This is a genomic window from Streptomyces sp. NPDC058195, assembly GCF_042883525.1.
GTDB lineage: Bacteria > Actinomycetota > Actinomycetes > Streptomycetales > Streptomycetaceae > Streptomyces.
Genome location: NZ_JBHVVM010000003.1, coordinates 283,305 through 339,443, shown reverse-complemented (window position 1 = coordinate 339,443; position 56,139 = coordinate 283,305). Strand labels below are relative to the sequence as shown.

The following is a 56,139-nucleotide window of genomic DNA, read 5'->3' as shown; positions in this document are numbered from 1 at the left end:
CCGGTTGTGGTCATCGCCTGCCAGGCCGGCGGCCGTGCCGTACGGCTGCTCGGCCAGCCGCCGGTCATCGGCGAGATCCTGGTGGGCATCCTGCTCGGCCCCTCCCTGCTCGGCTGGATCGCCCCCGGTCTCCAGCACCACCTGCTTCCGCCCTCGGTCCTGCCCATCACCTCCGCCCTGGGCAACCTCGGCCTCTTGGCGTTCCTCTTCCTGATGGGCCTGGAACTCGACCTCCGTACCCTGGGCACCACGCGAGGCGCGGTAGCCGCCGTCAGCCTCAGCGGCGTGCTGCTCCCCATGGTCCTTGGCGCCGTGCTGGCCGCGGCGATGTATCCGCACCTGTCACCACCCGGGGTCGACCGGCTCCCGTTCACCCTGTTCATCGCGGTCGCCCTCAGCATCACCGCGTTCCCGGTCCTCGCACGGATCCTCGCCGACCGCGGCCTGGAGAGCACACCCGTGGGCACGTTCGTCATGGCCTGCGCCGCCGCCGACGACGCTCTCGCCTGGTGCATGCTCACCGCCGTCGTCGCCCTGTCCACCGTCGGCACCGCCCTGTCGGCCTTGACCACCCTCGCCCTGACCGCCGCCTACGCGGTCGGCCTCACCCTCCTGCGTCCCGCGCTGCGCGCCTTGCTGACCCGCGCTGGCCACACCTCCGACGATCTCGTCCTGGCGGTGCTCTTCGCCGGGCTGTGCCTCAGCGCCTACGCCACCGGCCAGATCGGCGTACACCCCGCCTTCGGCGCCTTCCTGTTCGGCGTCGTCGCCCCGCGTCGCCTCCTGGCCGTCCAGTGCAGCGCCGCCCGCCTGCGCGCCGTGATGCTGCCCCTTCTCCTCCCGCTGTTCTTCGTGGACACCGGCCTGCACACCGACATCTCCACCCTCCCGGCCGGACGGTGGGGCTGGGGGGCGGCTCTCCTGGCGGTCGCCGTCATGGGCAAATGGGGTGGCACGGCCGGTGCGGCCCGGCTCGCCGGTGGCGACTGGCGCTGGTCGGCCGCGGTCGGCACGCTCATGAACTGCCGGGGTCTGACCGAACTCGTCGTTCTCGGCATCGGCCGTCAGATCGGCGTCATCACCGACGATCTGTTCACCCTCCTGGTGATCATGACCGTCGTCACCACCACGGCCACCGCCCCGCTGCTCAAGCGCGTGGCGGGCGACGACCCGAGGATGGTTATGGTTCCGCCAGCCCCGCAAGGCGATCCGGAGCGCAACACAGCCCGGGAGGTCACCGGATGACCCCGGCTCCGCACTCGATTCTGGAGGCGTACTCACCCGGCGCAGCGCACGAGCCCTCCAGGGCTGATGGCGACGCCGCTCACGGTCAACGCGCGGCTCCCGTTCGTCGTGTTGCGAGCCCTCCCGGGCTGATGACGACCCGAGGGCAGAGCCGCTGGTAGGTCCACCCTCCCCACGCTGTCTTTCCGAGCCTTCTGCAGCGGTCCGGCGGTCGTGCGTCTCCGCAGGCCAGAGGATGTCCTTGAGCGATGAGGACGTTGGCTGCCACCAGGTGGCCGATCCTGGGGTCGTTGCGCTCGTCAGACCTGCCCGTCCCTTGCCCGCACAACTTCCCCCTTCGGCACGCGGCGTGTCGCACATGCACCAGACGTGTACCCGCAACGCCACGCCGTGGCGACCTCATCGACAGGAGTGTTGACGATCGGCGGGCTCAGGTAGTGCCCTGGAGGGCTGTCGTGTCCGGGACGCTGGCCGCGGCCCCTGACTTCCGGACCGCGCTCCCGCCGTGCCCGGCTCGGCGCGGCAGCCTCGGTCGCCGCGGCCTGGCGTCGGTGCTTGACGCGGGCTCGCTCGATCAGGGCTGCTGCGTCACCTGGTGCGGGCGGTTCGGGGAAGGCCTTGCGGGACTGTTCACGGAGTGCGGCGGTCTGACGTTCCGCTGACTCGGTGCCGGGTGATTGCCCGGCGTGAGTGGCCCTGGGCGGGCATCTCGGGGACCAGGGCGTGTGCGGCCTTCTTGTGCTCGGCTCGTCGGCCGACGGGCTCCGAGTCGTTCTGTTACTGACCGGAAGCTGGCCGGGTTTCCTGTGGCAGGAGGCCGTTGGGCGTTCGGGTGCGCGGGCGGTCGCGGTGGGCGGCGACGCAGGTCTCCACGGCCCGGCCCAGGCTCTGGCGCAGGTGAGTGAGAGCGCTCCGCGACCCGCGGAGCGCCGGGGGCGCCATGCCGGGTGCCCGCGGCGTAGGCGCCTGCCCGGTCCTGGCCGATGGTCTCCGCACCGGGGCGGCGGATCAGTCACGCGGCCAGTGGGCCGGCTTCACGCGCCGGGAGCACACCGGCCGCGCGACGGCCTTCGGTATGGGCGTAGCGCTCCGCGGTCGCTCCCCAGGATCTGTGCCAGAAGCCCCGGAAGGTGAAGGAAGCCACAGATCAGGGAGTGTCTGGGCCCGCTCCTCGAAGGAAGAGGTCGACGACGTCCTGGGCCAGGCGGTCGACGGCGGCCGGGACGCAGCCGTCCTGCGGGGGATGGACGGTGGCGGCGAGCTCCATGAAGGCGGTGGCGAGGAACCCCGGATCGGCTTCCCGTAGTTCGCCCGTGGCCACCGCCTGGGTCATGAGGTCGGTCACCGGCTGGATGAGGCCGCGCACGTAGGCGTGGGAGACCTCGGTGCGCTGGTCGTCTTCGAGGTGGCGGGTCGCGTAGTAGATCTGGTTGCTGAGCGCGGAGTTGTAGGTGCCCTGGGCGTAGGAGGCAGCGAGGGCGAGGAGTTTGTCGCGCAGGGTGCCGGGGGTGGCGAGCGCGCTCTGGAGGAGGGCTGAGGCTTCCTTGGTGTAGTGGTCGGCCACCTCCATGAACAGGGCGGGCTTTCCACCGGGAAAGTGGTGATAGAGGCTGGCCTTCTTCACGTCGACGGCTTTGGCGATGTCGTCGAGGGAGACGCCGAGGTAGCCGTAGTCGGCGAGTCGGCGGGCGAACTCGTCGCGGGCACGGGCGCGGGTGTCGGTCTGGCGGGGCATGGTGGTCAGACTCCTGTACGGGTACGGCGGGTCAGGGCGAGGTGGGCTGCTGCGGCCCCCGCCACCAGGATGGCGAGGGCGACGAGGGTGCCCGGCAGCAGGTTCTGCTCGTTCCAGGGCGATGCCAGCAGGCTGCGCATGGCGTCCAGCGGCGGGGTGAGCGGGTTGATGTCGGCCGCGCGGGCCATCCAGCCACCGAGCTGGTCGCGCGGGACGAAGGTGGCGGTGAAGAAGGAGAGCGGGAAGAAGACCAGGGTCACGGAACCGACCGCCGAGCTGTTGCCGGTGTGGAGGCCGACCGCGGCGGCCAGCAGCAGGAATCCCGTGCCCAGCAGCACGGTGGCGCCGGTCAGAGCGATGAGGGCGGGGGCGCCGGAGACGGGGTTCAGGCCGAGCAGCAGGCCGAGTCCGGTGAGCGTGGCGGCCTGAACGGTCAGGACGGCCATCCCTGCCAGGACTGGGGCGGTGACGAGGGCCCAGCGGCTGACCGGGGTGAGCCAGAGCCGCGCGTGATAGCCCGAGCCGATGTCACGCACCAGCAGCTGCCCCGCGGTGGCGCCGCCGGTGAAGGCGGTGGTGAGCAGGCACAGCGGCAGGACCACGTCGATGTAGCGGCCACCGGGAGCGGTCGCGGCCACGGCCGAGGACAGCTGCCCCTCGTAGATGATCATGAAGAAAGCGCTCGTGAGCAGCGGTGAGAGGAGCAGGGAAGGCGTACGGAGACAGGACCTTACCGAGCGAGCGGTCAACGGTCCCAGGGCCGCCCTGGCATTCGGTGCGGCGGGCGGGCTGACGGGGGCGGTGTCGGCGGCGGTGACGGTGCTCATGCGGCGGTGGCACCTTCCGGGGTGAGGGCCAGGCGGAGGAAGACGTCTTCCAGGCTGGGTTCGTCGACGGTCAGGGATGCGGCGTGCAGGCCGGCGGAGGCCAGGGTGAGCAGCGTCTCCCCGTCGGCTCCGGGGCGGGTGAGCCGGATGCTCACCGCGTGAGGGGCGGCTTCGGCCGTCTGGAGCTGCTCGTTCCTGGCGGTGAGCAGCTCCCGGGCCTGGTCGGCGGTGGAGGCGTCGCGGAAGCGCAGGGTCAGGACGCGGCCACCGATCTCCTCCTTGAGGACGTGCGGGGCGGCGGAGGCGATGAGGTGTCCGGCGCGGAGGATGCCGACGCGGTCGCAGAGCTGGTCGGCCTCTTCCAGGTACTGGGTGGTCAGCAGGACGGTTACGCCGTGGTTGGCGGACAGCGCGCGGATCTCGTCCCACAGGCCCCGGCGGCTGGCCGGGTCGAGCCCCGTGGTGGGTTCGTCCAGGAAGAGGACGTCCGGGCGCTGGACCAGGGCGACGGCGAGGTCGATCCGGCGGCGCTGGCCCCCGCTGAGCTTGCCGACCGGGGTGTGCGCGAAGTCCTGCGCGTCAAAGGCGTCGAGAAGTTCGGTGCAGCGTGCGCGGGCCTGCCGGGCGGTGAGCGACTGGAGTCGCCCTTGCAGGCACAGCAGTTCGCGGGCGTTCATGAGAGGGTCGAGTGCGGTGCCCTGGAGGACGACCCCGCTACGGCGGCGGACGGTGCCGGGGTCGCGGGTGATGTCGGCGCCAGCGACCTGGGCGGTACCCCGGGAGGGGCGGAGCACTGTGGTGAGCATCCGGACGGTTGTGGTCTTGCCCGAACCGTTGGGGCCGAGCAGCCCGTAGACCTCTCCGGGGTTCACTTCCAGGTCGAGCCGTTGCACCGCGGTGCGTTCGGCGAAGTCCCGGCCGAGCCCGATGGCGCGGATGGATGGGGTGGCGGTGTCGTCCATACTCAAAACCTACCTATCGATAGGTAGGTTTTGCAAGCGGGCCCTCCCGGGAACCCGGTCACCGCAATGCGGGGCCACCGGTGCCACGGGCCACGGCACCGGTGAGCCGAATGCGCGGCGCCCGCACCTGTCCGGCCTGTCGCTGACCCCTCACGGGGCCTCGCGGCGGGCCACCGGCCCCCTCGCGGGGGCCGGGGCACGGAGTCCGGCCACCGCGGCGAAATTCCTTGGCGGGGAGCGCGGGCGGGGACCAGACTCGGCCCATGGCGGACATGCGGTTGTTCGAGAAGACGGTCGTGGCGTGGGCGGCGGGCGGCCCCGAGGGCCCCGCGCGTGAACTGGCCGCACGGCTGCCGGTCCGGACGGTCGTCCTGCTGGAGGGGCCGAGCGACGCCGCGGCGGTCGAGGCGCTGGCCGACGCCCGCGGCCGGGACCTGGCGGCGGAAGGGGTCTGCGTCCTGCCGATGGGCGGGGCGATGAGTGTCGGGCGGTTCGCGCGGCTGCTCGGGCCGACCGGTCTGGGCCTGCGCCTCACCGGACTCTGCGACGAGCGCGAGCGCGGCTACTACGCCCGTGGCCTGGAGCGGGCCGGTGCGGTGCCGCAGGAGTTCTTCGTCTGCGCCGCGGACCTGGAGGACGAGCTGATCCGCGCGCTCGGCGTGGCCCGGGTGAAGGAACTGATCGAGGAGCAGGGCGATCTGCGCCCCCTGGAGACCTTCCTCGGCCAGCCCGCGCAGCGGGGCCGCGCTCCGGAGCAGCAGGTGCGCCGCTTCCTCGGCACGAAGAAGGGGCGCAAGATCCACTACGGCCGGGTCCTGGTCGAGGCCCTCGGCCCCGACCGCGTACCCGCCCCGCTCGACGGCCTGTTCGCCGCTCTCTGACCGTCGCGGGCCTCACACCGGGTACGCGTGGGTCTGCGCCGCTTTCACCGTCGCCCAGACCTCCGCCCCCGGACGCAGATCGAGTTCGGCGGCGGCCACCGTGGTCAGGTCGGCGGCGAGCGGGAGCTCACCGGTGAGCGAGGCACGGATCTGGTCGCCGTGTGTCTCCAGCCCGGCGACCGCGCAGCGCCACACGTTGCGGGCGCTGGAGGCGGTGGGGCGGCTGCCGTGGAGCGTGACGGCGCTCGGCGGGAACGCCACGAAGACCGGCCCGGACAGGTCCTCCGTGACGGTGACGGCGGGTCCGCCGTCCAGTCGCACCTCATGGCCGTCCGCGCGGCCCCGGTAGAGGTTCAGGCCGACGAGCTGCGCGATGTAGTCCGTACGGGGACGACGGGCGATGTCCGACGGGCTGCCCTGCTGCACGACCGCGCCCCGCTCCACCACGACCAGCCGGTCGGCGAGGACCATGGCGTCGAGCGGGTCGTGCGTGACGAGCACCGCCACCGCCTCGAACTCGGCCAGATGGCGCCGGAGCTGACCGCGCACCTCCAGGCGGGTACGGGCGTCGAGAGCGGCGAGCGGCTCGTCCAGGAGGAGCAGCCGCGGGCGGGTGGCGAGGGCACGGGCGAGCGCGACCCGCTGTGCCTGGCCGCCCGAGAGCCGCCGGGGCCGCACCCCGGCGTGGTCCGTGAGCCCCAGGCGGCTGAGCCACTCGGCGGCCCCCGCGCGCGCCCGTGCCTTGGACATCCCCTGGCAGCGGGGCCCGAACGCCACGTTGTCCAGGGCGGTCAGATGGGGGAAGAGGAGGTAGTCCTGGAAGACGACGCCGACCGGCCGGGTCTCCGGCGGCGTACGCTCCAGGTCCGCTCCGTCCAGCCGCAGATGGCCGCCGGTGAGCGGGGTCAGCCCGGCGAGCGCCCGCAGGGCCGTGGTCTTGCCCGCTCCGTTCGGGCCGAGCAGCGCCACCACCTCGCCGGGGGCGACGCGCAGCTCCACATCGAGCCGGAAGGCCCCCCGCTCCACCACCAGGCGGGCATCGAGGCCCGCCGCGGTGGCATCGGCCGGTTCGTCGTGATTCCTGGTCATCCTGCGGTCATCCAACGGTCGCGCAGCCCGGCCAGCACCGCGATGGACACGGCCAGCAGGACCAGGCTGAGGGCGATCGCCGCCTCCGGGTCGCTCTGCAGCGCGAGGTAGACGGCGAGGGGCATGGTCTGGGTACGCCCGGGGAAGTTGCCCGCGAACGTGATGGTGGCTCCGAACTCGCCGAGCGCGCGGGCCCACGCCAGCACCGCTCCCGCCGCGATGCCCGGCGCGATCAGCGGCAGCGTGACCCGCCGGAACGCGGTGAAGCGGGAGGCGCCCAGTGTCGTCGCCGCCTCCTCGAAGCGCGGGTCGGCGGCCCGCAGCGTGCCCTCCACGCTGATGACCAGGAACGGCATAGCCACGAAGGCCTCCGCCACCACGACCCCCGCGGTGGTGAACGGCAGGGTGACGCCGAACCACGCGTCCAGCCACGTCCCGACGGTGCCGTTGCGGCCGAGCGCCGACAGCAGCGCCACACCTCCCACGACCGGCGGCAGGACGAGCGGCAGCGTGACCAGGGCACGTACGAGACCGCGACCGCGGAATTCGACCCTGGCCAGCAGCCAGGCCAGCGGCACCCCGATGACCAGGCTCACCGCGGTGGCGGCGCTGGCGCAGACCAGCGACAGCCGGAGCGCCTGCCATACCTCGGGGCTGGTCAGCTGCTCGGGCATGTCGCGCCACGGTGCCCGTACCAGCAGCGCGGCCGGAGGCAGCACCAGGAACGCCAGGCCGAGCAGCGCGGGCACGAGCAGGGGCAGCGGAGCGCCGCGCCCTCCCGCCCGGACCCGGTGACGCCGCGCCCTGCCCCGCCGGGCGCCGTTCGCGGTGTCGGGCTCGCCGGACGGGGTCACGGCTTCAGGAACCCGGCCCCGGTCAGGACCTTCTGGCCCTCGGCGGACTGCACCAGCGCGATGAACGCCCTGGACGCGGCGGCGTTGGGGGCGTTCTTCAGCAGGGTGATCGGGTAGTCGTTGACGGCATCGGCCGACTCGGGGAACTCCACGCCCTCCACCTTGTCACCCGCCGCCTTCACGTCGGTCCGGTACACGACCGCCGCGTCGGCCTCCTTGAGCTCGACCTTGGTCAGGGCGCTCTTGACGTCCTGCTCGTAGGAGACCGGGGTCAGCTTGATCTTCCCGGCGTCGAGGGCTTTCTGCGCGGCGGCACCGCACGGCACCTCCTTGGCACAGAGCACCACCTTCAGGCCCGGACCGGTGAGGTCCTTGAGCGAGGAGACCTTGTCGGGGTTGCCCGGCAGGGTGGCGATCTCCAGCTGGTTGCGCACGAAGGCGGCCGGTGCCCCGGCGGCGTCGCCCGCGTCGGTGACGATCTTCATGGTCCTGGTGCTGGCCGCCGCGAACACATCGGCCGGTGCGCCGCCGGTGATGCTCGCGGCGAGGGAGTCGCTGCCACCGAAACTGAACGTCACCTTCGTACCCGGGTGCCGGCTTTCGAACGTCCTGCCCAGGGCCGTGAAGCTCTCCTTCAGCGAGGCCGCGGCGAAGACGGTCACCGTGCCGGACAGCTTGTCCGAGGAGGACGGGGCGGCGGAGTCGGCCGCGCCGGACGAGGAACAAGCGGTCAGGGCCAGCAGCGCGGCGGCGCCCGCACCGGCCGTCTGAAGGGTCCGACGGGTTTGGCGTGCGGTACGGGATGTCACGAGTTCCACTCCCTCTGGTCCTCACGGACACGTCTGCGGTCTGCCGGCACCACCGGGGCCGACCCGATGATAATGCCGCAGATGCGAGGGTGAAGTCTTCTGTTGCTTTGCATGAGCCCGGTAAGTGATCTATCAGGCTCGCATGTGCGTTTGTACGGGCGATGGAGCGGCAGGGGCACGCCGGGTACGGGCCCGCTCAGGCGCGGTCGATGTGCACACTGGTCGACTTGACCCGGGCGGTGGCCTCCATCCCGACCTCCAGGCCCAGTTCCTCCACGGCCTCCCGCGTCAGCAGCGACACCAGCCGGTGCGGTCCTGCCTGGATCTCCACCTGGGCGGCGACATCACCGAGCTTGACCGCGGTGACGATCCCGGGGAAGGCGTTGCGGACCGAGGTGTACGAGGTCTCCTCCTCGCCCCCGCCCTTGGCCAGCTCGACGGAGAAGGCGGCGAGGTCCTTGCCCTCGACGAGCCGCCGCCCGCTCTCGTCGCGATGCGTGGCCACCCGGCCCGCGTCGGCCCATCGCCGTGCGGTGTCGGGGCTCACGCCGAGGAGCCGGGCCGCCTGACCGATCGTGTAGTACTGCATACCGGCCAAGATAGGCCCCTTCACCGAGCTCCCCGGCCCGCAGCCCCTCCGCCGGGAAGTCCCGCGCGTGCAGCGGCCGACTTCTGCGGCTGCCCCCGTGCCCTGCGCGCGCCGCTCGGCATCCGCGTAGAGGCGTTCGGGCTGCTCCCGTACGGCGCGACCGCCGCACATCGAGGAGTCCGGGCTGCTGCCTCACGGCGCGACCGCCGCACTCGGTGCCGGTGTGGTCGGCAGGTCCGTGGACCGGCCCGATCACCCGCCGCCGTGCCGGGCGCCGAGACCCTCGTTCGCTACCGGGACGGGGAATGTGTCACGCATCCTGCCGCCACGCATCCTGCCGTCACGCGTCACGCGTCACGCGTCACGCGTCACCCGCCGCCCGCCGCCCCGCGGGCCGGGGCACGGGCGCGTACGTCTCCACCCGGCTGGGTGTGGGCAGCCTTGCCGCGTTCCTGCCGCGACCGCTCACACCGGCCGGGGCGGCCGGTGAAACTCCCGGCGCGGCACGCGGCCGCGCGGAGCTGGCTGTGCGCCGCGGCGCCGAACACCGCTGCCTCTTCCCGGCGGACCGGAGCCAGGAGCCGGTCCCCTTCCCGCCACCGAAGGCAGCTGGCTCGTCGGTTCCGCAGCGGAGCACGGACCACTGCCGCCGCCGCGGGGCGCAGGTCCGCACGGGGCCCACCCGGCCGTGACCGGTTCCGCTGTGGCCGGAACTCGGCCGCGCCGCGCCCGGGGGTTCGCTTCCGAACCGTCCATCCGGTCTCTACCGTGGAGGGAATGGACGATCCGGCGCGTGTGGACGCGACGGCGAGGCAACGGGGGAACGGTGGAAGCGGAGTTGGCGGCGCTGGCGACAACGGGCGCGACGGCCCTGGTCGGGCTCATGGTCTCCGACGCCTGGGCACAGGCGCGGCAGCGCGTGGCCGGGTTCCTCGCGCGAGGCGGGGACACCGACGGGGTGGACGAAGAGCTCGAAGCCTCCCGCGCGGAGCTCGTCGCCGCCCAGGACGGCACGGAGCCGGGAATCGCGGCCGACATCGAGGAGGAATGGCGGCTCAGGCTCCGGCGAGCGCTGCGCGCCGACCCGTCCGCCGCCGGGGACCTGCGACACCTGCTGGACGAGATCGCCCCCGGCGGCGGGCCCGCGCCGACCCTGACGGTGCACAACACCGTCAGCGGCGGAACCCAGCACGCCCCGGTCTTCCAGGGCGCGCACCAGAACCTGACCGGTGCGATCTTCAACCAGTACGGTTCGCGCGCGCCCGAGCCGGGTCCGGGTGCGGTGTGAACGGCGAGCGATCCGGCAGTGGCGCCGACCCGGTACATCTGCGCAACGACCTGTCCGGGCAGGTCTACGGCCCGAGTTTCCAGGCCCACCGGATCCACGGCGGCATCACTTTCAACGTCCAGGAACAGCCCAGGCCCGGACTCGACATCAGACCGGACGAGATCCCGCCGCTCGCCTTCCGGTTCATCAACCACCTGGAGGGCCTGGCCGAGCTGGACGCCTGGGTGGGCAGTGGCCGCTCGACGGACGTACAGGTCGGCTTCGGAGCCCTGTACGGAATGTCAGGCGTCGGCAAGACCGCGCTGGTCTCGCGCTGGGCGGGGCAGAAGAAGGAACTCTTCCCCGACGGCCAGATCTACGTCGACTTCGCGGCGCTGCGCGGCGACACCGAGGGCGGGGACGTCTCCGAGGCCGTCCGCCGCTGTCTGCGGTCCCTGGGCGTCGACGAAGCGTGCATCCCCGCGTCACTCGCCGACCGCACCGTACTCTTCCGGTCGCGATCGGCGGACCGGCGGCTGCTGGTCTTCCTCGACAATGTGAGCCAGCCCGCCCAGGCGGCCCCCTTGATCCCCAAGGGGGAGGGCAGCGCCCTGCTGGTCGCGAGCGGCGGGCCGCTCCGGGAACTGGCCCTGGACGGGGCCCGGATGATGCCGGTGAAGCCGCTGGACCGGCACAGCGGGATGGAGCTGCTGGCCGAGCGTTGCGGGCTGGCGGCCGTGGAGGCGGACCGGGAGTCGGCCGAGCTGCTCGTCGGGCTGTGCGGCGGCCTGCCGGTGGCTCTGCACATCGTGGCGGCCCGGCTTCAGACCGAGCCGGGGCTCACCATGGCGGAGCTGGCCGGGGAACTGTCGGACGAGTCCCGCCGACTGGCCGGGATGTCCCTCGGAAGGGAGCGGTCGATGTCCGCTGTACTCGATCTGGGCTACCGCGAGTTCGCACCGGAGAAGGCCCGGCTCTACCGGCTGCTGGGCTGGCTGCCGGGCACCACGTTCGACGTCGGCCTCGCCGCGGTCGCCGCGGACCTCGACACCGCACACGTCAGGACGTTGCTCAGGGAGCTGGCGGCGGCGCGGCTGCTCACGGCGGACGAGGACGGCCGCTACCGCTTCCACGATCTGGTGCGCCTCCATGCCCGGGAACGTGCCGAGGACGAGGAATCCGGGGGCGCGCGCCTCGACCTGACGCGGCGGGTGGTGACCCACTACCTGGCCCTCACCGCGCTCGCGGACCGCGCGATCCGGCAGGACCGGCTGCGCGTCGGTGACCTTGCCCGGCTCCTGGACACGGCGCCCGACCCCTTCGCCGCCGACGGCGGACCGGAGCCCCTGGACTGGCTGGAGGCGGAGCACCACAACATCCTGGCCGTGCTCCGTGCCGCCGCCCGTGAGGAGGCGTTCGCCACCGAGGCGTGGCAGCTGGCCGAGGCGTTCACCGTGCTGTTCCTCCACAACCGGCACCTCGGCGACTGGCGGGAATCGCTCGAACTGGGAGCCGCCGCGGCAGCCGCGGCCATGGAACCGGCAGCCGAGGCCAGGCTCCGCAGCCTGCTGTCCCGGCCCTTGATAGACCTGGGCGAGTACGACGCCGCACGTCGTGCGCTCGATACCGCCGCGGCCTGCGCGGACGTCTCGGGAGACCTGGTGGTGCGGGCCTCCGTGCAGGAGTTCACGGGCCGGTACTGGGAACGCTTCGACCTCTCCCGCGCCATGGACGCCTACCGGCGCGCGGGGGAGCTGAGCACCGAGGCGCACGAGGAACGCGGCGCCGCCATCGCGGCCTACTTCCTCGGCTGCGCCCAGGACGCGAGCGGTAACCACCGGCAGGCCCTGGCCACGCTGGACGGGGCCCACACGAGGCTGACCGGACTGGACGACCGGCGGATGGCGGCGAGGGTCCTGGCCGCCATGGGCCTCGTCCACGACCATCTTGGCGAGCCGGACGAGGCGATCCGTACGCTGGGCGAGGCCGCCGAGGCACTGCGCGCGCAGCGGGCGACGCACTACGAGGCGCAGGCCCTGGTGGCGCTGGCGGGCGTCAGGGAGCGCGCGGGCGCCGACCCCGGGGCGGTACGGGCAGGCCTGGCGCGCGCCCTGGAGATCTACGAGGAGGGCGGCAGTCCGCAGGCCGGGGAGGTCCGCCGCCGGATGGACGCACTGGACGGCACGAGCTGACGCCGAGGCGCCCTCAGCACGGCGGACCGGCGGCGGGCCCGGGGCGTGACCGGAGCAGGACGTCCTCCTCGCGTACGTCGCCGACGCGCAGGGTCACCTCGGCGTTCTCCAGCGCGCTCCCGGTGAGCAGCAGGGTGTAGACGGTCGCGGCCAGCAGACCGGCGTCCGCCGGGGGACCGGTGACGGCTGCCTCGACGATCCGGCCGTCGCGCAGCCCGACCAGACAGCCGCCCGTGCTCAGGGTGACCGCCGCGAGACGGCAGCCGGGCAGGCGGGCCAGGGTGTCCTCGATCCAGCGCAGTGCCCCGGCGGCCGTGGGGAGGGGGTCTCGCCGGGTCAGGACCGACGCGCTCTCGACCCGCCGCAGGTCCCGCTCCCGGTCGTCGCAGGCGAGATGGGTGAGCCCGTCGGCCGTCGTCTGGCCATCGGCGCGGGACACGGCCGCGGGGTGGCGGCGCACGGTGACGATGGCCCGTGCGCCCTCGGGACGGGTGCTGCTCGACACGGTCCACGAGGACACCGGCGCGCCGGTGGAATCCGGCCCTCCGGGCGTGGGCAGGGCCACCCGGTCCGCTACCCCGGGGGACGGCTCGGCCAGCCCCATCAGACGGTAGAGGGCGGTGCGCAGATGGCGCAGTGCCCGTCCTGGTTCCGCGAAGGCCTGGTCCGCGACCGCGCGATAGCGCTGCGCGGTATGCGTACCGACCACGTCCGCCACCTGCCGGGCCAGGTCGCCCAGCGGATCGAGCCGCGGCGCGGCCTGCCCGAGGCGGTCCGCGGCCGTGCCCGGCACGGAGTCGCTGCCGAACGCGGCGAGCAGCACCGGCTTGCCCAGGGCCGCGCCGTACAGCGTCACCGAACCGTGGTCGCCGATGACGGCGTCGGCGGCGACCAGCGCCGGGCGCCAGGCGTGGACGGGCGGGATCAGGATCAGCCCCGCCTCCAGGGCGGCGGCCAGCGTGGTACGGAGCTGCCAGGGGCTCTGCCCCGACCAGACGTTGGGGTGGACGATCGCGGCGACCCGGAACTCGTCGTACGGCAGCGCGGCGAGCAGCCGGGCCGGCAGGCCGGGATGCTGCCCGAGCAGCGAGGTGGGGCCCCAGGTGGAGCTGAGCACCACGAGCCGCAGCCCGTCCGGGACGCCCAGAGCGGTCCGGTACGCGGCGGACCGGTCCAGGCTGACGAGCATGTCGTCGAAGGCCGGGTCGCCGATGAGCAGGGTGCGCCCGGACGCCTTCGGGTGGGTGGAGAGCAGTTGCTCCTCCTGCCCCGGGTGCGAGACGGCCAGCCAGGCCCGGCCGGACTCCAGGAGCCGGTCGGGCACCATACCGGACAGACGGCTGCGCGGTGCCCGCGAATCCGGCACGTGCTTCTGGAACCCGATCCCGTGGGGCAGTACGAGTGCGGGACAGTCCCCGTCCGGTACGTCGACGTTCTCGCTCGCGGAGACGATGAGGTCGGGCGCCGCGGTGGCGAGCTGGTCCCACGCGATCACCTGGCATCCCGCGTCGTGGAGCAGGTCCAGTACCCCGTCGCTGAAGGCGGAGGTCGAGTCGTAGGCGAAGACGACGGTCACCCTGGTGTCCCCGCGCAGCAGCGCGGGCAGGCATTCGAGCACCCGCGCGGTCGAAGTGACGGTGCGGGCGGCTACGACCAGGGTCTTCTCACTCCGGAACGTCCTCCAGCGGCCGGCGTCCGGTCCGACGAGGACGGGGCGGGACTGCCGGGCGTGCATGGCCACTCCAAGGGACTCGTGGCTCGTGGCTCGTGGCTCGTGGCTCGTGGCTCGTGGCTCGTGGCTCGTGGCTCGTGGCTCGTGGCTCGTGGCTCGTGGCTCGTGGCTGATGGTTCCTCTAACGTAATTCAAGCTGTTGTGCAATCCCTCGGGAGGATTCATGCGGCGCGGGCGATCGCGTACACCGTATCCAACGCGGCGAGCAGTTGGCGGAAGCTGTCCGGTGTCATGACCAGCTGATCTAAAGTGCTCAGGCCAGTTCCCAGACCGCGGACCTGAGAAGGAATCACGGAATTATGCCCACTGAGACGTTCGAGTTTCAGGTGGAAGCGCGACAGCTTCTGCAGATGATGATCCACTCGATCTACTCGAACAAAGACGTGTTCCTGCGCGAACTCGTCTCCAACGCCTCCGACGCGCTCGACAAGTTGCGGCTCGAAGCACTGCGCGACGACTCGCTCGGCGCGGACGTGTCCGACCTCCACATCGCCATCGAGGCCGACCGGCAGACCCGCACCCTGACCGTGCGGGACAACGGCATCGGAATGTCCCACGACGAAGTGGTCCAGCTCATCGGGACCATTGCCAACTCGGGCACCGCGAAGTTCCTGCGCGAGCTCAAGGAGGCCGAGGGGTCCGCCGACGCCGAGGGGCTGATCGGCCAGTTCGGCGTCGGCTTCTACTCCAGCTTCATGGTGGCCGACGAGGTCACCCTGCTGACCCGGCGGGCCGGTGAGGCCCGGGGCACCCGGTGGACCTCGACCGGTGAGGGTACGTACACCGTCGAGACCGTCGACGACGCGCCGCAGGGGACCGCGGTCACGCTCCGGCTCAAGCCGGAGGACGCCGACGACCAGCTCCACGACTACGTCTCCCCCTGGAAGATCAGGGAGATCGTCAAGCGGTACTCCGACTTCATCACCTGGCCGGTCAGGATGGCCGCGGAGGCCGCTTCCGAGGGTGCCGAGGCCGCCGGGGAGGGGGCCGACGACACCCCGCGCGAGCCCGAGACGCTGAACTCGATGAAGGCCCTGTGGGCGCGCTCGCGCGACGAGGTCTCCGACGACGAGTACCACGAGCTGTACAAGCACATCAGCCACGACTGGATCGATCCGCTCACCACCGTCCGGCTCCAGGCGGAGGGCACCTTCGAGTACCAGGCGCTCCTCTTCATCCCCTCGCACGCGCCCCACGACCTGTTCATGCAGGGGTACAAGCGCGGCATCCAGCTGTACGTGAAGCGCGTCTTCATCATGGACGACTGCGAAGCGCTGATGCCGCCGTACCTGCGCTTCGTCAAGGGTGTCGTGGACGCCCAGGACCTGTCGCTCAACGTGTCGCGCGAGATCCTCCAGCAGGACCGTCAGATCCAGCTGATGCACCGGCGCCTGGCGAAGAAGGTGCTGTCGACGGTCAAGGACATGATGTCCGCCGAGCCGGAGCAGTACGCCACGTTCTGGCGGGAGTTCGGCCGCGTCCTCAAGGAGGGGCTGCTGAGCGACTTCGAGAACCGGGAGACGATCCTCGCCATCTCGTCCTTCGCCACCACCCACGACAAGGACGAGCCGACCACGCTGCGGCAGTACGTGGACCGCATGAAGGACGGGCAGGAGCACATCTACTACCTGACGGGTGAGTCCCGGCAGGCCATCGAGAACTCTCCGCACATGGAGGCCTTCCGGGCCAAGGGCGTCGAGGTGCTGCTGCTCACCGACCCCGTCGACGAGGTGTGGGTCGAGGCGGACCCCGAGTTCGACGGCAGGAAGCTGCGGTCCGTGGCCAAGGGCGAGGTGGACCTCGGCACCGAGGAGGAGAAGAAGGAGGCGGCCACCGAGCGAGAGGGCCGCCAGCAGGAGTACGCGGACCTGCTCGGCTGGATGACGGAGCGGCTGGGCGACACCGTCAAGGAGGTGCGGCTCTCCTCCCGCCTCACGGTCTCGCCCGCCTGCATCGTCTCCGACACGCACGACGTGACGCCCGCCCTGGAGAACATGTACCGCGCGATGGGCCAGGAAGTGCCGCAGGTCAAGCGCATCCTGGAACTCAACGCGGAACACCCCCTGGTCAGCGGCCTCAACGGGGCGTACGCCGCCCGGGGCGAGACCGTCGGCACCGGGCTGGAGGAGACGGCCGAGCTCCTGCACGACCTGGCGCTGCTGGCCGAGGGCGGCGAACTGGCCGATCCCTCGCGCTTCGTCCGGCTGATGGCCGACCGGCTGGAACGCACCCTGTAACCAGCACCGCGCGGTAGGACGCGCCTCGCACCGCCGAGGCGCGTCCCACCGGCCGGACCGTATGGGACGGGGCCCGATCGCGCGCCGCCGTCCATCCGAACGCACGCCGCAACGGAGGCCTCCGTGAAATCCAGTGCCCCGCCCCCGGCCGCAGGCCGGCCCTCGGAGACCCGGCCCGAAGCGGCGGACCGTCTGGTCGCCGTGCTCGCCTTCTCCGGGATCGTCGTCTCCCTGATGCAGACGGTCGTGATCCCGCTGGTGCCCGAGCTGCCCGAGCTGCTGCACGCCTCGCCCTCCGACGCGACCTGGGCGATCACCGCCACCCTGCTCGCCGGAGCGGTCGCCACCCCGGTGATGGGCCGGCTCGGGGACATGTACGGCAAGCGGCGCATGCTGCTGGCCAGCCTGTTCCTGCTGGTGGCCGGTTCCGTGGTCGCCGCGCTCAGCGACGGCCTCGGTCCGATGATCGTCGGCCGCACCCTCCAGGGCCTCGCCTCCGGCGTCATCCCGCTGGGCATCAGCATCATGCGGGACGAACTGCCCGCCGAGCGGCTCGGCTCGGCGATCGCGCTGATGGGAGCCTCCCTGGGGATCGGCGGTGCCCTCGGACTGCCCGCGGCCGCCTTCCTCGCCGAACGGGTCGACTGGCACGTGCTGTTCTGGGTGGCGGCCTGCATGGGAGCGGTCGCCACCGTGCTCGTCCTGGCGCTGGTGCCGGAGTCGCGGGTGTGTACCGGCGGACGATTCGACCTGGTGGGCGCGGCCGGGCTGTCCGCTGCCCTGCTCTGTCTGCTCCTCGCGGTCTCCAAAGGAGCCGCCTGGGGCTGGGGCAGCGGGTGGACACTCGGTCTGATCGGTGTCTCGCTCCTCATCCTGGCGGTGTGGGGCCGCTGGGAGCTGCGGATCGGACAGCCGCTGGTCGACCTCCGGACCGCCGCCCGGCGGCAGGTGCTGCTGACGAACATCGCCTCGGCGGTGTTCGGCTTCGCGATGTTCGCGGTCTCCCTCGTTCTGCCCCAGGTCATCCAGCTGCCGAAGGCCACCGGATACGGCCTGGGATCCTCGCTGCTGACCGTGGGTCTGGTCATGGGGCCGTCCGGGCTCGTCATGATGGCGGTCGCACCGCTGTCGGCGCGCATCTCCCGGACCCGGGGGCCGAAGGCGACGCTGATGACCGGGGCCGTCGTGGTCGCCGCCGGATATCTGCTGGGCATGGTCCTGATGTCCGAGATCTGGGAGCTCCTGCTGGTCTCGGCCGTGATCGGGGCGGGGATCGGCCTCGCCTACGGCGCCATGCCCGCACTGATCATGGCCGCGGTGCCGGTCTTCGAGACCGCCGCCGCCAACAGCTTCAACACCCTCACCCGGGCCATCGGCACCTCCGCCGCCAGTGCGGCGGCGGGCGTGGTCCTCGCCCAGATGACCACCCGGTTCGGACCGCTCGACGTCCCGTCGGAGAACGGCTTCCGCACCGTCCTGGCGATCGGCGCCGGTGCCGCGCTGGTGGCGTTCCTCGTCGCGGCCTTCCTGCCCGGACACGACCACGCCGCGTCCGCCGCGGCCCGGCCCGCCACCGAGGCCACCTCGGCCGAACCAGCTGACAACTGACCGGCCGACAACTGACCGGCCCGCCAGGCGGGGGAGGACGGGGAAATCCAGTGGCGGACGCCTTACGGAGCCGCATAGTTTGTCGGCCTGTGACTGATGCCCCCGAAAGCACATCGCCCGCCGTATCCACGCCTTTCACCCCACCGGTCACGAAGCGGCTCACCGGACCCGCCCGCCGTGGCGCCTCCGGGGGCGCGTCCCCGGGGCCCGACGCCGTGGAAGGGCTGTTCTCGCGGACGTACCGGGCGGCGACCGCGGGCTTCGCCGCGGTGATGTTCCTGACCGGGCTCGCGGCGCTCGCCGTGGTGCCCACGCTGCCGACAGCGGTCCGGGACCTGGACGGGGTGGAGCTCTTCCCGCTGGTGGCGGGCTGTTTCGTGGCCGCGAGCCTGCTGGGCGGGGTGCTGGGCGGGCACTGGGCGGACCGCTCCGGGGCGCATCGCCCGCTGGCGGTGGGCATGGTGCTGGCGGTGCTCACCTTGCTGGTATCGGCCGCCAGCGGCTCGGTCTGGCAGCTGGCCGCCGGGCGTTTCGTGGACGGAGTCGCGGGCGGCATGATCGCGGTGTCCATCAACGCGGCGATCGGCCAGGCCTACCCCGACCGGCTCCAGCCACGGGCCCTGGCCCTGATGAGCGCCTGCTGGATCATCCCGTCGCTGGTCGGGCCGCCGCTGGCCGGGCTGGCCGCCGAATGGTGGTCCTGGCGTGCGGTGTTCTACGGTCTGGCCGCCCTGACAGCGCTCCCGGCCCTGGCGGTCGTCGCCGTGCTGCGCCGCCGTTCCTGGCAGCCCGCATCCGTGCCCGTCCAGGACGACACGCCGCGCCCCTCACTGATGGTGGCACTGGCGGTGAGCGCGGGCGCCGCGCTCGGCCAGTACGGAGCGTCGGGCTGGGACACGCGCCATCTGCTGTTCGCGGCGGCGGGGCTGGCTCTGCTGGTGCTGTTCGTCTCCCAGCTGCTGCCGACGGGCACCTGGCGCGCCGCGCGCGGTCTGCCCGCCACGGTGCTGCTGCGCGGGCTGAGTTCGGGAGTGTTCTTCACGCTGGAGGCACTGGTGCCGCTGATGCTGGTCACCGGCCGCGACGTGGCCCCGGTCGTGACGGGGCTGGCCTTCACCGGTGCCGCGCTGGCCTGGGCGGCCGCCTCCTGGGTGCAGGGCCGGCTGCCGCAACGGACCCCGCGGCACCGCCTGGTCGTGGTGGGCGCGTCGGTGCAGGCGGCGGCGGTGGTGCTCGCCGCCGTCGGATCGCTGCCCGGAATGCCACCGGTCATCGCCGCCTCGTCGATGGTCGTCGCCGCGAGCGGCATGGGCCTGCTCGCTCCCTCTCTGACCGTGCTCTCCCTCACCCACGCCCCCCACGGCCGGCAGGGCTACGCCAGCAGCGCCATGCAGACCAACCAGAATCTGGGCCAGATCCTGGTCCTGGGCGTCGCCTCCGCCGTCTTCAACGCCTTTCTGAGCGCAGGATCGAACGACCACGCCGGCTACGCCGCCGCGTTCGGGCTGCTGCTGGTGCCGGGCATCCTGGCGGCCGTGCTCGCCACCCGGGCCCGCAGCTCCTGACCGGAACACCGCTCAGGAGCAGGGGACTTGTCCGGTCCTGAGTCCGGGGCCTGCCCCGCGCCTGAGTCCGGGGCCTGCCCGGCTCAGGCACCGAGGGCATGCACGGCGATGCCCGCGCGCCCGGCGAGCGAGGTGAGCTCCGCCGCCCGCGCCGCCCGCAGACACACCACCGGATAGCAGTCCGACTCCAGATCGATCACGGCGAGCGCCGCGCCGACATCGCGGTAGCGGCGACCGCAGACCTCCAGGAAGTCGTACGTCGCCAGACGCAGGTCACCGTCCTCGAACAGCACCCAGGGATCGGCGGTCGGAGCGGAGCCCAGCAGGCGCAACTGGGCCCGGATCTCCTCCGGATGCTCCTTCCAGTCGAACTCGGCGAGCAGCCCGTGCGCGTACAGGGCGTCGACGAGCGCTATCCGGGGGAGCTCCGGTACGGGCTCGTAGACGCTCCGCTCCTCCAACTCGTCCGCGTACGCGCGCACATAGCCCTCCGGGTCGTCGTGGGCGAGCAGTACCCGCTCGGCGACAGCCGGATGAGCCGGGGCGAGCAGGGCCGCGGTGGCGGCCAGAGACGTGGCGACGACATCGGTGCCGGACATGGGCGTTCTCCTTCGACAGCCCCGGGGCCGCGAACGGCTCCGGTCGGTGAACGCCTTGGCCAGCGCTCAGGAGGGAGCCTGGCACAGGGGTACGACAGCCGGGACGAAGAGTCCGGTGGGCGACGCGTGCACCCTTGGCGGGGCACAGCGGATCAAACGCCAATAACCCGCCGGAATCAGGCGGAAAGTACCCCTGTGGGTGGAGGGTGGGGAAATCTACGCTCAGTCCCATGCGTGTACTTTTCGCCTCGACCCGCGGCGCGGGCCACTTCTACCCACTCGTTCCCCTCATCGACGCGTGCGCGGCGCGCGGCGACGACGTTCTCGTCGTGGCCCCCTCCGCGCTCGAACCGGTACTCGCGGCCCGCAAACAGCCGTACCGCATCGGCGGGGAGCCGCCGCAGGAGGCCATGGCCCAGATCAGAGCGCGGGCGATGACGCTTTCCCCGGACGACGGGGTCTCCCTGATGGTCTCGGAGGGTTTCGGGCGGCTCTGCACCGCCGCGATGCTCCCCGCGATGGAGCAGGCATGCCGGGACTGGCGGCCCGATCTGGTCCTGCACGAGACGTTCGAGTTCTCCTCCGTCGTGGCGGCCGGGCGCCACGGCGTCCCGCACGCCCGCGTCGCGGTCTCCGCCGGGCTCTTCACCGCGGCCACCGACCCGCTGGTGGGCCCGGTGCTCGACGCCTACGGCCCCGGCATCGCGCGGGGGCTCCTCGCGTCCCCGTACCTGACCCGGCTGCCCGCCACTTTGGACCCGTCCCCGTACGACGTGACCCACCGCTACCACGACGCCTCCCGGCCGGGGGCGCTGCCGGACTGGTGGGGCGGGGCGGACGAGCCGCTGGTCCACCTCACGCTCGGCTCCGAGGCGGGAGCGCTGCCGACCGCGGCCGGGCTGTACCGGGGCCTGCTGGATGCGGTCGGGGCGCTGCCGGTGCGCGTGTTGCTCACGACCGGGCACCACCTTGATCCCGCGGACCTCGGACCGCAGCCGCCGCACGTCCACGTGGAGTCATGGGTGCCGCAGGAGGACGTGCTGCGCCACGCGTCCCTCGTGGTGTGCCACGGCGGGTCGGGAACGGTCTACGGCGCCCTCGCGGCCGGTGTCCCGCTGGTCTGCGTTCCTCTCTTCGCCGATCAGCCGGAGAACGCGCGGCTGGTGGCCGGGTCGGGAGCGGGGAAGGCCGTCACCCCGGCGGGCGCGCGGGGTGACGAGTCGGCGGTGCTGAGCCCCGACGACGTACGGAGCGTCGGTGCCGCCATCGAACAGATCCTCGCGGAGCCGTCGTTCCGGGATCGGGCGGGGGCGCTGGCCGCGGAGATGGGAGCCGCCCCCTCCGCGGCCGAACTGCTCGCCGTTCTGGGCGGGTGACCACCGGTCATGGCCAGGGGCGGCCGGACCGGGCACCCGGCCCGGCCGCCCCGTCCGCCGGTCAGTCCCGGCAGGTCAGCTCCGGGTCAGGTCCGTGACCGCGTCCTTGGCCTCCCGCATGGCCTCCTTGGGCGTGGTCGAGCCGACCAGCACCGCCTGCACCTGCTTGGCCACCGCCTCCTCGATCTGGGCGCTCTTCGCGAAGCGCCAGAACGGGCTGCCGGTCGCCGTACCGGTGATCTTCTCGGTCCAGCCGGTGGTGAAGGCGTCGCCCTGGACCTTCGGGTCCTCCAGTCCCTCGGTGGTGGTCGGCGGCAGCGCGACCTTCTCGAAGTACTCGGTGACCGTCTTCTTGTCCGAGGTGGTGTGCAGCGCGAACTCGGTGGCCGCGTCCTGGCCGTGGCCCCGCACGACGACGAGGATCTGGCCCCACAGCAGCGCCCGCGGGATGTCGCCCTTCTGCAGCACCGGACGCGTCACCGGCTGCATCGCGCCGACGAGCTTCTTGTCCTTCGTCTGCGAGACGATCGCGCCCCTGCCCACCAGGGCGTCGTCGTAGAACGCCGCCCTGCCCTGGGCGAACAGGGCCCGTGCGTCGAAGCGGTCCACATCGGCGGAGATGAGCCGCTCGTCGTAGAGCCGCTTGTACCAGGTGACGGCGTCGATCGACGCGTCGTCGCCGATCGTCACCCGGTTGCCTTCCAGGAGCGTGCAGCCGAAGGTCTGCATCCACGGGAAGATGTCCTTGAGCTGCGCCACCTTCGTCGCCGCGGCGTACGGCACCACGCCGCCACCCAGCGCCTTCAGTTCACGCAGGACCGACTCGAACTCCTCAGTCGTGGTGGGGTGCTTGGTGATTCCCGCCTGGTCCAGCAGCTTTCCGTTGGCGACCAGGCCGATCGATCCGGTGGTCCACGGCAGCCCGAGCTGCTTCCCGTTGTACGTACCGCTCTCCAGCGCCACGTCCGTGTAGTCGCCGTTCGGGGCCGTCGTCGCCAGGTTGGCGAGCTTGCCGGTCTGGGCGACGGTGCCGAGCCAGGCGATGTCGAGCTGGACCGCGCCGGTGATCTCTCCGCCGCCCAGCTTGACGGTGAGCTGGCTCAGGTACTCGTTGTACGGGTACGAAGTCGTCTTGATGCTGGTGGACTTGAGTTTCTCCCAGTCCGTGACGATCTTCTCGACCGCGGGTCTGTTGGCCTCCTCGTTCATCGACCAGGACGTGAAGCGGAAGTCCTTGGCGCCGGTGTCGCCGCCGTTGGAGTTCGATCCGGCGAGGGACGGAGCGCAGGCGCTCAGCGCCCCGGAGCCCGCGACCCCGAGGGCGCCGAGGGAGAACATCCGAAGCGCGCTGCGTCGGCTGAGGTCGAACCTGGTCATGAGGGTTTCTCCGTACGAAGGTGAGAAGCGGGGGTGGGGAAGGGTGCCGCGGTCGGCGGTCGGCGGTCGGCGGTGGCGGCGGCGGTCAGCGCCGGGTGCCGGGGATGGCGCGTACGGCGTGACCGGCGGGCGGGGCCGTGGGGGCGCTCGTGGGGCGCGGGCCGGAGCCGCAACGTACTCCCGGTGACGGGAGGCGGCGGAAGGGCTCCGCGCCGCGGTGGCCGACCGCGCGGACGCCCGGAGTGCCGGACGGGGTGCCTGGGGGGAAGAAGCGGCCGAGGGGACCGCGTGCCACCGGACCGGGCCGATACCCGGCGGACGGTGGGTGGGGGGTGGGGGGCGCGCTGGGCCGATAGGCCCCGGCCGGGCCGAAGGCCCGTGGCTCGAACCGCCCGCTGAGTAAGCCGCTCAGCTCGGACATGGCCAGCCCCACGCTCTGGTCGTTCCCTCGATCGAATGCCGCGCACACTCCGGTGAACCCGGCGTGCAACATGCGGAATCGTCGTCCATTCATCACGGAAACGTCAACCCTTGAACGAGAAGTGTTTGCGCCGTGTTGGTAACGGATGTTGACGATCCCTCAGTACTGCGGGACGGGTTGAGATGCTCCGCCGCTCCATGCAATTCGATTGCACAAGATGGGAGCATCCTGCGGTGCCGCGAGGTCCGGTGCGGGTTCTCCCGTGGGGGCCCGCCGCCCGGCGGTGTACCGCCGCACGGCACACTGTCCGGACATTCCCCTGTGAGGAGACCAGCCCATGGCCCTGTTCGACCTGCCGCTGTCCGAACTCCGCTCCTACCGGCCACACATGGATGAACCGGCGGATTTCGATGACTTCTGGGCGAAAACCCTCGGTGACACCCGCTCCTACGACCTCGCGGCCTCCTTCGAGCCCGTCGAGACCGGGCTGACCGGCATGCGTACCTGGGACGCCACCTTCGCCGGTTACGGCGGCCACCCGGTCAAGGGCTGGTTCAGCGCTCCCGCGGGCGCCGAGGGCCCGCTCCCGCTCATCGTCCAGTTCCACGGCTACAACGGCGGACGCGGCCTGCCGCACACCCAGGGCCTGTGGCCGCTGGCCGGATACGCCCACTTCATCATGGACGTACGGGGCCAGGGCAGCGGCGGCAACGTCGGCGACACCCCCGACCCGGTCGGCTCGGGCCCCTCCCTCGCGGGCTTCATGACCCGGGGTATCGAGGACCCGCAAAGCTATTACTACCGACGGGTGTACGCCGACGCTGTACGCGCCGTCGAAGCGGCCCGGTCCCACCCGCTCGCCGACCCCTCCCGCACCGTCGTGCTCGGCGGCAGCCAGGGCGGCGGCATCACCCTCGCGGTCGGCGGACTCCTCCCCGACCTGGTGGCCATCGCCCCCGACGTGCCCTTCCTCTGCCACTTCGAGCGGGCTGTCACGCTCACCGACTCCAACCCGTACGCGGAGATCGCCCGCTACCTCAAGATGCACCGGGGCAAGGAGCGGACCGCCCTGCGCACCCTGTCGTACTTCGACGGCGTCTCCTTCGCGGCCCGGGGCACCGCCCCCGCGCTCTTCTCCGTCGGCCTGATGGACCAGGTCTGCCCGCCCTCCACGGTCTTCGCCGCCCACAACGCGTACGCGGGCCGCAAGGACATGGAGGTCTACTCGTTCAACGGACACGAGGGCGGCGACATGTTCCACGAGGCCGTCCAGCTCCGCTGGGTGCGTGACGCGCTGAACGACGCGGGCTGAACCGGGCCGGGCAGGCGGTCCCGCCTCCAGGCGTGGCGCGGGTCACGGACAAGGTGCGGGCACCGTGTATAGGGTCCAGCGGGGTACGTCAATACTCCGTGCCGGTGATCAAGAGCAAGGGCGGACCGTGCGGCAGAGGATCTATGCGCAGGCGATGCGCGGCACCGCCTGCGCACTGATGGTGTGGCAGGTCTGGCTGATGTGGTACATCGCCGCCCACGAAGCCGTGTCCGTGCGGTGGACCTGCGACGGGGCCGGCAGCTGCGGCAGTGACCAGTTCGCGTCGGCGGCCCCGTTCATCGGCATCGCCATGGCCGCCCTCCTCGGCCTGCTCTCCGCCCGCTACCTGCACCGGGCCGCCCCCGGCGCGATGGTCACGCTGTCCGCCACGGCCGCGCTGGCCGGCTGGTACGACGCGCTGGCCGAGGGCCTGGTCGAGCGGGCGACCACCACGTCCTTCCACATCATCTTCCCGTTCGGGGAGTTCACCGTCTCCAGCTGGCTGACCTTCCTGTGGTCCGTCGCGGGCGCGGGCTGCCTGGCCGCCTGGTGGGGCGCCGCGACCAGCCTGCGCCGGGGCGGGGGCCTGCGCAGGTTCTCCCGCCGCTACGCCACGGCCGACGCACAGCTCACGGGCTGGCGCCCCGCGGGCCGCGGGTACGGCGAGGTCACCGTGGTGTTCGACGACGCCGCCGGGGTCCGCCACGAAGTCCTGGCCGTCGTGGAACGCCTCGCGCTGCGGCGCGACGTCCTCGCGCTGTACGACGCCGACCGCCCCGACGACCCGGACCGCACCCGGGTCGTCATCCCCCGCAGGAAGGCGCTGCGCCTCGCATGAGCACCCCGACCCCTCCCCTCGCCGCCACGCTGCGAGGCCGCGTCCGGCTGCTCGGCGTGGTCTGCGCGCTCGGCACCGGACTCGCGCTGGCGGCCACGGTCCACGCTGCCCTGCACGGCCCCCGCTGGCTGCTGATCCTTGGGCTCCCCCTGACGGCTCTGGTCCTGACGGCGTACGGCCGGATCGCCGAGGACATGGGCACGACCGCGCCCGCCTCCGCGCTGCGCTCCGGCGGCCCGCGCGCCTTCGCGCCCGCCGTGGTCAACCAGGTGCGGACGGTGGACAGGTCGAGCGGGCGGCCCGTCACCGACGGGCGGGCGGTGGACTCCGTCTTCGCCTTCGACCTGACCGTGGTGGCCGACGGGCTGCCCCCGTACCGGGTCGAGGTCCGGCACCCGCTCGACCTCCAGGGGCTGCTGCACCGTTCCAGGGCGGTCGTCGAGTACGACCCCGGGCAGCCCTGGCGGGTCGTGGTCCCCAACAGTCCGCCGCGCGCCTGGCTGGCCCGCGCGGAACTCCTCACCCCGCCCGAGGGCGAGGTGAAGCGGCGCGGGCACGGCGCCCCGGTGGGCCTGTGGTCACTGGTGGCGGGCGTGGTGACCGCGGCCGTGCTGCTGGTGCTGGTCGCGGTGGTGGGCTGAGCCAGGGGGACCGGCGGGGCTCAGCTGTCGCGCGGGTACTTCTTGAGGACCTTGCCGTCCATGTCGGCCCGCAAGTAGGCGCCCCCGTACTCGTCCGAGACGTACACGCTGAGCGTCGGCCGGTAGTTCTCGAACGGGGAGGCGGGGTCGATGTCCACGTAGTGGGTGGTCGGCTCCGTGATCCCGAGTTCCTTGTCGGCCCGGCGGATCAGCCCCGGCAGGGCGTCCCAGTTGAACTTCTCCAGGTCCACGGCCCGGGCGCCCGACATGAGCGTGCCGCCCGCCCGGTCCCTGGTGGCCTTGCCGTCCCGGTAGGAGAAGACGTCGTACAGGGCCTTGTTCTTCGGGACCGGGGCCTCGGCCCTCGCGTGCACGTCGTACAGCGTGAACGAGGTGATCTCGGTGCCGCCCATCACCGGCTTGAGCGAGGCGATGACGGACCGGACGCCGGACGGCGTCAGCAGGTTCTCGGGGGCCGCCGGGGTCTGCCGGGGGGACTCCTTCGCGCTGTCCGCGGCGGGGCGGTCCCCCGCGGAACGGCCCGCCGCCGAGCGTTCGGACGGCGGCCGGTCCGAGGCGGACGCGGAGCCGCCGCCGGAGGCCCCGGTGGCCGAGTCGGGCAGCAGCGACCACACCAGGGCACCGGTCAGGGCCGTCCCGGCGAGCGCGGTGGCCACCCCCACCACCCGGCCCCGCCGGACCCGGCGGTTGATCTCCCGGGTGCCCAGCGTCGCGGGCGCGGGACGCGGGGGAGCGGGCGGGGCGAACGGACTGGAAGGCCGGGGCGCGGGGGCGGCGGGCAGGACGGCGGTCGGTCCGGGGCCGAAGTCCCGGACCGGCGGGGGCGCGTCCTGCGGGGCGGTCGCGGGCCGCAGGGGCGGCACGGCGTCCTGCGGGGACGCGGTCCGGGGCCCGGCCCCCTCGCCCACCGCGGCCAGCATCCGGTCCAGCTCCTCGGGGCCGGGCCGGGCGGCCGTGTCGCGGATCAGCAGCGCGGTCAGCACCGGGGCCAGCGGACCGGCCTGGCGGGGCGGAGGCACCTCCTCGTCCAGCACCGCGGCCAGCGTGGCCAGTGTGGTCGCCTTGCGCAGCGGATGGCGGCCCTCGACGGCGACGTACAGCATCATGCCGAGCGACCACAGGTCCGAGGACGGGTCGCCCTCGTCGCCGCGGATGCGCTCGGGCGCCATGTAGTCGGGGGAGCCGATGATGGAGCCGGTCGCCGTCAGGCTCGTGGACTCGCGGATCGCCGCGATGCCGAAGTCGGTGAGGACGGGGCTCCCGTCGGCCCGCAGCAGGACGTTGGCGGGCTTCACGTCGCGGTGCAGGATTCCGGCGGCATGGGCGGCCCGCAGCGCGGACAGCACACCGCGCCCCAGCCGGGCTGCCTCGGCCGGGGCGAGGGTGCCCCCGGCCAGGCGCTCCGCGAGGGAGGCGCCGGGCACCAGCTCCATCACGATCCACGGATACGTTCCCGCCCCGCCGTCCACGATGTGATGGACGGTGACGACCCCGGGGTGATCCAGCCGGGCCAGCGCCCGCGCCTCGCGCAGCACCCGCTCGCGCAGCAGCCGGGCCGACTCCGGGTCGTTCTCGGCCAGCGCGGGGTCCGGGGGCCGGACCTCCTTGAGCGCCACATCGCGGTGCAGGGCCAGGTCGTGGGCCCGCCACACCATGCCCATGCCGCCACTGCCGAGCCTGTCCACCAGCTCGAAACGGTCGTCGATCACACGGCGCTCAGGCCCCCCAGCGGTCATGGGGAGAGGGTACGGGGCGAGGCCACGGCGGCACGCACCCACCCCGCACGCTGGCATGATCGGGGCATGAACGAGAGCATCATCGCCGCGTGCGACGGCGCGTCCAAGGGCAATCCGGGACCTGCGGCCTGGGCCTGGGTGGTGGCCGACGCGCAGGGGCGGCCCGAGCGCTGGGAAGCCGGACCACTGGGTACCGCCACCAACAACGTCGCCGAGCTCACCGCGCTGTACGAGCTGCTGGCGGCGACGGACCCGGCCGTGCCGCTGGAGGTACGGATGGACTCGCAGTACGCGATGAACGCGGTGACCAAGTGGCTGCCGGGCTGGAAGCGCAACGGCTGGAAGACCTCCGCGGGCAAGCCGGTGGCCAACCGCGAGCTCGTGACCGGCATCGACGAGCGGCTGGCCGGCCGGACCGTGCGGTTCACCTACGTGCCCGCCCACCAGGTCGACGGCGACCCGCTCAACGCGATCGCCGACCAGGCGGCCAGCGAGGCCGCCGTGGCGCAGTGCCCGGCCGGTACCGCCCACGGCGCCACCGAGCCCCCGGTGCCCGCCCCCGCCCGCGCCGCCGAGTCCCGGCGCGGCGGCGCGTCGTCCGGGGGCGGGAAGCGTCCGGGCGCGTCCCGCCCGGCCCGGTCCGGCGGCACCGTCCGGGCCAGGTTCGCGGGCCGCTGCCGGTGCGGGCGGCCCTACGCGGCCCAGGACACGATCGCGAAGAACCCCGACGGCTGGGGCCACCCGGAGTGCCGTACCGCCTCCGCCTGATCCCGCCGGGAGGGCGGCGCCGGACCGGGGCCGCGTGCCATGATGCGGCTCGGAGAGCGGCACGCTGGGGGGCGGATGCGAAGCACGGGCACGGTTCTGCGGGAGCTGCGCGGCGCCCAGAAGACGGCCAGGGGAGTGTCGCTGTACTCGCGGTACGTGAACCGCCCGGCCGGTCGGCTGTTCGCCGCGATCGCGTACCGCATGGGGCTGACGCCCAATCAGGTCACCCTGGTAAGCGCGGTGTTCACCTTCTCCGCGATCGCCGCGGTGGCCCTGGTCCGGCCCTCGCCGGGACTCGCGCTCGCGGTCTACGCCGGTCTGGCCGTCGGCTTCGTCCTCGACTCGGCCGACGGGCAGCTGGCCCGGCTCACCGGCCGGGGCGGCCCGGACGGCGAGTGGCTGGACCATGTGGTGGACTGCGCCAAGATGATCCTGGTGCACGCCGCCGTACTGATCTCGTTCCAGCGCTACGGCGGGCCGCCCGGCGGGGGCTGGATGCTGCTGCCGCTGGGCTTCCTGTTCACCGCCGTGCTGACCTTCTGCGCCGGTCTGCTGCGCGAGCAGCTGGGCAGGGCGGCCGCGCGGCCCGGCGCGGCCCCCGCGGCCCCGGCCTCCCGGCTGCGGGCCGTCGCGCTGCTGCCCGCGGATTACGGGGTGTTCTGCCTGGTGTTCCTGCTGCTCGGCGACCCCGACGCGTTCCGTACCGGCTACGCGGCCCTCGCCGTCGTGCACGCGCTGTTCCTGGTGCTGTTCCTCGTCAAGTGGTTCGGGGAACTCAGAGCGCTCCGGACTGACGGCTGACGATCAGCTCCAGCGCCCGGCGCAGCTGGGTGCTGGAGGTGTGCACGGTGTACGGGAAGTAGACGACCTCCACACCGACCTCGGCGAAGTCGCGTTCCAGCCGTTTTCCGCGCTCGGTGCCCCGCCAGTCGTCCCCCTTGAACAGGACGTCGAACCGCACCTGCTGCCAGGTCTCCACCTTGTCCGGCACCGTCTCCACGAACGCGGCGTCCACGTAGCGCACGCTGCGTACGATCTCCAGGCGCTCCGGAAGCGGTATCACCGGCCGGTGCCCCTTCGCGCGTTCCGCCATCTCGTCGGAGACGACTCCGGCCACGAGGTAGTCGCACTGACTGCGGGCATGCCGCAGGATGTTGAGGTGCCCCACATGGAACAGGTCGTAGACTCCCGGCGCGTAGCCGACCCTGTGCGCCATCCGTTCTCTCCCCCCACGGTGAGCGCGACGCCCGCATCCCGCACGGCCGTTGTCCGGACATGCCGTCCGGTGCGGTGGGATGTCGGCATCGGCGTTGATGGTCCAACGACCTTACTGTGAAGACCACTTGCGCATCTCGTGAACGGATAAGCTCGCTTTTGGGGCCGTTCCCTGCGGGGAACACAGAAGGTCCCGGGGGGAAGGCGAGCGCCATGACCGATGCCGAGCTTCACCGACCGTTCGACGGCCGCACCCTGCTGGTCGTCTCGACGAACTACGCGCCCGAGCTGACCGGCATCGGCCCGTACGCCGCCCAGCTCGCCGAACACTGGGCGGCGGCCGGGGCCGACACCCACGTACTGGCCGGAATGCCGCACTACCCGTCCTGGCGGACCGACCCGCGCTACCGGGGGGTGTGGCGGGCCACCGAGGAGCGGGCCGGAGTCACCGTGCACCGGCGCAGGCACTACGTACCGCCCCGCCAGAGCGCCCTGCGCAGAGCCCTGTTCGAGGCGACCGTGCTCGGTCACGGGCTGTTGTCACCGCCGCGGGTGCGCCCGCCGGACGCGGTCGTCTCCCAGATCCCCAGCCTCGCCGGAGGGGTGATCGGGGCCCGGCTGGCCGCCCGGCACCGGGCCCCGTACATCCCCGTGGTGCAGGACCTGATGGGCGCCGCCGCCGCGCAGAGCGGCATCCGGGGCGGGAGCAGGGCGGCAGCCCTCGCCACGGCCGCCGAACGCCGCGCGCTGCGCTCCGCCGCCCTGGTCGGCGTCATCCACGAGAGCTTCGTGCCCCGCGTCGCCGCGTACGGCGTGGACCCGGGCCGCATCCGTACCGTGCCCAACTGGTCCCATGTCAAAGCCCCTTCGGTCGACCGGGCCGGAACCCGGGCGCGTCTGGGCTGGAGCGACGGCATCCCGGTGGTCCTGCACGCCGGCAACATGGGGCTCAAGCAGGGGCTGGAGGTACTGGTCGACGCCGCCCGCCTCGCCCCCGGGATCCGCGTGGTGCTCATGGGCGACGGCAACCAGCGCGAGGCGCTGCGCGGGCGCGCGGCGGGCCTGCGCAACCTCGACTTCCTTCCCCCGGCCGGCGAGGACGAGTTCACCGACATCCTCGCCGCCGCCGATGTGCTCGCGGTGACCCAGCGGGCCTCCGTCCTCGACATGAGCGTCCCCTCCAAACTCACCTCCTACTTCGTCTCGGGCCGCCCCGTCGTGGCCTCGGTCGCCGAAGGAGGCGGCACCGCCCAGGAGGTCCAGCGCTCCGGCGCCGGTCTGCTCGTCGCCCCCGAGGATCCCGCCGCCCTGCTGTCGGCGGTACGCAATCTCGTCGAGGCCCCGGCCGGAGCGGACGCCCTCGGCGCCAACGGGCCGCAGTACGTCGCACGCCACCTGGGCCGGAAGGCGGGTCTGGCCCGCTTCGACGCCCTGCTCACCGAGGTCCTCGCGGACGCACAAGGGAGACCACGTCGATGAACCAGCCGAACGGCACCCTGGAGGACCAGGACGAACCGGCTCTGCTGCGGGACCAGTTCCGTCAGCTGCTGCGGTACCGGACCCTGCTCGTCTCCGGAGTGGCCGCCGGTCTCCTCGGCGGCGGCTGGCTCGCCCTCGGCGGGGAGGACGGCTACACCTCGACCGGTGAAGTCGTCGTACGCTCCGCCGCCTCGGACCCCTTCGCCGCCGGTGCCTCCGCCGACAAGGGCATCAACATCGGCTCCGAACGGCAGACCGCCGTCAGCGACACCGTGGGCGCCCTGGCCGCCGCCAACCTCGCCAGACAGGGCGACCAGGTGGAACTGCGGGACCTGCTGACCGGCCTCCAGGTCACCAACCCGCCCAACACCCTGGCCCTGCGCTTCGCCTACACCGGCCGCACCCCCGCGCTCGCCCAGCACCGGGCCCAGGCCCTGGCCGCCGCCTACCTGGAGATCCGGCAGCAGCGCACCGAGAACAGCATCGCCAACATGGTCCAGGGCTACCGCGCCCAGCTCGCCCCGCTCACCGCCCAGCGCGACCAGCTGGCGGAGCAGGCCGCCGGAAGCGACGACGTGACCAGCGCGCGGGCCAACCTGGTGGTCTCCATCTCCGAACTCTCCCGGAAGATCTCCGAGCTGCGCGCCCTGGACACCACACCGGGCTATCTGACGAAGAAGCCCGCCGCCCCGACCGAACCCAGCGGCGCCTCCCTGCCGCTGCTGCTCGGGCTCGGCGGCGTCGTCGGAACCGCGCTCGGGCTGCTGCTCTCCTGGGTGCGCCTGGTCTTCGACCCGGCCGTGCGCTCGACCCGGGAGCTGGTCCGCTCGCTCGGCGCGCCCCTGCTCGGCACCCTGCCCAGGGAACGCTCCTCGACCGGAACGCCGCTGGCCATCGGCCGCGGCGGCAGCCGGCTGGCCGAGGAGTACCGCGCGGTGGCCTTCCGGCTCGCCTACGACCCCTCCTTCGCCCAGAGCCGCCGGCTCCTGGTCACCGCCCCGCGCGGGGACGGCGCCGCCGCGGCCGCCGCCGCGGCCAACCTGGCCGCCGCCTTCGCCGAGATGGGCCGCGACGTCATCCTGGTGGAGGCCGATCTGCGGACCCCCGCACTGGCCGCCAGCCTCGGCCCCGCGGTCCAGGGCTTCCCGCCGCGCTGGGCCAGCCGCGGCGGGCACACCTGGCCGTCCGAGAGCCGGATGAACGTGGACGTACCGGGCTCGGGCGCCTTCACCCTGATAGCGGGCCGCCGCACCGACAACGTGCCGCGCGCCCTGACCTCGGCCCTGGTCGGCCGCATCCTCGCCGAGGGCGACCGGCCCGGCGCCGTGGTCATCGTGCTGGCCCCGCCCGTACTGGCGTACGCCGACGCCGTCGCGCTGCTCGACCGGGTGGAGGGCGTCGTGGTGGTCTGCGACCCGCGCGAGGTGCACCGCAGCGACCTGCAGCGCATCCGGGAGATCATCGACGGGGCGGGCGGCTCGGTGCTCGGCGCCCTGCTCCACCCCGGTCTCGGCCGCCACGAACGCCGGGCCCGCACACGCGGCGCCGGACACCGGCCGGGCAGCGGGCAGCCGGAGCGGCGCAGCGGACCGGGCGGCCCCCCGGCCGACAGCGGCGACCCCACCCAGACCCTCGGGCTGCGCCCCTTCGACCCGGCCGCCGGACACAGATGAGGGCACGGACCGCGATCGCCTGCTCGGTCGCGGACCAGGGGGTGGCCGCGCTCACCAACATCCTGGTGCTGGTGAGCGCCGCCCGGATCTCCACCGTGGCCGACTTCGCCCGCTTCTCGGCGGTCTACCTGGTCTTCACGGTCCTCCTCGGCATCTCCGGCGCCTACACCGGCCAGCCGCTGGTGCTGCGGCGAGGCGACGACGAGGAGGTGCGCGGCGCCTGCCGGTTGTCGGTCGCCTTCACCCTGCTCGCGGCGGCGGCGCTCGGCTCCCTGCTCGCCGGGATCTGCCTGCCGCTGTCCGGGGCCACCCCGGCGGCCCTGCTGGCCCTGGGCGTCGTGCTGCCGGTCGTCCTGGGCCAGGACACCATGCGGTACGCCTTCTCCACCCTGCACCTGCCGCACCTCGCGCTGGCCGGAGACGTGCTCCGGCTGGCCTGTGTGCTGGGCGCCCTGGCCGTGCAGCCGCACGGTGTCTCCGCCGCCCGGCTCGTCGCGGTCTGGGGGCTGGCCACGCTGCCCGCCCTGCTGCTGTCCGCCGCCCTGCTCGCCCGCACGGCGGCCGGGACACCGCTGCGGCTCGGGGCCCTGCTGCGCCGGGGTCATCTGGGGCGGCGCTTCGTGGTGGAGTTCGGGGTGGGCAACGCGACCGCCCAGCTCTCCGTGCTGGGCCTCGGAACGGTCGGCGACCCGCTGGTGGTGGGCGCCCTGCGCGGGGCGACCACCCTCTTCGGCCCGCTGAACGTGCTGTTCGGATCAGCCACCGGCTTCGGCCCGCCGCTGCTGGGCCGCCTTGCCGACGACCGGCGCAGGATACGGGCCGCCGCGGTGCTCGCGGCCGTCCTCGCGGCGACCGCCGCCGCCTGGGCCGTCACTCTGGCCCTGCTGCCCGAACCGGCCGGCCGCCGGCTGCTCGGTGACACCTGGCCCACCGCGGCCGCCCTGCTCCCGGCGACCGGCAGCCAGTACGCGGCGATGGCCGTCGCCACCTGCGGTCTGCTGGCCTTGCGGGTGCTCGACCCACGCACCACCCTCGCCGTCCAGGTGGTCTTCTCGTTCACCGCCGTCGCTCTCCTCATCGGCGGGTACGTGCTCGGCGGGGTGCCGGGCGCCGCCTGGGGGCTGTGCCTGGGCTCGGTGTGCAAGGCACTGGCCACCTGGGGCAGAGTGGTCCGGCTCGGGCGCCGCGCCGTCGCCGGGCGGCCGACGGTCAGCGCGGACCCCGCCCCCGGGCCCGTGCGCCCGAAGTCCGCAGGCTCGTGACCAGCAGCAGGCACAGGGCCGCCACGGCGGGCTTTCCCACCGCCTGCAGCAGGGGCCCGCGCAGCAGGATGAAGGTGTACCCGGCGACCAGCGGCACCATCACCGCGAGGACGCTGCCGGGCCCCGGGCCCGCCCGGGAGACCGCCCGCGCGTAGCGCCGGTCGGCACGGGCGGCGGCGTACCCGATCAGCGCGAACGCACCGGCCATGCCCGGCGCGCCGAAGTCCACCCAGACCTCGGTCCACAACGGTGCCGACAGATTGGTCATGCTCATCCCCATCCACTGGCCGACGCGCACCCCGGTGTCCTCCGGTTTGCCGTCCCACACCGAACGGGGCACGAAGAACAGCGCGGAACCCGCCAGCTGACTTCCGTAGGTGTGGCCCTGGCCGTCCACCCACGTGATGGCGTTGGCGAACATCACCGTCTGGTCGTAGTCCTTGGTGGCCAGCGGCTCGAACACCGACGACGAGTCCATCGGCCGGTACCCGGAGCCGTCGTAGCGGAACCGGTCCGCGTACGGGAACAGCACCAGCGCCCCCACCACCCCCACCGCCAGCACCGAGCGGTACATCGCCGCACTGCTCGGGAACGCGGTGAACAGCAGCGAGACCAGTACCGTCAGGAACCAGTAACGGGCGTTGGAGAAAGGGTTGTTGACGACGATGTTGAGCGCCACGAGCCCCGCCCAGACCAGCACCGTCGACGGGGAACGCCGTGCCCGGCGCGAGGTCACCAGCCGGCGTGTGAAGAACAGCAGCGCGAGCAGTGCCGGAACCGTGCCGAAACCCTTGAGGAAGGCAGAGCCCACATTGGACTGCCCCGACACCACACCGCTCGCCGCGACCGAGGCGCTGATCTCCTGACGGCTGCTGAAGAAGACCGCGGGCCCGCCCAGCTTCACGACGTAGTAGCCGCTCGCCGCGAACGCCAGCACCACCAGCACCCTCAGCCGCACCGGGTGCGCGACGGCCGGTCCGCGTCCCGGCCGCAGGGGCGGCCTCGCGCGCAGCGGCCGCCTGGACGCCAGCAAGGCTCCCAGATCGAACGCCGCGCACCCCAGCAGGACCAGCGCCACCGCCGTCACCAGGTCCGAGCGCGGCCCCACCGCAGGCGTGGGCGTCCGCCCGAGGACCAGCTGGGCGAACGGCGCCACCCCCATCGCGATGTACACGAACATCCAGAACACGCCCTGCAGCAGGCGCCGCCGGGTGGAAAGGATCATCGTCGCGAGCCGGGCCCCCGCGTAACAGGTCAGCACGAGCTGGAGCCAGTACGCGGTGTCCCGCACCCCGTCGCCCGGCTGCGCGGCGATCACCGCGGGCAGGAAGCAGACCAGGGCCAGGATGAGCGGGGCGGCCAGGGCGCGCGAGAGCATCGCCCACGACATGGGCTTCGCCGGTGGAGCGGCCTCCCGCGCGGACATCATCTGCTCCCCGTCTCCCTGGATCAGCGGACCGCGAACCCGTGAACACTCTAACGAATCAACCCACTTGGGAGGTTTGGATGACTAATCTGGAGAGCTCCGGCCGAGGTCGAGGGGGCCCTGGTGAAGATCCTGCACATCGTCACACTGCACACCCCGGACCACGCGTTCGGCGGGCCGACCAGGGTGGCGCTCAACCTGTCGAAGGCCCAGCGGGCCGCCGGGCACGACGCCAGGATCATGGCGCTCGGCGACGGCTTCGAGGGCCCGCTGCCGCGCACGGTCGAAGGAGTCCCGGCCCACCTCTTCCGGGCCCGGCACCTGCTGCCCGCCTTCGAGGTCAGCGGCATCACCTCCGGCGCGCTGCTGCGCACCGCCCACCGCATGGAGCGTGGCGCCGACCTGATCCATCTCCACCTGATGCGCGACCTGGTCACCCTCCCCGCCGGGCTGCTCGCCCTGGCCTCCGGCACCCCCATGGTCGTCCAGACCCACGGCATGGTGGACCCCACCGAGAACCGGATCGCCCAGCTGACCGATCTGCTGGGGGTCCGCCGGGTGCTGCGCGGCGCCGACGCCGTACTGCACCTCACCGAGACCGAGCGCCGTGAGGTGAACGCGGTCGCCGCGCCCGTGCCGCTGACCCGCACCGTACGGCTGGTCAACGGCGTACGCCCGCAGCCGATCAAGCCCGCCCGGCCCCCGGGGCGGCCCCCGACGGTGCTCTTCCTCGCCCGGGTGCAGCAGCGCAAGCGTCCGGAGGACTTCGTCGCCGCGATGCCGACGGTCCTGGCCCGGTACCCGGACGCCCGCTTCGTACTGGCCGGACCCGACACCGGAGCCCTGGCCGCGACCCTCGAACTGGCCCGCGGACTGGGCGTCCTGGGCTCGCTCGACCAGGTGGGAGCGCTCGGCCACGAGGAGGTCCTGGCGGCGGGACGGCGGGCCGATGTGTACGTGCTGCCGTCGATCGAGGAACCGCTCGGTGTCTCCGTCCTGGAAGCGATGTCGGTGGGCACTCCCGTGGTCATCACCCGCACCTGCGGACTCGCCCCCGACGTGGCGCGCGCGGGCGCGGGCCGGGTGATCGGCAGCCGGGCCGGTGAGGACGCCGGGAACGCGCTCAAGGTCGCCGGGGCCGTCCTGGAACTGCTCGACCCCGAGACCAACGCCCGTGCGGGAAAGGCCGCATGGGAACTGGTCAACGCGGACTTCACCATCGAGGCCGTGACCGATTCCCTCCGGCGGACCTACGAGGACGTGGTCCGCCGGAGGGGCGGCCGGGTCAGAAGGAGCGCCCCTCGCGGGTCTTGAGCGCGATCTGCCAGCGGTAGAAGCTCATCGCCAGAGCGAAGTCGAACCCCGCCCGCCCGTCGAGGAACCCCCGTCGGTACACGTACATGTAGACGAAGGACACCAGCGGCTTGAACGGCGCCTTGTGGAACAGCTGCCCCTGGCGCGACTTCGCCCGGCGCACCTGCTCCTTGACCTCGGGATGGTGTTCCAGCCAGGCTTCCCAGTCCGAGTAGCGGTTGTGCCGTTCGAACCAGGCGGCCACCGGGTCGAGGTCCTGGTGCTCGATCGGATGGCGCAGCGACCCGACCGGATCAGCGACCGGCTGGTAGTGGCCCTCGACCTCGCCGATGCCCGGCGCGTCGAGGTCCGCCACTTCCGGGTACCGGCAGCGGGTCCGGTCGGTCAGCGACCGCTTGCGGATGGTGTAGCCGTGCCGCAGCCGCTTCCCGGCGAACCAGTAGCCGAGCGGGATGTCGTACGCCGCGGGCTTCGGCGTGACGGGATCGGCGAAGATCCGGCGCAGTTCGGCCAGCAGACCGGGGCTGAGCCGCTCGTCCCCGTCGAGCAGCAGGATCCAGTCCAGGTCCGGACGGACGTGGTCCAGACACCACTGCTTCTTGCGCGGATGACCGCCGTCCCAGGTGTACGTGATCACCTCGGCCCCGCAGTCCTCGGCGATCTTCACCGTGTCGTCCGTGCTGTGCGAGTCCACCACCACGACCGCCTCGAAACGGCCGAGTACCGAGCGGACCGCCTCGGCGATGTTGAGCCCCTCGTTCTTCGTGGGGATCACCACGGCTATCGGCAGCTTCTTCATCCGATGCCCCCTTCGGGCAGCCAGGCGTAGCAGCCTGCGGAGGTGAGGACGCGGGCCTGCGGGCCCACGGTGATCACGGTCCGCTTCCCGTTCCCGCCACCGTTCCCCCCGGCGAGGGAGGTGCCGTCGGCCCCGGTGATCTGCCAGGAGCAGCGTGCGGTGGGGGAGACGACCCGGTAGCGGCCCGGCCGCAGCCGCGCACCGCGGTACGTGCCGTCCGCGTACCCCCGGGCGGCCTCCCGCAGCAGGTCCCGGCGCTGGGTGCAGAGGTGCTCGATCGCCGGTTTCGCGTCCGGGATCTCGCCGGTCACGATCGCGCCGACCGCCACGTCCCGGTCGGCCTTCACCAGATAGCGCAGCCGGTCGCAGGTCTCCTGGCCGGTCTGGAGCACGGCCGCCGGGTCCATGCCCCGGGGCACCCGGCCGGTCAGGTACTTCTTCTGCTTCACGGTGAACGATCCGGTGGCCGGGGTGAGCTGCTCGACCGGTACCTTCGGCTGCGCGCTGGCACCCAGGGGGGCCTGGGCTCCCGGCGCGGGGGCGGCGGGCCCGGCCTGGCGGGAGGCGAGCGGGGACCGTACCGTGCCGGTGCCGCCCGCCTCCGGCGCCCCGCCGGGGGAGGAGGACGCGGACGAGCCGCAGGCGGCCAGCACCGCCGTCAGTACGACGACGGCGGCACCGGCCCCGAAAGGGTGCCTCATTTGCTGGTCCTCAGCGCGTAGTGGGCGCTGACCTGCGCACTGCTCAGGGCGGTCGGGTAGACGGCGGTCTCGTCGACCTGCCCGGCGAAGAACGGGCTGGACGGCTTGCTCGGCCAGCCGTTCAGATTGTCCCCGCCGACCCGCCAGTAGCCGTCGTACTTCTCGTTGCCGGTGTACTGGGCCGACTTGACGCGCAGCACCCCGTCCACGTAGAGCGCCATGCCGCCGGTGCCCTGGGTGGCGACGACGTGGTGCCAGGCTCCGTTGTTGTACGCGGCGGGGGTGGTGATGGTCCGGGCGCTGCCGCTCTTCACCCCGAAGACGAGCTTCCCGTCGTTGCGCATGTACACATGCTTGTCGTACTGGGTGCTGTTCTGCATGGTCAGATTGCTGAAGCCGATGATCCGCCCGCCCTTGGCGGTCGTCGTCCTGAACCAGGTCTCCACCGAGAACCGGGCGGGCTGCGGGTGGCGTTTGTTGCTGTAGACGTACTGGCTGGTGCCGTTGAGGCCGAGCCCCGTGGACGGGCCCGCGACGGCGCCCGGACTCACCTGCCGGGTGGGGGAGTTGCGCGCGAATCCGCTGTTCCGGCCGCCGCCGGTGTCGCCGACGAACGTCGAGGTGTCGTCGTAGCGCCAGTACAGCGAGGCACCGTCGGCGATCACCCTGGCGGGGTACTTCGCGGCGGCGGACGCCACGGTCGCCGAGACGGCGGGCGACTTGGCGCTGGTGTTGGTGCCGTCGCTCGCGGAGATCCGGTACGAGTGGGTCTCGCCCGCGGCCACGTCCGTATCGGTCCACCTCAGCTGCGGACGGTCCCAGAACACCGAGCGCGCCGTCGTGGTGTACACCGGGGTGGTCGAGCCGTCCCGGTAGATCCGGTAGGTGAGATCACCGTCGTCGGTGTCGAAGCTGGTCTGCCAGTTCACCTCCACCTTGCCCGCGGCGACCGTGGACAGGCTGACGTTCGGCACCCATGGCGCCCCGGTGTCGGGGCCGTCGGCGAACCGGGTCAGTCCCTGCTGGCCCGCGCCGTTGACGGTGGTGAACTCGCCGCCCACCCACAGATAGTGATGACCGTCCCGGTCGGCCTGGGCCATCACCCGCGGCCCGACCGGCTCGCCGATGCCGTCGTTGGTATCCGGGAACCAGGGAAGCAGCTTCGGATCGGTGACGGACTGGGCCAGCAGATGCTTGCGCGGCTGGTTGGGGAACTCGCCCATGGTGGCGCAGTCATGGGCATGACTCCCGCTGTACAGCACGCCCTTGTGCACCAGCACGGCCTGGGTGGCGCCGAGGCAGGTGTCCCGCCAGCGCTGCCCGAAGGTGCTCAGGTCCAGGGCGATCCGCCCGTCGAACACACCGCCCCCGGTGCCTTCGTTGGCGGTGTAGAAACCGGTGGCGTCCGTGGCCAGGTCCTTCACCACGGAGGTGTTGGGGATGAACCCGGCCGGATAGCTCTTCTTCACCGTCCCGGTCGTGGCGTCGACGACCGCCAGCGCGTGCGACGTGGTGCCGTTGACGGTGAAGAAGTCACCGCCGAGCAGGACGTTCTTGCCGTCCGGCGTCAGCTCGACCGCGCGGCCCACCTCGTCGGTGTTCGCCTTCCAGGGCTTCAGCGCGGCCGCCGTGGTGACCGCGGCGAACTTGTTCCTGGTCTGCCCGGCCACCGAGTTGAAGTCGCCGCCCAGGTAGACGGTGTCGGCGGTGACGGCCAGCGCCCGCACCGTCGCGGTGACAGCGAGCTTGAAGTCCTGGCGCGGGGTGCAGGTGGCGGTGTCGATCGCGGCGATGTTGCTCACCCCCACGCCGCTCACCGACCCGAACTGCCCGCCCACGTACAGGGTCTTCTGGTCCGGCGAGAGCGCCAGGGCGCGTACCGTCGCCGTGCCGGACGACAGGGTGAACGCCAGGGTGCAGCCGGTCGGCGCGCCCGTAGCGGCGTCGAAGGCGGCGAAGTTCACCGCGGGCTGCTCCGAGGTGCCGGCCGCCGCGCCGGGCGGCCGGACGGTGGAGAAGGTGCCGCCGGTGTAGACGACCCCGTTCGACGAACCGGCCATCGCCCAGACGATGCCGTTGGTCTGCCAGGTGGAGAGGTTGTCCGCGGTCAGCGCGACCGGCGGGGTGAGGGCCGAGGCCGGGGAGGTCCCGGAGGCGGCGGTGGCGGACAGCGCACCGGTGAGCAGGGCGAGCGCCGCGGCGGCGGCACGCAGCCGGCCGGGCCCGGAGCGTTTGCGCCCCGTGGTTGCGTTCATCATTGGGCTCCGAGAGTGAGAACGAGCGGCGGCCGGCCGGCCGCCGCCGGGAAGAGGCGCGCAGGGGCGCGGTTGCCGCGAGGTCTCATCGGTCCACCCGAACGGACGCTCCGGCGAGTTGGTCGGACAGCTGGCGGATGTCCGCCTCGACCATGATCCTGGCGAGCTCCCGGGACCGCACGACCGGTTTCCAGCCGAGCAGGTCCTCGGCCTTGGCGGCGTCCCCGATCAGGGCGTCCACCTCGCTGGGACGTTCGTACTTGGCGTCGTGGCGGACGTGCTCGCGCCAGTCGAGGCCCGCGTGGGCGAAGGCGTACTCCAGGAACTGCCGGACGCTGACACCCTCGCCGGTGGCGACCACGAAGTCGTCCGGAGCGTCACGCTGGAGCATCCGCCACATCGCCTCGACGTACTCGGGGGCGTATCCCCAGTCGCGTACCGCGTCGAGATTGCCCAGGTGGAGATGGGTCTGCAGACCCGCCTTGATCCTGGCCACGCCACGGGTGATCTTCCGGGTCACGAAGGTCTCGCCGCGGCGCGGGGACTCGTGATTGAAGAGGATCCCGTTCACCGCGAACATCCCGTACGCCTCACGGTAGTTGACGGTCGACCAGTACGAGTAGACCTTCGCGACGCTGTACGGGCTGCGCGGATGGAACGGGGTCCGCTCGTTCTGCGGCGGCGGGTTGGCGCCGAACATCTCGGACGACGACGCCTGGTAGACCCGGGTGTCGATCCCGCTCGCGCGGACCGCCTCCAGCAGCCGGACGGTCCCGAGGCCGGTCACGTCCCCCGTGTACAGCGGGGCGTCGAACGAGACGCGGACATGCGACTGCGCGCCCAGGTTGTAGACCTCGTCCGGCTGGATGTCGCGCAGCAGATTGACCAGCGCGACACCGTCGGCGAGGTCGGCGTGGTGCAGCAGGAACGAGCGGTTCTCCTCCTCCGGACCTTGATAGATGTGGTCTATGCGCTCGGTGTTGAAGCTCGACGAGCGTCTTATCAGCCCATGGACCGTGTAGCCCTTGTCCAGCAGCAGCTCGGCCAGGTACGAGCCGTCCTGCCCGGTCACGCCGGTAATGAGCGCGGTCTTCGCCACCATTCCCCCTTCTCCGGTCACCACAGTGGCCGTTGTTCCGCACCGAATACTTCCCGCCGAAATATCTGAATGGAGCGATCCGCGGCAAGACGTCACCACCGGCTGTGACGGCTGGCAGAATCCGGCGTATGACGACTGATCTCCCCGGACGGTCCCGGGAATCCGCCCGTCCGCTGCTGCGATCCGGTGCGCGCGTCTTCGTCGCCGGGCACCGCGGTCTCGTCGGCTCGGCGATGGTCCGGCGCCTCGCCGCTGAGGGGTACGAGGTAATCACCCGGGACCGTGACCGGCTCGATCTGCGCGACGGCGCGGCGACCGGGGAGTTCCTCCGTGCGGCCCGGCCGGACGCCGTGGTGCTGGCCGCCGCCCGGGTCGGCGGGATCATGGCCAACAGCACGTACCCGGTGCAGTTCATCGAGGACAATCTGCGCATCCAGCTGAGCGTGATCGCCGGGGCGCACGCGGCCGGGGCCGAACGGCTGCTGTTCCTCGGCTCCTCGTGCATCTACCCCCGGCTCGCCCCGCAGCCGATCCCCGAAAGCGCCCTGCTCACCGGCGCGTTGGAGCCGACGAACGAGCCGTACGCCCTCGCCAAGATCGCCGGGATCGTACAGATCCAGTCCTACCGGCGGCAGTACGGCGCCTCCTACATCAGCGCCATGCCCACCAATCTCTACGGGCCGGGCGACAACTTCGACCTGGAGACCTCGCACGTCCTGCCCGCGCTGATCCGCCGCTTCCACGAAGCCCGCGGCGGTGGCGAGCCGGAGGTCACGCTCTGGGGGTCGGGACGTCCGCGCCGGGAATTCCTCCACGTCGACGACCTGGCCGCCGCCTGCCTTCTCCTGCTGGAGCGCTACGACGGCGAGGAGCCGGTCAACATCGGCTGCGGAAGCGATCTGCCGATCCATGAACTCGCTTCCCTGGTCCAGAAAGTGACTGGATTTCAGGGGTCGGTCACCTGGGACACGAGCAAACCGGACGGCGCCCCGCGCAAACTGCTCGACGTCTCCCGCCTCACCGCCCTCGGCTTCGCGCCGCGCATCACGCTGCGCGACGGAATCGCCGGGACCTACGCCTGGTGGCTGGAACAGCACGTCGCCCGGGACTGAGCCCCGGGACGCACCGGCCCGGGGCGCGATGACTCCTCGCATCGCCCGCCGCCGCTCAGTACGCCCCGCGGCCGTCGGCGACGGCGCGCAGCGTTCGGGCCATCAGTCCCATGTCCGTGGCCACCGACCAGTTGTCGACGTACCACAGATCGAGGGACACCGTCTCCTGCCAGGACAGGTCGGAACGGCCGCTGACCTGCCACAGACCGGTCAGCCCCGGCTTCACCGCGAGGCGGCGCAGCTCGCGCTCGTCGTAGCGGGACACCTCGTCCGGCAGCGGGGGGCGCGGGCCGACCAGCGACATGTCGCCGCGGAGCACGTTGACCAGCTGGGGCAGCTCGTCGAGGGAGGTCCGGCGCAGCAGGCGGCCGATGACGGTGACCCGGGGGTCGCGGCGCATCTTGAACATCGGGCCGTCGGCCTCGTTCGCGGCGGTCAGGCGCTGCTTGCGGCTCTCGGCGTCGGGGACCATGGTGCGGAACTTCCACAGGGTGAAGGGCCGGTTGTGCTGCCCCTGGCGGATCTGGCGGTGGAGGACCGGTCCGGCGGAGCCGAGCCGGACCGCCACGCCGATCAGCACCAGCAGCGGCGCCAGGGCCAGCAGGCCCAGGACGGCGCCGAGGCGGTCCACTACGGCCTTGACGACCGGCTGCGGCCCCCGGCGCAGGGGCGGAGCGATGTGCAGCAGGGTGAGTCCGGCCGCCGCGACGGGCCGGATGCGGGCGGCCGCGATGCCCGAGAGCCCCGGCAGGACGGACAGCGGGAGCCCGCCGTCGTGCAGCCCCCAGGAGAGCCTGCTCAGCCGTTCCTCGGAGAGCTGGGGTCCGGGCACCACCAGGGCCAGGTCCGCGTCCTGGGCGAAGGCCCCGCCCAGCACGGTCGACACGTCGTCGTCGGCGGGCTCCGGGGCGAGACGGCCCGGCACCGGCACTCCGCACTCCAGCGCCACGCCCCCCACCGGAACCGCGGCCACGACCCGGTACGGATGGTCGGCCCGGGACGCGAGCAGCCGGACCGCCCGTTCGACCCCCGGCGCCTCGCCGACCACCAGCACCCGCCGGACCGCGCGGCCCCGGTGCCCGGTCCGGGGGAGCCGCCGCAGGGCCTGCGCCGCGAGCGCGGTGGGCAGTGCGGGCAGCACGGCCAGGACCGCCGTGCCGGGGCTGGCCGGATCGCCGGTCAGGGTGCGCAGGACGGCGAGCGCGCCCACGAACAGCAGCCAGTCACCGGCCGCGCCCAGGACGCCCGGGGCTTCGCCGGGGAGGCGGTCGGCGTACCGGCCGCGTAACGCCCGCAGGCCCGTCCAGAGCAGCGCGGCCACGGCCACGGACGCGACGAGCGGCGCCGGGGACAGGCCGTCGGCGCGCAGCACCAGCCACGCGGGTACCGCCAGCCCGAGGAGCTCGGCGCCGAGGAGCGCCGGTATGAGGGCCGGTATGCCGGGTATGCGTCCGGTCGCCGCTCCCCTGGCGGCGGCGGGGAGCCCCGCTCCTTCACGCGGTGCGGCCGGTGCTCTTCGCGGCGCGTCGGGTCCGTCGCCGCGGGGCCGGTCCGGCAGCAAGCGCGGGCGTGGGGCCCTGGCCGCTCCCAGCCGCGCGGTCCTGTCCGAATCGGGTAGCTCGACATGCCTCATGAACCCCCCAGTCACGATCGCGGCCTCACAAACGGGGCGCATCCGTCCATCTCATGGACTGACGGATGCGCCCGCGCTCGCTGCACGATATCCACACGTGTGGCATTTCGCTGGAGTTCTCGTGAAGTTCAGACATGCGCACTGGCTCGGGCCTCGTCCCGTTCCGTAACGGATCTCTTGGTCTGTGGTTATGTGTGGCATTTGGAGTGCACCTGAATCGGGTGGTGTGCGGATATGTGCACCGGTGATCGCCCGGGGCGTCCACCAGGTTGGTCCGCGACGCCATGTCGTCGGGAGGTCTTCCCCGGCCAACAAACGAGCGACTGGCGGCACGGTGACGCTCGTTGGCCGAAACGTTTCGGTGTGGCATGGGACGGGTGTGCCGACGGACCCGGGGGCGGGTCCGACCGCCCCCGGCCCGGCCAGGTGCCTGCCGCTCCATGACCTCGGCCCGCTCCCTCGCAGGCGCGTTCGATCCGGAGCCGTGCCACGGAGGCCGCCCGGCGCCCGCCTGCTGGGGCGGCGGCCTCCCGTGCCCTGTTCCGGTGGTGCCGTCCCCGCAGGGCGAGCGGAAACGCGCGGACCCGCCCGGCCGGAGGGATGCTGGTGGCAGGACCGCGTGGAGGCGGCGCGACGCGACCGGGCGCGGTCGCAGGAGGTGCGCGATGACCCGCACACAGGAGTGGCGGCTCCGCCTCGGCCTGACCGAGGACGACGGCACGACCAGGGCGGAGGCGGTCCTGGACACCAGCTCCGGACCTGTCACCGGGCACGGCGTGGCCCGCTGCAACCCGCAGGACGTGGACGTACCCGTCATCGGCGACGACCTCGCGGCGGGCCGGGCCATGAAGGACATCGCCGCACAGCTGATGAAGGCCGCCGACAAGGAGATGGAGACCGTGGGCGGCAAACCCGTGACCGGCGCCGTAGCTCCGCCGTACGCCTGGCCCGACGCCACGGCCTGAATCCGGACCCGCGATACCGCCCCGGGCCCCGTGGGTCGGCCCGGGGCGGGCGTTCGCGACCCGTTCCGCCCCCGGGCCCGGGGGCGGGCGGCTCAGCTCTCCGGGCCGAAGTGCCGCTCCACGATCGAAGCGGCGTCGGTGCCGCGCGGCAGGACGCCGTACTGATGGCCGCGTTCCTCGCCGAGCCGGGCGGCGACGAACGCCTCCGCCGACGCCCCGGGCGCGTGGCGGAGCATCAGCGAGGCCTGGAGGGCCAGTGCCATGCCCTCCACCGAGGCGCGTGCCCGCAGCTGTGCCGCGACCGGGTCGCTCAGGTTCTCGGCGAGTTCCCGGCGTACCCGGCGGACGTGCGCGTCCAGCACCGCACTGGCCCCGGCCGTGGTGTCCAGCTCGGCCCAGAACGCGTCGAGCGCCTGCGGGGTCCGGCCGATGCCCCGCAGCACGTCGAGCGCGATGACGTTGCCCGACCCCTCCCACACCGCCATCACCGGCTGCTCGCGATAGCGCCGGGCCAGCGGCCAGTCCTCGGTGTAGCCGTTGCCGCCCAGGCACTCCAGCGCCTCGTAGGCGTGGTGCGGGCCGCGCTTGCAGACCCAGTACTTCGACACGGCGGTGGCCAGCCGCCGGAACAGCTCCTCGGACTCACCGCTGCCGCTCTCGTACGCGTGCGCCAGCCGCAGCGAGGTCCAGGTCGCCGCCTCCGTCTCCAGTGCCAGGTCGGCGAGGACCGCCGTCATGGCGGGCTGGTCGGCCAGCCGGGCGCCGAAGGCGCTGCGGTGGCGGGCGTGCCAGATCGCCTCCGACACCGACTGGCGCATGCCCGCGGTGGTCCCGAGCACACAGTCGAGCCGGGTGTGGTTGACCATCTCGATGATGGTCGCGACGCCCCGGCCGGGGTCGCCGATCCGGACGGCCCAGGTGCCGTCGAACTCCACCTCGGAGGAGGCGTTCGACTTGTTGCCCAGCTTGTTCTTCAGCCGCTGGACGCGGATGGTGTTGCGGGTGCCGTCGGCCAGGACGCGCGGCACCAGGAAGCAGGTCAGCCCGGCCTCCGCCCGGGCCAGCACCAGGAACGCGTCCGACTGCGGGGCCGAGAAGAACCACTTGTGGCCGGTCAGCAGATGGGCCCGGCCCTCGGGGCCGGAGGCCAGCGGGACGGCCCGGGTGGTGTTGGCGCGTACGTCGGAACCGCCCTGCTTCTCCGTCATCCCCATGCCGAAGATCAGCCCTGACTTGGCGCCCGGGGCGATCGTCCGGGGATCGTAGGAGCGGCTGAGCAGGCCCGGCAGCCAGTCCCGTCCCACGTCCGGATCACGCTGGAGGACCGGGACCACGGCGTGCGACATGGACATCGGGCAGGCGTGGCCGGGCTCGATCTGCGCGAAGAGCATGAAGGACGCCGCCCGTGCCACCGCCGCCCCGGGCTTCGGGTCGGCCCAGCCCGCGGTGTGCGTGCCGTGGCGCACGGACGCGCCGATGACCTCGTGGTACGCCGGATGGAACTCGACCTCGTCGACCCGGTTGCCGTACCGGTCGTGGGTGCGCAGGACGGGCGGCGAGGTGTGCGCCAGTTCCGTGGCGGTCTGGAAGCCCTCGGAGCCGACCAGGGTGCCGATCTCGTGGAGCTCCGGCTCGTGCCAGGCCGCGCCGAAGACCCGGACGGCCTCGGCGAGCGGCGCGTTGGTGCCGTACTCGTCGAGATCCCTGCGGGGCGGTGCCTGGTTGGTGACCACATGGGTGGGGTGCGGTGCCGGGGCCCCGGGGTGCGGGCCGGTGCGGTGTCCGGTGACGGTCATGGCGGTGCTCCTGTCCTGTTCGTCGATGGTGCGGCGGTGCGGGCCGGTGCTCAGGCGCTCTGGGTGCCGACCGCCCTGAGGCACAGCGCGGTGATGCTCTCCACGACCGCTTCCGCCTCCGTTCCGGCGTGCCCGCCGACCGGCGAGAGCGGGCCGAGCAGCGCCTCGCCGACCGCGCCGATCACCGCGGCGGCAGACAGCTCGACGTTCTGCGGCGGCAGTTCACCGGTGCGCACACCGGCGGCGATGATCGTCCCGGCGAGTTCGTGATAGCCCCGCCGGTAGACGAGCCGCTCCTGGTCGACGAGCGGATCGACCGGCTCGGCCAGCAGCGCCCAGGCCGTACGGGGGCTGCGCAGCGCGCGGTACGAGAAGACCTCGACGAGCGCCCGCAGCTGCTCCGCGGCGCCGCTGCGGGCGCGTACCGCCTCCCGCACCGCGTCGAGCTCATGACCCGCGACATGCCGGAAGACCGCGGCCAGCAGTTCCTGCTTGGAGGTGAAGTGGTTGTACACGCTGCCGGTCGCGACACCGGCCCGCCGCGCGAGCGCGGAGATGCTGGCCGCCGGATACCCGCCCTCGGCGAGCAGTTGCCGTGCCGCGTCGAGGAGCCGTTCGCGGTGGGCGAGCCGGGTCGCCTCCGTGCGGGCGGTGGGTCGGTAGGCCATGATGTTCTGAACCCCGATTCATATCTTGTGGTGTCCAGCCAAGCACTGTTCCCGGCCGGGCGCAACGGCCGGTGCCGGATCACCGGCACCGGCCGTCGCCCCTGGCTCAGGCGTCCAGCGCCGCGGAGACCACGGCCTTCGCCTCCTCCTGGACCCGGGTGAGGTGGTCCGTGCCCAGGAAGGACTCCGCGTAGATCTTGTAGACGTCCTCGGTGCCCGAGGGGCGGGCCGCGAACCAGGCGTTCTCGGTGGTCACCTTGATGCCGCCGATCGGTGCCCCGTTGCCGGGCGCCTCGGTCAGCACCGCCGTGACCGGTTCACCGGCCAGGGTGTCGGCGGTGACCTGCGCGGGGGAGAGGCGGGCGAGGACCGCCTTCTGCTCACGGTCGGCGGGGGCGTCGATCCGGGCGTACGCCGGTTCGCCGAACCGGGAGGTGAGCGCCGCGTAGTGCTCGGAGGGGGACGATCCCGTCACCGCGAGGATCTCCGAGGCGAGCAGCGCCAGCAGGATGCCGTCCTTGTCGGTCGTCCACACCGAACCGTCGCGGCGCAGGAACGACGCCCCCGCGGACTCCTCGCCGCCGAACCCGAGCGAGCCGTCGGCCAGCCCGTCCACGAACCACTTGAAGCCGACCGGCACTTCGACCAGTTCACGGCCGAGCCCGGCGGCGACCCGGTCGATCATCCCCGAGGAGACCAGCGTCTTGCCGATCCCCGTCGTGGCGGGCCAGTTCTCGCGGTGCCGGTACAGGTAGTCGATGGCGACGGCCAGGTAGTGGTTCGGGTTCATCAGCCCGGCGTCCGGCGTCACGATGCCGTGCCGGTCGGCGTCGGCGTCGTTCCCCGTCGCGATCTGGAACCGGTCGCGCTGTGCGATCAGTGAGGCCATCGCGTACGGGGAGGAGCAGTCCATCCGGATCTTCCCGTCCCAGTCAAGCGTCATGAACCGCCAGGTGGGATCGGTCAGCGGATTGACCACCGTGAGGTCGAGCCGGTGCTGCTCGGCGATCCGGCCCCAGTACGCGACCGACGCCCCGCCCAGCGGATCGGCGCCGATCCGCACCCCGGCCGCGCGGACCGCGTCCAGGTCGAGCACCGACGGCAGGTCGTCGACGTAGCCGCCGAGGAAGTCGTACGTCCCGGTGGTCGACGCCGCCCGTGCGCGGGCGTACGGAAGGCGGCGCACCTCCTTCATCCCCGCGGCGATGATCTCGTTGGCCCGCCGCTGGATCCAGCCGGTGGCACCGGACCCGGCGGGGCCGCCGTTCGGCGGGTTGTACTTGAACCCGCCGTCGCCCGGCGGATTGTGGGACGGCGTCACCACCACCCCGTCAGCGAGCCGCTCCGTCCGGCCCCGGTTGTGGACCAGGACGGCGTGCGAGACCGCGGGGGTCGGGGTGTAGCCGTCGGCCGGGTCGACCAGCACGGTGACGTCATGGGCCGCGAACACCTCGACCGCGGTGACCCGCGCCGGTTCCGACAGCGCGTGGGTGTCGGCGCCGAGGAAGAGCGGCCCGTCGATGCCCTGGAGCGCCCGGTACTCGCAGATCGCCTGGCTGGTGGCGGCGATGTGGTCCTCGTTGAACGCGGTGGCCGTGGCCGAACCGCGGTGGCCTGAGGTGCCGAACGCCACCCGCTGGTCCGGCTCGGCCGGATCCGGGTGCAGCGCGTAATACGCCGTCACCAGCCGGGCCACGTCGATGAGATCCTCGGGCCGGGCCGGCTGTCCGGCTCGCTCGTGCGGCATCTGCCCACTCCTTGGTGTCGGTGGTCGGTTCGGTTCCCCCCGCCGTATTTTCCCGGGCGGCCCGCGCCGTGCCGAGACCGCCCCGCCGGTCAGGCGCGGGCGCGCATCCGCGCCACCGGCGCCCGCGCGCCGGTCACCGGCCGCTACCGCCGTGCCCGCTCGGCCGCCTCGACGCCGTCGGCGGCCTCCCCGGACCCCACGCTGCCCGGCCGCATCCCGGGCAGCGTGCCCAGGCCGCCGCGCGTCACCCCGGCCGCCCGGCAGCTCCCGTTCCGCCTCCGTGCCCGCGCGCCGCGGCCGGTCGGGCGCACCCTCGCCGGGAGCGGCAGGCGGGACGACGCCGCCGCCCCGCTCCGCCAGCCGCCTTCCGGCCGCAGGGACCAGCCGTGCGCACCCTCCCGGCCTCGGCGCCAGCCCAGCCGCCGAAGAGGAGAACACCGGCGGCGCGGGCGCTGCTGGAGGCCGTCGGCCGATCTCCGCCCGGCGCCTTCGGACCGTGTAGGTTCGGCCCCTGTGACGGCTGGTCCGCCGGGACCGGCCGGACGAGGAGGGGACGAGAGGGTGCCGAACGATTCTGTGCCGGAGGACCGGGTGGTGCTCCGCGGGGCGACCCCGGGGGACGCCGGGCCGCTGACCCGGCTCTTCCTCGCCTCGCGCGCCGCGGCCATGCCGTACCTGCCGAAGGTGCACAGCGACGAGGAGACCCTCGCCTGGATGACCCATGTGGTCCTGCCCGGTACCACGGTGCGGATCGCCGAGACCGGGGCCGGGGAACTGCTGGGCTTCGCCTCCCTCGACGGGACCGAGCTGGAACACCTCTATCTGCGCCCCGACGTACGGCGCCGGGGGGTCGGGTCGCTGCTGCTGGCCGAGGTGCGCGAGCGGGCGGCCGGGGAGCTCACGCTCCACGTCTTCCAGCGCAACACCGACGCCCGGGCCTTCTACGAACGGCACGGATTCACCGCCGTCGCCTTCGACGACGGAAGCCGCAACGAGGAGAAGGAACCGGACGTCAGATACCGCTGGACGGCCAACGGCTGACCGGCGGCAGGATCGCGGGCGGGCGGGGCCTGCGGCACAGTGGGCGTATGAACGATCTGAACGCCCTCGCCGACGAGCACCTGACCGCGGCCCGCGCCTCCGCGCACGGCCGCAGCGCCCACCGCCTGCTGCACGAGGAACCGCTGCGGCAGACCGTCATCGCCCTCACCGCGGGTTCCGCCCTCGACGAGCACAACGCCCCCGCCGCCGCCTCGCTCCAGGTGCTGCGCGGCCGGGTCCGGCTCACGGCGGCCTCGGGCGACGTGGAGATGGGGGCTGGCGGCCTCCGGCCGATCCCGCAGGAGCGGCACGGGCTGCTGGCGCTGGAGGACTCCGTGGTGCTGCTGACCGCCGTCAACGACTGACGGTGCCGGGCCGGGGCGCCCGTACGCGCTCCAGGATCCACACCACCAGGCTGCCCGCGGCGAGCGAGCCGCCCAGGAGGCAGATGCCGCTCCAGCCAGCCCGGGACCAGACCACCGAGGCGAGCGCGGCCCCGGCAGCCCCGCCCATGAAGAACAGCGTCATGAAGGCGGAGTTGATCCGGTTGCGGGCCTCCGGGCGGAGCGCGTAGATCACGTTCTGACTGCTGTTGAGACCGGCTTGCTGGGCGATGTTCAGCAGGATCACGCCCACCGACAGCCAGAGCAGCGACGTCCTGCCGGCCAGCAGCGGCAGCCAGGCGAGCGTCAGGAGCACAGCGGCGGTCGCCGAGACCACCTGCACCCGGCCGCGGTCGCCGAGCCGCGCCGCGATGTTCATGCCGACCACCCCGATGACACCCACCAGGCCGAACAGCCCGATGGCGGGCGCGTTCCAGCCGAAGGGCGACCCCGTCAGCAGGAACGTCAGCGCGGTCAGCTGCACGCTGTACGAGGCCATGGAGAAGGCCCCGAAGACCGCCCGCCGACGCAGCACGGGCTCCTCGCGCAGCAGCGCCAGCGTGGAGCGCAGCAGCCCGGCGTACGAGATCGTGGCGGTGTCGTCCGGCCGGGGCAGCCGGGGCAGCCTGCGGTGCAGGAGCCACGCCATCACGGCCATGAGCAGGGCGTTGACCCAGTACACGGTCCGCCAGCCGCCCAGTTCGGAGAGCGCGCCCGAGGCCAGCCGCCCGAACAGCCCGCCGAGCAGCACACCGGACATCACGACGCCGACGATCCGGCCGCGCTCGGCCGGAGCCGCGAGCGCCGCCGCGAACGGCACCACCACCTGCGCCCCGACCGAGGTCAGTGCGGTCAGCAGGGTTCCGGCGATCAGCAGCGGACCGGTCGGCGCGGCGGCCGTCGCCAGAAGGAAGAACGCGGTGAGGGCGAACAGGCCCACGGCCAGGCGCCGCCGGTCCAGCACGTCCCCGAGCGGGACGAGCAGGATCAGCCCCAGCGCGTATCCGGCCTGGGCGGCGGTCACGATCAGCCCGGCCGCGGTGGTCCCGAGGTGCAGACTCCCCTCGATGATGTCGAGGAGCGGCTGCGCGAAGTAGTTCCCGGCGCAGGAGAGGGCGGCGGCGAGCGCCATCAGCAGAACCAGACCGCGCCCGAGGGCGGGCGGTTGGGGAAGGGCGCGGGGCACGGCCCGGCCGCGGACGTCCTGAGTGGTGTGAGCCATGCGTTCAGCTTCAGGGAGACACCATTGATGAGTCCAACACATGTTTTTCATTTCATCGATCGTGATTCACGATGGATGAATGGAACTTCAGCAGATGCGTTATGTCGTCGCGGTCGCGGAACTGGGCAGCTTCACCCGCGCCGCGCAACGGTGCCTGGTCGTCCAGTCCGCGCTGAGCCACCAGATCGCCCGGCTGGAGAAGGAGCTGGGCGCCCGGCTCTTCGACCGCACCAGCCGCCGGGTGCGGCTCACCGCGGCGGGCGAGGCGTTCCTGCCGGCGGCCCGGCAGGCGCTGGACGCGGCCGAACGGGCCCGCGCCGAGGTCGCCGCGACCGCGGGGGAGGTACGGGGACGGCTCGCGGTGGGGGTCATCCCGACCGTCTCGGCGGTCGACGTCCCGGCGGCGCTGCGGGCGTTCCACCTGCGCCACCCGCAGGTACGGATCGTGCTGCGGGAGGGCGCCAGCAAGGACCTCGTCCAGGAGGTGCGGGACGGGACGGTCGACGTGGCGTTCCTGGGCGTGCTGCCCAGCTACCGCCCGAAGGGGGTGAGCGACCACGAGCTGAGCACCGGCGAACTGGTCGCCGTCGTGTCCCCCGCTCATCCGCTGGCCGGGCAGCGGGAGGTGGACCTCGCGCGGCTGGCGCAGGAGCTGTTCGTCGACTACCCGGACGGCACCGCGGCCCGTGCGCAGTCGGAGGAGGCGTTCGCCGCCCGGGGCCTCACCCGCGAGGTGGCGTGCGAGGTCAACGGCACCGACTTCATCGTCCGGCTGGTCCGCGGCGGGCTCGGCATCGCGATGCTCCCGTCCGCCTTCGCGGCGGAACTGACCGGCGTACGGCTGCTGTCCGTCACCGGGGCCCCGGCCCGTACGGAGCGTCTGGTCTGGAGCCGCTCCCAGCCCACCCCGGCCGCCGCCGCGTTCCTGACCGGACTCGGTGTCGACCCCGGGGACGCGGCCGGCCGGCCGGTCACGCGGCCGTGACCGGGCACCGCCGCGCACACGGCAGGATCGGGGCAGCAGCCCCCGGGCACCCGCCCGGCCGGTACACGTTCGCCACCGCACGGCAGGAGCCCCGTCCCATGCCCGACAGATTCGACCTGCTGGTCATCGGCGAGTGCGTCGCCGACATCGTCCGACGGCCGGGCCTGGCCGACCGGGTCCACCCGGGCGGCAGCCCGGCCAACGTCGCCCACGGCCTGGCCCGTCTCGGCCACGCCACCACCCTGCTCACCCAGCTCGGCCCGGACGCCCACGGCCGGCTGATCCGGGACCATCTCGCCCGTGCGGGCGTCGAGGTCCGTACCGACGGGGCCACGGCCGCCACCCCGTCCGCCGCCGTGGCCCTGGACGGGGCGGGCCGGGCCACGTACACCTTCGAGATCGGCTGGACGCTCGGCCCGGTCGCCCTGGACCGGCCGCCGCACCACGTCCACACCGGTTCCGTCGCCGCGGTGCTGGAGCCGGGCGAGGCCACCGTCGTCGGCGCCGTCGAGTCGCTGCGGGCCACGGCCACCGTCAGCTACGACCCCAATGTGCGCCCCGCCCTGATGGGGGACCACGGCACCGCCGTCCGCAGGGTCGAGCGGTGTGTCGCGCTCAGCGATGTGGTCAAGGCCAGCGACGAGGACCTGGACTGGCTCTACCCCGGCCAGGAACCGGAGCGGGTCGCCGAGCGGTGGCTGGCGAGCGGACCGGCGCTCGTCCTGGTCACCCGGGGTGGCGACGGGGCGCTGGCGGTGCTGCCCGACGGGCGGGAGGCGGTCGACGCGCTGCCCGCCGAGGTCGTCGACACGGTGGGGGCGGGCGACGCGTTCATGTCGGGCGCTCTGCACGCGCTGGCCGCGCACGGTCTGCTCGGCGCGGACGGCCGGGAGCGGCTGCGCCGCGCCGACCGGGCCCAGGTGGCCGACGTGCTGCGGCAGGCGGCGGCCTCGGCCGCGGTGACCGTCGCCCGTGCGGGGGCCAGTCCGCCGGACACGGCGGAGCTGCGGGGGGCGCTCAAGGCTCGCTGAGCCCGGCCCCGCAGTCCCGTGCTGCCGTGCATCCCCGCACGGTTCCGTGACGTTCGGCCCGTCGGCCGGGCCTTGCCGGCCGGGCGCCGTCAGCCGGGCGCCGTCAGGTGCGGGCCGCTGTCGTCGTCGAGGAACTCGACGACCGCGAGCGCGAACAGCGCGCACACCGCGATCCACACGGTGACCAGCCCGGTCGGCCGGTCCCACACCACCAGGACCGCCGCGGCCACCGCGACCACCGTCCAGTTCAGCGGGCGCCGGGCACGGTGCACCCACTGGCCGGCCGGGCCACCGGTGAACCCTGCGGCCTCCCGCGCCGCGCCGATGCCGCCGCTCCACATCGCCGTCACCCGGGCCGCGGCCCGGCCCGTACCGGTGAGCCAGGCGGCGACCGCCACCACGATGCCGAGCGTGACGACCAGCCGCACCAGCACCCGCATGGGCCCGGCCAGCGCGTCGAAGACCGCACCGGCGGCGGGCCGCGAGACCTCGGAGGGCAGGCTGTCGAGGTAGAACGCCCGGCCCAGCCACAGGGCGAGCCCCAGCACCACCGCCCCGGCCGCCATCGCGAGGGCCGTCGCCACCAGCGCACGCCGTCGGCGCACCGCGAGGAGCACCCCGCTCGCGGCCAGCGCCAGCGTGACCGGCGCCAGCCAGAGGCCGATGAGCTGAAGGGCCCGGAACCACATCGTGGCCTTGCCCACCGAGGGGGCGGTGAGCACGGTGAAGTCGGTGTGGACGTCCGGGAGTTTCGCCGCCGCCTTCAGCCCCCGGTCGACGAGCCGTTGCTTCACACGGTCGATGACGGGTGCGAGATCGACGGTGACGGTGTCGCCGGTGATCTGCACCGCCCCCTCCTTGCTCCCGGACAGGGCCTTCACCACGGCGGACTGGGAGGCCCGGTTGAGGTCGGTCCAGATCTCCGCGAAGGCGTCGCTGGAGACGAACCTCTCCACCGTCGCGTGCACGAACTCGGTGACGCCCGTGGTGAGGGGGCCGCTCAGCTTCGACAGCGCCCGGTCGAGCGCGGGCCGGTCCTCGGGCGCGACATCGGCCAGCAGGTCCTTCACCTTCAGGTGCTGCATGACCACGCCGGTGACACGGTCGGTCACCGCCGTCCGTACATCGGGATCGGAGGCCAGCGGCGCCATCATCGCCACGTAGTTCCCGGTGTCGCCGATCTGGTTCTTCGCCCAGGTGGACACGATGCCCAGCGGGGTGAGGAGGGTCGCGACGAGCACGGCCAGCACCGCCAGGAACGACCGGGCACGCGGCAGGTGCCACCTCCCGCCCCCCGCCTCCAGCGCGGCCACCCTGGCCCGCAGCGCCGCCAGTTCGGCGTCGTCGCGTGAGGGCTCCGGCTGATCGTGGTCCGCTTCCATCCCTCCAGGTGACTGCCGCTTCCGGCGTCCCGCGTGGCGGACTGCTGCGGATGGCGCAACGCGGTCACCAGGGTGTGCGCCCCGGGACACGCGCCGGAGCAGCAGATGACCCGATCGGCTCATTGCCCGCATCCTCAGGGGGGCTACGGCCGTTCGACAGCCAGTAGGGGTGATCGATTACGGAGGAGGGGGCGGACATGACATGGGCCGGTACGGACGTGGCGGTGACGGGACTGGGGCTGGTGACCCCGGCGGGGGCGGACGAGCACA

General features: G+C 72.9%; 48 protein-coding genes (2 of these 48 running past the window's edge). 24 read left to right on the top strand and 24 right to left on the bottom strand.

The genetic code is table 11. The features are described from left to right. Positions 1-1,245: the 3' portion of a cation:proton antiporter gene (locus tag ACFVWY_RS05615; RefSeq protein WP_389867603.1), read on the top strand. It extends 36 nt beyond the left edge of the window; only the last 1,245 of its 1,281 coding nucleotides appear in the window; its start codon lies off the left edge, out of view; it ends in the stop codon at positions 1,243-1,245. Positions 1,246-2,392: 1,147 nt separating this feature from the next. Here the strand turns inward: ACFVWY_RS05615 and ACFVWY_RS05610 are convergent. Genes ACFVWY_RS05610 through ACFVWY_RS05600 form a run of 3 tightly spaced genes read right to left on the bottom strand, consistent with a single transcriptional unit; the run spans position 2,393 to position 4,769 of the window. Further along, positions 2,393-2,980 (bottom strand): TetR/AcrR family transcriptional regulator, encoded by a 588-nt coding sequence (locus ACFVWY_RS05610; protein WP_389867601.1) that lies wholly within the window; start codon positions 2,978-2,980, stop codon positions 2,393-2,395. Positions 2,981-2,985: 5 nt separating this feature from the next. After that, positions 2,986-3,807 (bottom strand): ABC transporter permease, encoded by an 822-nt coding sequence (locus ACFVWY_RS05605; protein ID WP_389867599.1) that lies wholly within the window; start codon positions 3,805-3,807, stop codon positions 2,986-2,988. Continuing rightward, positions 3,804-4,769: an ATP-binding cassette domain-containing protein gene (locus tag ACFVWY_RS05600; RefSeq protein ID WP_389867597.1), complete on the bottom strand. Its 966-nt coding sequence runs from the start codon at positions 4,767-4,769 to the stop codon at positions 3,804-3,806. The genes ACFVWY_RS05605 and ACFVWY_RS05600 overlap by 4 nt, the downstream gene beginning before the upstream one ends. 263 nt (positions 4,770-5,032) lie before the next feature. On the opposite strand from ACFVWY_RS05600, the gene ACFVWY_RS05595 reads away from it, so the two are divergent. Then, complete coding sequence (locus ACFVWY_RS05595) at positions 5,033-5,650, top strand: TOPRIM nucleotidyl transferase/hydrolase domain-containing protein (RefSeq protein WP_389867596.1); 618 nt, start codon at positions 5,033-5,035, stop codon at positions 5,648-5,650. Between the two features lie 12 nt (positions 5,651-5,662). On the opposite strand, the gene ACFVWY_RS05590 is transcribed toward ACFVWY_RS05595, so the two are convergent. The 4 genes from ACFVWY_RS05590 to ACFVWY_RS05575 all read right to left on the bottom strand — a co-directional run bounded on the left by ACFVWY_RS05590 (position 5,663) and on the right by ACFVWY_RS05575 (position 8,991). Then, positions 5,663-6,739 (bottom strand): ABC transporter ATP-binding protein, encoded by a 1,077-nt coding sequence (locus tag ACFVWY_RS05590; RefSeq protein WP_389867595.1) that lies wholly within the window; start codon positions 6,737-6,739, stop codon positions 5,663-5,665. Continuing rightward, complete coding sequence (locus ACFVWY_RS05585; protein ID WP_389867594.1) at positions 6,736-7,593, bottom strand: ABC transporter permease; 858 nt, start codon at positions 7,591-7,593, stop codon at positions 6,736-6,738. Before ACFVWY_RS05585 ends, ACFVWY_RS05590 begins: the two co-directional genes overlap by 4 nt. Beyond that, on the bottom strand, positions 7,590-8,402 hold the full coding sequence (gene modA, locus ACFVWY_RS05580; protein WP_389867592.1) for a molybdate ABC transporter substrate-binding protein: 813 nt from the start codon (positions 8,400-8,402) through the stop codon (positions 7,590-7,592). The genes ACFVWY_RS05585 and modA overlap by 4 nt, the downstream gene beginning before the upstream one ends. 196 nt (positions 8,403-8,598) lie before the next feature. Next, positions 8,599-8,991 (bottom strand): molybdopterin-binding protein, encoded by a 393-nt coding sequence (locus tag ACFVWY_RS05575; protein WP_389867590.1) that lies wholly within the window; start codon positions 8,989-8,991, stop codon positions 8,599-8,601. Between the two features lie 826 nt (positions 8,992-9,817). Between ACFVWY_RS05575 and ACFVWY_RS05570 the strand changes: the two genes are divergently transcribed. Further along, positions 9,818-10,279: a hypothetical protein gene (locus tag ACFVWY_RS05570; protein WP_389867588.1), complete on the top strand. Its 462-nt coding sequence runs from the start codon at positions 9,818-9,820 to the stop codon at positions 10,277-10,279. After that, the gene (locus ACFVWY_RS05565) at positions 10,276-12,450 is read left to right on the top strand and encodes a hypothetical protein (RefSeq protein WP_389867586.1); all 2,175 of its coding nucleotides are present in this window, start codon (positions 10,276-10,278) and stop codon (positions 12,448-12,450) included. Before ACFVWY_RS05570 ends, ACFVWY_RS05565 begins: the two co-directional genes overlap by 4 nt. Before the next feature lie 13 nt (positions 12,451-12,463). Here ACFVWY_RS05565 and ACFVWY_RS05560 read toward each other — a convergent pair whose 3' ends face one another. Continuing rightward, positions 12,464-14,185 (bottom strand): hypothetical protein, encoded by a 1,722-nt coding sequence (locus tag ACFVWY_RS05560; RefSeq protein ID WP_389867584.1) that lies wholly within the window; start codon positions 14,183-14,185, stop codon positions 12,464-12,466. Between the two features lie 158 nt (positions 14,186-14,343). Beyond that, a complete protein-coding gene (locus ACFVWY_RS05555) occupies positions 14,344-14,544 on the bottom strand; it encodes a hypothetical protein (protein ID WP_389867753.1) in 201 nt (66 codons plus the stop codon). Here ACFVWY_RS05555 and htpG point away from each other — a divergent pair. From htpG to ACFVWY_RS05540, 3 genes are all read left to right on the top strand, one after another. Continuing rightward, on the top strand, positions 14,482-16,419 hold the full coding sequence (gene htpG / locus ACFVWY_RS05550) for a molecular chaperone HtpG (protein ID WP_389867583.1): 1,938 nt from the start codon (positions 14,482-14,484) through the stop codon (positions 16,417-16,419). The two genes, ACFVWY_RS05555 and htpG, sit on opposite strands and share 63 nt — an antisense overlap. Before the next feature lie 123 nt (positions 16,420-16,542). Then, a complete protein-coding gene (locus ACFVWY_RS05545; protein ID WP_389867581.1) occupies positions 16,543-18,027 on the top strand; it encodes an MFS transporter in 1,485 nt (494 codons plus the stop codon). A gap of 215 nt (positions 18,028-18,242) precedes the next feature. Continuing rightward, positions 18,243-19,592: an MFS transporter gene (locus tag ACFVWY_RS05540; protein ID WP_389867579.1), complete on the top strand. Its 1,350-nt coding sequence runs from the start codon at positions 18,243-18,245 to the stop codon at positions 19,590-19,592. An 83-nt stretch (positions 19,593-19,675) separates the two neighbouring features. Here ACFVWY_RS05540 and ACFVWY_RS05535 read toward each other — a convergent pair whose 3' ends face one another. Then, a complete protein-coding gene (locus ACFVWY_RS05535) occupies positions 19,676-20,191 on the bottom strand; it encodes a hypothetical protein (RefSeq protein WP_389867577.1) in 516 nt (171 codons plus the stop codon). 230 nt (positions 20,192-20,421) lie between these two features. Here ACFVWY_RS05535 and ACFVWY_RS05530 point away from each other — a divergent pair, with 230 nt between their 5' ends. Beyond that, a complete protein-coding gene (locus tag ACFVWY_RS05530) occupies positions 20,422-21,567 on the top strand; it encodes a glycosyltransferase (protein ID WP_389867575.1) in 1,146 nt (381 codons plus the stop codon). A gap of 75 nt (positions 21,568-21,642) precedes the next feature. Here ACFVWY_RS05530 and ACFVWY_RS05525 read toward each other — a convergent pair whose 3' ends face one another. After that, entirely contained in the window at positions 21,643-22,944 is a 1,302-nt protein-coding gene (locus ACFVWY_RS05525) for an extracellular solute-binding protein (protein ID WP_389867574.1), read from the bottom strand. A gap of 758 nt (positions 22,945-23,702) precedes the next feature. Here ACFVWY_RS05525 and ACFVWY_RS05520 point away from each other — a divergent pair. The 3 genes from ACFVWY_RS05520 to ACFVWY_RS05510 all read left to right on the top strand — a co-directional run bounded on the left by ACFVWY_RS05520 (position 23,703) and on the right by ACFVWY_RS05510 (position 26,156). Then, positions 23,703-24,677: an acetylxylan esterase gene (locus ACFVWY_RS05520; protein ID WP_389867572.1), complete on the top strand. Its 975-nt coding sequence runs from the start codon at positions 23,703-23,705 to the stop codon at positions 24,675-24,677. Between the two features lie 127 nt (positions 24,678-24,804). Then, positions 24,805-25,515, top strand: coding sequence for a hypothetical protein (locus ACFVWY_RS05515; RefSeq protein ID WP_389867571.1), 711 nt, complete (start codon positions 24,805-24,807; stop codon positions 25,513-25,515). Next, positions 25,512-26,156, top strand: coding sequence for a hypothetical protein (locus tag ACFVWY_RS05510; protein ID WP_389867569.1), 645 nt, complete (start codon positions 25,512-25,514; stop codon positions 26,154-26,156). Before ACFVWY_RS05515 ends, ACFVWY_RS05510 begins: the two co-directional genes overlap by 4 nt. 20 nt (positions 26,157-26,176) lie before the next feature. Here ACFVWY_RS05510 and ACFVWY_RS05505 read toward each other — a convergent pair whose 3' ends face one another. After that, positions 26,177-27,913, bottom strand: coding sequence for a protein kinase (locus ACFVWY_RS05505; RefSeq protein WP_389867568.1), 1,737 nt, complete (start codon positions 27,911-27,913; stop codon positions 26,177-26,179). Positions 27,914-27,979: 66 nt separating this feature from the next. Here ACFVWY_RS05505 and ACFVWY_RS05500 point away from each other — a divergent pair, with 66 nt between their 5' ends. Together ACFVWY_RS05500 and ACFVWY_RS05495 are read left to right on the top strand one after the other, a co-directional pair. Then, positions 27,980-28,681 carry a ribonuclease H gene (locus ACFVWY_RS05500; RefSeq protein WP_389867566.1) on the top strand — a complete coding sequence of 234 codons (702 nt, stop codon included), beginning with the start codon at positions 27,980-27,982 and terminating at the stop codon, positions 28,679-28,681. A gap of 75 nt (positions 28,682-28,756) precedes the next feature. Next, positions 28,757-29,482 carry a CDP-alcohol phosphatidyltransferase family protein gene (locus tag ACFVWY_RS05495; protein WP_389867564.1) on the top strand — a complete coding sequence of 242 codons (726 nt, stop codon included), beginning with the start codon at positions 28,757-28,759 and terminating at the stop codon, positions 29,480-29,482. Here the strand turns inward: ACFVWY_RS05495 and ACFVWY_RS05490 are convergent. Continuing rightward, a complete protein-coding gene (locus ACFVWY_RS05490; protein WP_389867563.1) occupies positions 29,457-29,897 on the bottom strand; it encodes an adenylyltransferase/cytidyltransferase family protein in 441 nt (146 codons plus the stop codon). The genes ACFVWY_RS05495 and ACFVWY_RS05490 overlap by 26 nt on opposite strands. Positions 29,898-30,109: 212 nt before the next feature. Here ACFVWY_RS05490 and ACFVWY_RS05485 point away from each other — a divergent pair, with 212 nt between their 5' ends. From ACFVWY_RS05485 to ACFVWY_RS05475, 3 genes are read left to right on the top strand one after another with little or no spacing between them, the layout of a single operon-like run. Continuing rightward, on the top strand, positions 30,110-31,375 hold the full coding sequence (locus tag ACFVWY_RS05485) for a glycosyltransferase (protein WP_389867561.1): 1,266 nt from the start codon (positions 30,110-30,112) through the stop codon (positions 31,373-31,375). Continuing rightward, on the top strand, positions 31,372-33,048 hold the full coding sequence (locus tag ACFVWY_RS05480; RefSeq protein ID WP_389867559.1) for a lipopolysaccharide biosynthesis protein: 1,677 nt from the start codon (positions 31,372-31,374) through the stop codon (positions 33,046-33,048). Before ACFVWY_RS05485 ends, ACFVWY_RS05480 begins: the two co-directional genes overlap by 4 nt. Beyond that, complete coding sequence (locus ACFVWY_RS05475) at positions 33,045-34,310, top strand: hypothetical protein (RefSeq protein WP_389867558.1); 1,266 nt, start codon at positions 33,045-33,047, stop codon at positions 34,308-34,310. The genes ACFVWY_RS05480 and ACFVWY_RS05475 overlap by 4 nt, the downstream gene beginning before the upstream one ends. Here the strand turns inward: ACFVWY_RS05475 and ACFVWY_RS05470 are convergent. Beyond that, positions 34,258-35,739: a hypothetical protein gene (locus ACFVWY_RS05470; protein ID WP_389867556.1), complete on the bottom strand. Its 1,482-nt coding sequence runs from the start codon at positions 35,737-35,739 to the stop codon at positions 34,258-34,260. The genes ACFVWY_RS05475 and ACFVWY_RS05470 overlap by 53 nt on opposite strands. A 120-nt stretch (positions 35,740-35,859) precedes the next feature. Between ACFVWY_RS05470 and ACFVWY_RS05465 the strand changes: the two genes are divergently transcribed. After that, positions 35,860-37,050, top strand: a complete 1,191-nt coding sequence (locus tag ACFVWY_RS05465) for a glycosyltransferase (RefSeq protein ID WP_389867555.1) — start codon at positions 35,860-35,862, stop codon at positions 37,048-37,050. On the opposite strand, the gene ACFVWY_RS05460 is transcribed toward ACFVWY_RS05465, so the two are convergent. The 4 genes from ACFVWY_RS05460 to gmd form a co-directional block, all read right to left on the bottom strand. Next, positions 37,022-37,849 (bottom strand): glycosyltransferase family 2 protein, encoded by an 828-nt coding sequence (locus tag ACFVWY_RS05460; protein ID WP_389867553.1) that lies wholly within the window; start codon positions 37,847-37,849, stop codon positions 37,022-37,024. The genes ACFVWY_RS05465 and ACFVWY_RS05460 overlap by 29 nt on opposite strands. Continuing rightward, positions 37,846-38,550 carry a hypothetical protein gene (locus ACFVWY_RS05455; RefSeq protein ID WP_389867551.1) on the bottom strand — a complete coding sequence of 235 codons (705 nt, stop codon included), beginning with the start codon at positions 38,548-38,550 and terminating at the stop codon, positions 37,846-37,848. Before ACFVWY_RS05455 ends, ACFVWY_RS05460 begins: the two co-directional genes overlap by 4 nt. Continuing rightward, a complete protein-coding gene (locus tag ACFVWY_RS05450) occupies positions 38,547-40,808 on the bottom strand; it encodes a LamG-like jellyroll fold domain-containing protein (protein WP_389867549.1) in 2,262 nt (753 codons plus the stop codon). The genes ACFVWY_RS05455 and ACFVWY_RS05450 overlap by 4 nt, the downstream gene beginning before the upstream one ends. A gap of 82 nt (positions 40,809-40,890) precedes the next feature. Continuing rightward, positions 40,891-41,904: a GDP-mannose 4,6-dehydratase gene (gene gmd, locus ACFVWY_RS05445; RefSeq protein WP_389867745.1), complete on the bottom strand. Its 1,014-nt coding sequence runs from the start codon at positions 41,902-41,904 to the stop codon at positions 40,891-40,893. Positions 41,905-42,032: 128 nt separating this feature from the next. Between gmd and ACFVWY_RS05440 the strand changes: the two genes are divergently transcribed. After that, a complete protein-coding gene (locus ACFVWY_RS05440; protein WP_389867547.1) occupies positions 42,033-43,016 on the top strand; it encodes a GDP-L-fucose synthase family protein in 984 nt (327 codons plus the stop codon). 55 nt (positions 43,017-43,071) lie between these two features. Here ACFVWY_RS05440 and ACFVWY_RS05435 read toward each other — a convergent pair whose 3' ends face one another. Then, complete coding sequence (locus ACFVWY_RS05435; protein ID WP_389867546.1) at positions 43,072-44,649, bottom strand: exopolysaccharide biosynthesis polyprenyl glycosylphosphotransferase; 1,578 nt, start codon at positions 44,647-44,649, stop codon at positions 43,072-43,074. Between the two features lie 665 nt (positions 44,650-45,314). Between ACFVWY_RS05435 and ACFVWY_RS05430 the strand changes: the two genes are divergently transcribed. Next, positions 45,315-45,614 (top strand): DUF1876 domain-containing protein, encoded by a 300-nt coding sequence (locus tag ACFVWY_RS05430; protein ID WP_389867544.1) that lies wholly within the window; start codon positions 45,315-45,317, stop codon positions 45,612-45,614. Positions 45,615-45,706: 92 nt separating this feature from the next. Here ACFVWY_RS05430 and ACFVWY_RS05425 read toward each other — a convergent pair whose 3' ends face one another. From ACFVWY_RS05425 to pgm, 3 genes are all read right to left on the bottom strand, one after another. Next, complete coding sequence (locus ACFVWY_RS05425) at positions 45,707-47,410, bottom strand: acyl-CoA dehydrogenase family protein (protein WP_389867543.1); 1,704 nt, start codon at positions 47,408-47,410, stop codon at positions 45,707-45,709. 50 nt (positions 47,411-47,460) lie between these two features. Beyond that, entirely contained in the window at positions 47,461-48,078 is a 618-nt protein-coding gene (locus ACFVWY_RS05420; protein ID WP_389867541.1) for a TetR/AcrR family transcriptional regulator, read from the bottom strand. Between the two features lie 106 nt (positions 48,079-48,184). Further along, complete coding sequence (gene pgm / locus ACFVWY_RS05415; RefSeq protein ID WP_389867539.1) at positions 48,185-49,825, bottom strand: phosphoglucomutase (alpha-D-glucose-1,6-bisphosphate-dependent); 1,641 nt, start codon at positions 49,823-49,825, stop codon at positions 48,185-48,187. Positions 49,826-50,386: 561 nt separating this feature from the next. Here pgm and ACFVWY_RS05410 point away from each other — a divergent pair. Both ACFVWY_RS05410 and ACFVWY_RS05405 read left to right on the top strand, forming a co-directional pair. Next, a complete protein-coding gene (locus ACFVWY_RS05410) occupies positions 50,387-50,866 on the top strand; it encodes a GNAT family N-acetyltransferase (protein ID WP_389867537.1) in 480 nt (159 codons plus the stop codon). A gap of 47 nt (positions 50,867-50,913) precedes the next feature. Continuing rightward, positions 50,914-51,231 (top strand): cupin, encoded by a 318-nt coding sequence (locus ACFVWY_RS05405; protein WP_389867535.1) that lies wholly within the window; start codon positions 50,914-50,916, stop codon positions 51,229-51,231. On the opposite strand, the gene ACFVWY_RS05400 is transcribed toward ACFVWY_RS05405, so the two are convergent. Further along, the gene (locus ACFVWY_RS05400; RefSeq protein ID WP_389867533.1) at positions 51,221-52,471 is read right to left on the bottom strand and encodes an MFS transporter; all 1,251 of its coding nucleotides are present in this window, start codon (positions 52,469-52,471) and stop codon (positions 51,221-51,223) included. The two genes, ACFVWY_RS05405 and ACFVWY_RS05400, sit on opposite strands and share 11 nt — an antisense overlap. 79 nt (positions 52,472-52,550) lie before the next feature. Between ACFVWY_RS05400 and ACFVWY_RS05395 the strand changes: the two genes are divergently transcribed. Beyond that, complete coding sequence (locus tag ACFVWY_RS05395) at positions 52,551-53,456, top strand: LysR family transcriptional regulator (protein ID WP_389867532.1); 906 nt, start codon at positions 52,551-52,553, stop codon at positions 53,454-53,456. A 98-nt stretch (positions 53,457-53,554) separates the two neighbouring features. Continuing rightward, positions 53,555-54,487: a carbohydrate kinase gene (locus tag ACFVWY_RS05390; protein WP_389867530.1), complete on the top strand. Its 933-nt coding sequence runs from the start codon at positions 53,555-53,557 to the stop codon at positions 54,485-54,487. Between the two features lie 89 nt (positions 54,488-54,576). On the opposite strand, the gene ACFVWY_RS05385 is transcribed toward ACFVWY_RS05390, so the two are convergent. After that, positions 54,577-55,869, bottom strand: coding sequence for a hypothetical protein (locus ACFVWY_RS05385; protein ID WP_389867529.1), 1,293 nt, complete (start codon positions 55,867-55,869; stop codon positions 54,577-54,579). Positions 55,870-56,066: 197 nt separating this feature from the next. Here ACFVWY_RS05385 and ACFVWY_RS05380 point away from each other — a divergent pair, with 197 nt between their 5' ends. After that, positions 56,067-56,139 carry the beginning of a beta-ketoacyl-[acyl-carrier-protein] synthase family protein gene (locus ACFVWY_RS05380; RefSeq protein WP_389867527.1) on the top strand. It continues 1,205 nt past the right edge of the window, so only the first 73 of its 1,278 coding nucleotides appear in the window; the start codon lies at positions 56,067-56,069; its stop codon lies off the right edge, out of view.

Coding starts and splice junctions, on each gene's coding strand:
- ACFVWY_RS05420 (WP_389867541.1), bottom strand. CDS start 48,078: ATGGCCTACCGACCCACCGCCCGCACGGAGGCGACCCGGCTCGCCCAC.
- ACFVWY_RS05520 (WP_389867572.1), top strand. CDS start 23,703: ATGGCCCTGTTCGACCTGCCGCTGTCCGAACTCCGCTCCTACCGGCCA.
- ACFVWY_RS05430 (WP_389867544.1), top strand. CDS start 45,315: ATGACCCGCACACAGGAGTGGCGGCTCCGCCTCGGCCTGACCGAGGAC.
- ACFVWY_RS05530 (WP_389867575.1), top strand. CDS start 20,422: ATGCGTGTACTTTTCGCCTCGACCCGCGGCGCGGGCCACTTCTACCCA.
- ACFVWY_RS05500 (WP_389867566.1), top strand. CDS start 27,980: ATGAACGAGAGCATCATCGCCGCGTGCGACGGCGCGTCCAAGGGCAAT.
- ACFVWY_RS05475 (WP_389867558.1), top strand. CDS start 33,045: ATGAGGGCACGGACCGCGATCGCCTGCTCGGTCGCGGACCAGGGGGTG.
- ACFVWY_RS05485 (WP_389867561.1), top strand. CDS start 30,110: ATGACCGATGCCGAGCTTCACCGACCGTTCGACGGCCGCACCCTGCTG.
- ACFVWY_RS05505 (WP_389867568.1), bottom strand. CDS start 27,913: ATGACCGCTGGGGGGCCTGAGCGCCGTGTGATCGACGACCGTTTCGAG.
- ACFVWY_RS05400 (WP_389867533.1), bottom strand. CDS start 52,471: ATGGCTCACACCACTCAGGACGTCCGCGGCCGGGCCGTGCCCCGCGCC.
- ACFVWY_RS05450 (WP_389867549.1), bottom strand. CDS start 40,808: ATGATGAACGCAACCACGGGGCGCAAACGCTCCGGGCCCGGCCGGCTG.
- ACFVWY_RS05390 (WP_389867530.1), top strand. CDS start 53,555: ATGCCCGACAGATTCGACCTGCTGGTCATCGGCGAGTGCGTCGCCGAC.
- ACFVWY_RS05600 (WP_389867597.1), bottom strand. CDS start 4,769: ATGGACGACACCGCCACCCCATCCATCCGCGCCATCGGGCTCGGCCGG.
- ACFVWY_RS05455 (WP_389867551.1), bottom strand. CDS start 38,550: ATGAGGCACCCTTTCGGGGCCGGTGCCGCCGTCGTCGTACTGACGGCG.
- ACFVWY_RS05435 (WP_389867546.1), bottom strand. CDS start 44,649: ATGAGGCATGTCGAGCTACCCGATTCGGACAGGACCGCGCGGCTGGGA.
- ACFVWY_RS05405 (WP_389867535.1), top strand. CDS start 50,914: ATGAACGATCTGAACGCCCTCGCCGACGAGCACCTGACCGCGGCCCGC.
- ACFVWY_RS05425 (WP_389867543.1), bottom strand. CDS start 47,410: ATGACCGTCACCGGACACCGCACCGGCCCGCACCCCGGGGCCCCGGCA.
- ACFVWY_RS05395 (WP_389867532.1), top strand. CDS start 52,551: ATGGAACTTCAGCAGATGCGTTATGTCGTCGCGGTCGCGGAACTGGGC.
- ACFVWY_RS05610 (WP_389867601.1), bottom strand. CDS start 2,980: ATGCCCCGCCAGACCGACACCCGCGCCCGTGCCCGCGACGAGTTCGCC.
- ACFVWY_RS05490 (WP_389867563.1), bottom strand. CDS start 29,897: ATGGCGCACAGGGTCGGCTACGCGCCGGGAGTCTACGACCTGTTCCAT.
- pgm (WP_389867539.1), bottom strand. CDS start 49,825: ATGCCGCACGAGCGAGCCGGACAGCCGGCCCGGCCCGAGGATCTCATC.
- ACFVWY_RS05385 (WP_389867529.1), bottom strand. CDS start 55,869: ATGGAAGCGGACCACGATCAGCCGGAGCCCTCACGCGACGACGCCGAA.
- ACFVWY_RS05605 (WP_389867599.1), bottom strand. CDS start 3,807: ATGAGCACCGTCACCGCCGCCGACACCGCCCCCGTCAGCCCGCCCGCC.
- ACFVWY_RS05575 (WP_389867590.1), bottom strand. CDS start 8,991: ATGCAGTACTACACGATCGGTCAGGCGGCCCGGCTCCTCGGCGTGAGC.
- ACFVWY_RS05480 (WP_389867559.1), top strand. CDS start 31,372: ATGAACCAGCCGAACGGCACCCTGGAGGACCAGGACGAACCGGCTCTG.
- ACFVWY_RS05595 (WP_389867596.1), top strand. CDS start 5,033: ATGGCGGACATGCGGTTGTTCGAGAAGACGGTCGTGGCGTGGGCGGCG.
- ACFVWY_RS05525 (WP_389867574.1), bottom strand. CDS start 22,944: ATGACCAGGTTCGACCTCAGCCGACGCAGCGCGCTTCGGATGTTCTCC.
- ACFVWY_RS05535 (WP_389867577.1), bottom strand. CDS start 20,191: ATGTCCGGCACCGATGTCGTCGCCACGTCTCTGGCCGCCACCGCGGCC.
- ACFVWY_RS05590 (WP_389867595.1), bottom strand. CDS start 6,739: ATGACCAGGAATCACGACGAACCGGCCGATGCCACCGCGGCGGGCCTC.
- ACFVWY_RS05510 (WP_389867569.1), top strand. CDS start 25,512: ATGAGCACCCCGACCCCTCCCCTCGCCGCCACGCTGCGAGGCCGCGTC.
- ACFVWY_RS05460 (WP_389867553.1), bottom strand. CDS start 37,849: ATGAAGAAGCTGCCGATAGCCGTGGTGATCCCCACGAAGAACGAGGGG.
- ACFVWY_RS05495 (WP_389867564.1), top strand. CDS start 28,757: ATGCGAAGCACGGGCACGGTTCTGCGGGAGCTGCGCGGCGCCCAGAAG.
- ACFVWY_RS05470 (WP_389867556.1), bottom strand. CDS start 35,739: ATGATGTCCGCGCGGGAGGCCGCTCCACCGGCGAAGCCCATGTCGTGG.
- htpG (WP_389867583.1), top strand. CDS start 14,482: ATGCCCACTGAGACGTTCGAGTTTCAGGTGGAAGCGCGACAGCTTCTG.
- ACFVWY_RS05440 (WP_389867547.1), top strand. CDS start 42,033: ATGACGACTGATCTCCCCGGACGGTCCCGGGAATCCGCCCGTCCGCTG.
- ACFVWY_RS05560 (WP_389867584.1), bottom strand. CDS start 14,185: ATGCACGCCCGGCAGTCCCGCCCCGTCCTCGTCGGACCGGACGCCGGC.